Annotated in this window: 60 protein-coding genes (2 of these 60 cut by a window edge); 46 read left to right on the top strand and 14 right to left on the bottom strand. The window is 37.5% G+C overall.

Annotation, left to right across the window (positions count from 1 at the left end; translation table 11 throughout):
- From ymzB to betB, 3 genes are all read right to left on the bottom strand, one after another.
- Position 1: a 1-nt sliver of a protein YmzB gene (gene ymzB / locus MF646_RS09025; RefSeq protein WP_250096160.1), read on the bottom strand. 356 nt of this gene lie to the left of the window's left edge; a 1-nt sliver of its 357-nt coding sequence is all that appears in the window; the start codon is cut by the window's left edge — 1 of its three bases falls inside, at position 1; the stop codon falls past the left edge of the window.
- 171 nt (positions 2–172) lie between these two features.
- A complete protein-coding gene (locus MF646_RS09020) occupies positions 173–1,381 on the bottom strand; it encodes an iron-containing alcohol dehydrogenase (RefSeq protein ID WP_250096159.1) in 1,209 nt (402 codons plus the stop codon).
- A 434-nt stretch (positions 1,382–1,815) separates the two neighbouring features.
- Positions 1,816–3,273, bottom strand: a complete 1,458-nt coding sequence (betB, locus tag MF646_RS09015) for a betaine-aldehyde dehydrogenase (RefSeq protein ID WP_250096186.1) — start codon at positions 3,271–3,273, stop codon at positions 1,816–1,818.
- 286 nt (positions 3,274–3,559) lie between these two features.
- Between betB and cudC the strand changes: the two genes are divergently transcribed.
- Together cudC and MF646_RS09005 are read left to right on the top strand one after the other, a co-directional pair.
- Positions 3,560–4,117, top strand: coding sequence for a choline uptake/conversion transcriptional regulator CudC (gene cudC / locus MF646_RS09010; protein ID WP_250096158.1), 558 nt, complete (start codon positions 3,560–3,562; stop codon positions 4,115–4,117).
- A 329-nt stretch (positions 4,118–4,446) separates the two neighbouring features.
- Complete coding sequence (locus tag MF646_RS09005; RefSeq protein ID WP_250096157.1) at positions 4,447–4,947, top strand: hypothetical protein; 501 nt, start codon at positions 4,447–4,449, stop codon at positions 4,945–4,947.
- Positions 4,948–5,174: 227 nt separating this feature from the next.
- Here MF646_RS09005 and MF646_RS09000 read toward each other — a convergent pair whose 3' ends face one another.
- On the bottom strand, positions 5,175–6,113 hold the full coding sequence (locus MF646_RS09000) for a Na/Pi symporter (RefSeq protein WP_250096156.1): 939 nt from the start codon (positions 6,111–6,113) through the stop codon (positions 5,175–5,177).
- A 227-nt stretch (positions 6,114–6,340) separates the two neighbouring features.
- Between MF646_RS09000 and MF646_RS08995 the strand changes: the two genes are divergently transcribed.
- The 29 genes from MF646_RS08995 (at position 6,341) to MF646_RS08855 (ending at position 33,370) form a co-directional block, all read left to right on the top strand.
- Complete coding sequence (locus tag MF646_RS08995; RefSeq protein WP_250096155.1) at positions 6,341–7,516, top strand: thiolase family protein; 1,176 nt, start codon at positions 6,341–6,343, stop codon at positions 7,514–7,516.
- A 112-nt stretch (positions 7,517–7,628) separates the two neighbouring features.
- Entirely contained in the window at positions 7,629–8,192 is a 564-nt protein-coding gene (locus MF646_RS08990) for a TetR/AcrR family transcriptional regulator (RefSeq protein ID WP_250096154.1), read from the top strand.
- Between the two features lie 121 nt (positions 8,193–8,313).
- Entirely contained in the window at positions 8,314–8,487 is a 174-nt protein-coding gene (gene rpsU, locus MF646_RS08985) for a 30S ribosomal protein S21 (RefSeq protein WP_003323311.1), read from the top strand.
- A gap of 22 nt (positions 8,488–8,509) precedes the next feature.
- The gene (locus MF646_RS08980; protein ID WP_250096153.1) at positions 8,510–8,953 is read left to right on the top strand and encodes a GatB/YqeY domain-containing protein; all 444 of its coding nucleotides are present in this window, start codon (positions 8,510–8,512) and stop codon (positions 8,951–8,953) included.
- Between the two features lie 190 nt (positions 8,954–9,143).
- Positions 9,144–10,502, top strand: coding sequence for an NfeD family protein (locus tag MF646_RS08975; protein ID WP_250096152.1), 1,359 nt, complete (start codon positions 9,144–9,146; stop codon positions 10,500–10,502).
- 4 nt (positions 10,503–10,506) lie between these two features.
- Entirely contained in the window at positions 10,507–11,508 is a 1,002-nt protein-coding gene (gene floA / locus MF646_RS08970) for a flotillin-like protein FloA (protein ID WP_250096151.1), read from the top strand.
- Between the two features lie 39 nt (positions 11,509–11,547).
- Positions 11,548–12,078 (top strand): hypothetical protein, encoded by a 531-nt coding sequence (locus MF646_RS08965; RefSeq protein WP_250096150.1) that lies wholly within the window; start codon positions 11,548–11,550, stop codon positions 12,076–12,078.
- 99 nt (positions 12,079–12,177) lie between these two features.
- Positions 12,178–12,468 (top strand): sporulation protein YqfC, encoded by a 291-nt coding sequence (yqfC, locus tag MF646_RS08960; RefSeq protein ID WP_250096149.1) that lies wholly within the window; start codon positions 12,178–12,180, stop codon positions 12,466–12,468.
- A 44-nt stretch (positions 12,469–12,512) separates the two neighbouring features.
- Complete coding sequence (yqfD, locus tag MF646_RS08955; protein WP_250096148.1) at positions 12,513–13,712, top strand: sporulation protein YqfD; 1,200 nt, start codon at positions 12,513–12,515, stop codon at positions 13,710–13,712.
- A 5-nt stretch (positions 13,713–13,717) separates the two neighbouring features.
- The gene (locus tag MF646_RS08950) at positions 13,718–14,704 is read left to right on the top strand and encodes a PhoH family protein (RefSeq protein WP_250096147.1); all 987 of its coding nucleotides are present in this window, start codon (positions 13,718–13,720) and stop codon (positions 14,702–14,704) included.
- Positions 14,705–14,821: 117 nt separating this feature from the next.
- Positions 14,822–16,996, top strand: coding sequence for an HD family phosphohydrolase (locus tag MF646_RS08945; protein ID WP_250096146.1), 2,175 nt, complete (start codon positions 14,822–14,824; stop codon positions 16,994–16,996).
- Positions 16,993–17,466 carry an rRNA maturation RNase YbeY gene (gene ybeY, locus MF646_RS08940; RefSeq protein ID WP_250096145.1) on the top strand — a complete coding sequence of 158 codons (474 nt, stop codon included), beginning with the start codon at positions 16,993–16,995 and terminating at the stop codon, positions 17,464–17,466. Before MF646_RS08945 ends, ybeY begins: the two co-directional genes overlap by 4 nt.
- Positions 17,450–17,836: a diacylglycerol kinase family protein gene (locus tag MF646_RS08935; RefSeq protein ID WP_250096144.1), complete on the top strand. Its 387-nt coding sequence runs from the start codon at positions 17,450–17,452 to the stop codon at positions 17,834–17,836. The genes ybeY and MF646_RS08935 overlap by 17 nt, the downstream gene beginning before the upstream one ends.
- 27 nt (positions 17,837–17,863) lie before the next feature.
- Positions 17,864–18,607 carry a DUF502 domain-containing protein gene (locus MF646_RS08930; RefSeq protein ID WP_250096143.1) on the top strand — a complete coding sequence of 248 codons (744 nt, stop codon included), beginning with the start codon at positions 17,864–17,866 and terminating at the stop codon, positions 18,605–18,607.
- A complete protein-coding gene (locus tag MF646_RS08925) occupies positions 18,600–18,998 on the top strand; it encodes a cytidine deaminase (RefSeq protein ID WP_250096142.1) in 399 nt (132 codons plus the stop codon). The genes MF646_RS08930 and MF646_RS08925 overlap by 8 nt, the downstream gene beginning before the upstream one ends.
- Positions 18,991–19,902, top strand: a complete 912-nt coding sequence (gene era / locus MF646_RS08920; RefSeq protein WP_250096141.1) for a GTPase Era — start codon at positions 18,991–18,993, stop codon at positions 19,900–19,902. The genes MF646_RS08925 and era overlap by 8 nt, the downstream gene beginning before the upstream one ends.
- Before the next feature lie 719 nt (positions 19,903–20,621).
- Positions 20,622–20,768, top strand: a complete 147-nt coding sequence (locus MF646_RS08915) for a YqzL family protein (RefSeq protein ID WP_250096140.1) — start codon at positions 20,622–20,624, stop codon at positions 20,766–20,768.
- Between the two features lie 39 nt (positions 20,769–20,807).
- Positions 20,808–21,557, top strand: a complete 750-nt coding sequence (gene recO / locus MF646_RS08910; protein ID WP_250096139.1) for a DNA repair protein RecO — start codon at positions 20,808–20,810, stop codon at positions 21,555–21,557.
- Positions 21,558–21,867: 310 nt separating this feature from the next.
- Complete coding sequence (gene glyQ, locus MF646_RS08905) at positions 21,868–22,758, top strand: glycine--tRNA ligase subunit alpha (protein ID WP_250096138.1); 891 nt, start codon at positions 21,868–21,870, stop codon at positions 22,756–22,758.
- The gene (gene glyS, locus MF646_RS08900; protein WP_250096137.1) at positions 22,751–24,832 is read left to right on the top strand and encodes a glycine--tRNA ligase subunit beta; all 2,082 of its coding nucleotides are present in this window, start codon (positions 22,751–22,753) and stop codon (positions 24,830–24,832) included. Before glyQ ends, glyS begins: the two co-directional genes overlap by 8 nt.
- Positions 24,833–24,960: 128 nt before the next feature.
- The gene (gene ccpN / locus MF646_RS08895) at positions 24,961–25,596 is read left to right on the top strand and encodes a transcriptional regulator CcpN (protein ID WP_250096185.1); all 636 of its coding nucleotides are present in this window, start codon (positions 24,961–24,963) and stop codon (positions 25,594–25,596) included.
- 19 nt (positions 25,597–25,615) lie between these two features.
- Positions 25,616–26,431 (top strand): pyruvate, water dikinase regulatory protein, encoded by an 816-nt coding sequence (locus MF646_RS08890; RefSeq protein WP_250096136.1) that lies wholly within the window; start codon positions 25,616–25,618, stop codon positions 26,429–26,431.
- Positions 26,432–26,706: 275 nt separating this feature from the next.
- Positions 26,707–27,186 carry a YaiI/YqxD family protein gene (locus MF646_RS08885; RefSeq protein WP_250096135.1) on the top strand — a complete coding sequence of 160 codons (480 nt, stop codon included), beginning with the start codon at positions 26,707–26,709 and terminating at the stop codon, positions 27,184–27,186.
- Between the two features lie 50 nt (positions 27,187–27,236).
- Positions 27,237–29,030, top strand: coding sequence for a DNA primase (gene dnaG, locus MF646_RS08880; RefSeq protein WP_250096134.1), 1,794 nt, complete (start codon positions 27,237–27,239; stop codon positions 29,028–29,030).
- Between the two features lie 50 nt (positions 29,031–29,080).
- Positions 29,081–30,202: an RNA polymerase sigma factor RpoD gene (gene rpoD, locus MF646_RS08875; protein ID WP_250096133.1), complete on the top strand. Its 1,122-nt coding sequence runs from the start codon at positions 29,081–29,083 to the stop codon at positions 30,200–30,202.
- Positions 30,203–30,370: 168 nt separating this feature from the next.
- Positions 30,371–30,901, top strand: a complete 531-nt coding sequence (locus MF646_RS08870; RefSeq protein WP_250096132.1) for a hypothetical protein — start codon at positions 30,371–30,373, stop codon at positions 30,899–30,901.
- 144 nt (positions 30,902–31,045) lie between these two features.
- On the top strand, positions 31,046–31,423 hold the full coding sequence (locus MF646_RS08865) for a c-type cytochrome (RefSeq protein WP_250096131.1): 378 nt from the start codon (positions 31,046–31,048) through the stop codon (positions 31,421–31,423).
- 118 nt (positions 31,424–31,541) lie between these two features.
- On the top strand, positions 31,542–32,252 hold the full coding sequence (locus MF646_RS08860; RefSeq protein ID WP_250096130.1) for a tRNA (adenine(22)-N(1))-methyltransferase: 711 nt from the start codon (positions 31,542–31,544) through the stop codon (positions 32,250–32,252).
- Entirely contained in the window at positions 32,249–33,370 is a 1,122-nt protein-coding gene (locus MF646_RS08855; RefSeq protein ID WP_250096129.1) for a Nif3-like dinuclear metal center hexameric protein, read from the top strand. The genes MF646_RS08860 and MF646_RS08855 overlap by 4 nt, the downstream gene beginning before the upstream one ends.
- An 85-nt stretch (positions 33,371–33,455) precedes the next feature.
- On the opposite strand, the gene MF646_RS08850 is transcribed toward MF646_RS08855, so the two are convergent.
- The 3 genes from MF646_RS08850 to vrrA form a co-directional block, all read right to left on the bottom strand.
- Positions 33,456–34,400: a 4-hydroxy-3-methylbut-2-enyl diphosphate reductase gene (locus MF646_RS08850; protein ID WP_250096128.1), complete on the bottom strand. Its 945-nt coding sequence runs from the start codon at positions 34,398–34,400 to the stop codon at positions 33,456–33,458.
- A gap of 178 nt (positions 34,401–34,578) precedes the next feature.
- Entirely contained in the window at positions 34,579–35,073 is a 495-nt protein-coding gene (locus MF646_RS08845) for a CarD family transcriptional regulator (protein WP_250096127.1), read from the bottom strand.
- Positions 35,074–35,208: 135 nt separating this feature from the next.
- Complete coding sequence (gene vrrA, locus MF646_RS08840; protein WP_250096126.1) at positions 35,209–35,820, bottom strand: VrrA/YqfQ family protein; 612 nt, start codon at positions 35,818–35,820, stop codon at positions 35,209–35,211.
- Positions 35,821–36,068: 248 nt separating this feature from the next.
- Here vrrA and MF646_RS08835 point away from each other — a divergent pair, with 248 nt between their 5' ends.
- Together MF646_RS08835 and MF646_RS08830 are read left to right on the top strand one after the other, a co-directional pair.
- Positions 36,069–37,415, top strand: coding sequence for a DEAD/DEAH box helicase (locus tag MF646_RS08835; RefSeq protein ID WP_250096125.1), 1,347 nt, complete (start codon positions 36,069–36,071; stop codon positions 37,413–37,415).
- Between the two features lie 19 nt (positions 37,416–37,434).
- On the top strand, positions 37,435–38,328 hold the full coding sequence (locus tag MF646_RS08830) for a deoxyribonuclease IV (RefSeq protein WP_250096124.1): 894 nt from the start codon (positions 37,435–37,437) through the stop codon (positions 38,326–38,328).
- Between the two features lie 151 nt (positions 38,329–38,479).
- On the opposite strand, the gene MF646_RS08825 is transcribed toward MF646_RS08830, so the two are convergent.
- Positions 38,480–38,743 carry a DUF2624 domain-containing protein gene (locus tag MF646_RS08825; protein ID WP_250096123.1) on the bottom strand — a complete coding sequence of 88 codons (264 nt, stop codon included), beginning with the start codon at positions 38,741–38,743 and terminating at the stop codon, positions 38,480–38,482.
- 178 nt (positions 38,744–38,921) lie between these two features.
- On the opposite strand from MF646_RS08825, the gene MF646_RS08820 reads away from it, so the two are divergent.
- The 3 genes from MF646_RS08820 to MF646_RS08810 all read left to right on the top strand — a co-directional run bounded on the left by MF646_RS08820 (position 38,922) and on the right by MF646_RS08810 (position 42,033).
- Positions 38,922–40,049 carry a two-component system sensor histidine kinase NtrB gene (locus MF646_RS08820; protein WP_250096122.1) on the top strand — a complete coding sequence of 376 codons (1,128 nt, stop codon included), beginning with the start codon at positions 38,922–38,924 and terminating at the stop codon, positions 40,047–40,049.
- A 365-nt stretch (positions 40,050–40,414) separates the two neighbouring features.
- The gene (locus tag MF646_RS08815) at positions 40,415–41,167 is read left to right on the top strand and encodes a metal ABC transporter ATP-binding protein (RefSeq protein WP_250096121.1); all 753 of its coding nucleotides are present in this window, start codon (positions 40,415–40,417) and stop codon (positions 41,165–41,167) included.
- Positions 41,167–42,033 (top strand): metal ABC transporter permease, encoded by an 867-nt coding sequence (locus MF646_RS08810; RefSeq protein ID WP_250096120.1) that lies wholly within the window; start codon positions 41,167–41,169, stop codon positions 42,031–42,033. Before MF646_RS08815 ends, MF646_RS08810 begins: the two co-directional genes overlap by 1 nt.
- Positions 42,034–42,247: 214 nt before the next feature.
- Here the strand turns inward: MF646_RS08810 and MF646_RS08805 are convergent, their stop codons facing one another.
- Positions 42,248–44,368, bottom strand: a complete 2,121-nt coding sequence (locus MF646_RS08805) for an RNA degradosome polyphosphate kinase (RefSeq protein ID WP_250096119.1) — start codon at positions 44,366–44,368, stop codon at positions 42,248–42,250.
- 61 nt (positions 44,369–44,429) lie between these two features.
- Complete coding sequence (gene ppx, locus MF646_RS08800; protein ID WP_250096118.1) at positions 44,430–45,989, bottom strand: exopolyphosphatase; 1,560 nt, start codon at positions 45,987–45,989, stop codon at positions 44,430–44,432.
- Positions 45,990–46,139: 150 nt separating this feature from the next.
- Here ppx and MF646_RS08795 point away from each other — a divergent pair, with 150 nt between their 5' ends.
- The 5 genes from MF646_RS08795 (at position 46,140) to MF646_RS08775 (ending at position 49,447) form a co-directional block, all read left to right on the top strand.
- Positions 46,140–46,910 carry a metal ABC transporter ATP-binding protein gene (locus tag MF646_RS08795; RefSeq protein WP_250096117.1) on the top strand — a complete coding sequence of 257 codons (771 nt, stop codon included), beginning with the start codon at positions 46,140–46,142 and terminating at the stop codon, positions 46,908–46,910.
- A gap of 3 nt (positions 46,911–46,913) precedes the next feature.
- Positions 46,914–47,777 carry a metal ABC transporter permease gene (locus MF646_RS08790; RefSeq protein ID WP_250096116.1) on the top strand — a complete coding sequence of 288 codons (864 nt, stop codon included), beginning with the start codon at positions 46,914–46,916 and terminating at the stop codon, positions 47,775–47,777.
- 27 nt (positions 47,778–47,804) lie between these two features.
- Positions 47,805–48,632, top strand: a complete 828-nt coding sequence (locus MF646_RS08785) for a metal ABC transporter permease (protein ID WP_250096115.1) — start codon at positions 47,805–47,807, stop codon at positions 48,630–48,632.
- A gap of 18 nt (positions 48,633–48,650) precedes the next feature.
- Positions 48,651–49,064, top strand: a complete 414-nt coding sequence (locus MF646_RS08780; RefSeq protein ID WP_250096114.1) for a Fur family transcriptional regulator — start codon at positions 48,651–48,653, stop codon at positions 49,062–49,064.
- 164 nt (positions 49,065–49,228) lie between these two features.
- A complete protein-coding gene (locus MF646_RS08775) occupies positions 49,229–49,447 on the top strand; it encodes a DUF1540 domain-containing protein (RefSeq protein ID WP_250096113.1) in 219 nt (72 codons plus the stop codon).
- Between the two features lie 31 nt (positions 49,448–49,478).
- On the opposite strand, the gene MF646_RS08770 is transcribed toward MF646_RS08775, so the two are convergent.
- A complete protein-coding gene (locus tag MF646_RS08770; protein ID WP_250096112.1) occupies positions 49,479–50,054 on the bottom strand; it encodes a hypothetical protein in 576 nt (191 codons plus the stop codon).
- A 161-nt stretch (positions 50,055–50,215) separates the two neighbouring features.
- On the opposite strand from MF646_RS08770, the gene MF646_RS08765 reads away from it, so the two are divergent.
- The gene (locus MF646_RS08765; protein WP_250096111.1) at positions 50,216–50,677 is read left to right on the top strand and encodes a DUF4190 domain-containing protein; all 462 of its coding nucleotides are present in this window, start codon (positions 50,216–50,218) and stop codon (positions 50,675–50,677) included.
- A gap of 57 nt (positions 50,678–50,734) precedes the next feature.
- Here MF646_RS08765 and ispG read toward each other — a convergent pair whose 3' ends face one another.
- Complete coding sequence (ispG, locus tag MF646_RS08760) at positions 50,735–51,829, bottom strand: flavodoxin-dependent (E)-4-hydroxy-3-methylbut-2-enyl-diphosphate synthase (RefSeq protein ID WP_250096184.1); 1,095 nt, start codon at positions 51,827–51,829, stop codon at positions 50,735–50,737.
- Between the two features lie 152 nt (positions 51,830–51,981).
- A complete protein-coding gene (locus MF646_RS08755) occupies positions 51,982–52,332 on the bottom strand; it encodes a hypothetical protein (protein WP_250096110.1) in 351 nt (116 codons plus the stop codon).
- A 116-nt stretch (positions 52,333–52,448) separates the two neighbouring features.
- Here MF646_RS08755 and MF646_RS08750 point away from each other — a divergent pair, with 116 nt between their 5' ends.
- The 3 genes from MF646_RS08750 to MF646_RS08740 all read left to right on the top strand — a co-directional run bounded on the left by MF646_RS08750 (position 52,449) and on the right by MF646_RS08740 (position 55,435).
- Entirely contained in the window at positions 52,449–53,684 is a 1,236-nt protein-coding gene (locus MF646_RS08750) for an MFS transporter (protein WP_250096109.1), read from the top strand.
- 130 nt (positions 53,685–53,814) lie between these two features.
- The gene (locus MF646_RS08745; RefSeq protein ID WP_250096108.1) at positions 53,815–54,690 is read left to right on the top strand and encodes a DUF1002 domain-containing protein; all 876 of its coding nucleotides are present in this window, start codon (positions 53,815–53,817) and stop codon (positions 54,688–54,690) included.
- Between the two features lie 94 nt (positions 54,691–54,784).
- Positions 54,785–55,435: an NfeD family protein gene (locus MF646_RS08740; RefSeq protein WP_250096107.1), complete on the top strand. Its 651-nt coding sequence runs from the start codon at positions 54,785–54,787 to the stop codon at positions 55,433–55,435.
- A 106-nt stretch (positions 55,436–55,541) separates the two neighbouring features.
- Here MF646_RS08740 and MF646_RS08735 read toward each other — a convergent pair whose 3' ends face one another.
- Entirely contained in the window at positions 55,542–56,321 is a 780-nt protein-coding gene (locus MF646_RS08735; RefSeq protein WP_250096106.1) for a DUF1189 domain-containing protein, read from the bottom strand.
- A gap of 234 nt (positions 56,322–56,555) precedes the next feature.
- On the opposite strand from MF646_RS08735, the gene MF646_RS08730 reads away from it, so the two are divergent.
- Positions 56,556–57,671, top strand: the 5' portion of a protein-coding gene (locus MF646_RS08730) for a Na/Pi cotransporter family protein (RefSeq protein ID WP_250096105.1). It continues 510 nt past the right edge of the window; 1,116 of the gene's 1,626 nt are visible here — the first part of the coding sequence; it begins with the start codon at positions 56,556–56,558; its stop codon lies off the right edge, out of view.

The following is a 57,671-nucleotide window of genomic DNA, read 5'->3' as shown; positions in this document are numbered from 1 at the left end:
TAATCAACCTCCTTGGTGTGTATTCGTACTTTTCCCTTGTTATAAATTCTTCATTCTTTTTATAGTGATGAAAACCATATAAATTTTCATGCAGATAAGAAGCCACTTAGCATTCGGCTAAGTGGCTTCTCTTGTTTAACGGGGGAGTTGATAATAATTTGTTTGTATAAGATTAAAGGGTTTTAGGAACTTTGTTAAAGCAACGGTTGTAGATCCAAATGTAATCTTTCTCGCTAAGGTCACGAGGGTTACCAAATGTTTGTGGATCATTCATGGCTTCTTTAGCGAGATGTTCAGTCATATCAGGAGAAACACCTTGCTCTTTGAGCGTTGGGATATCTAAATCTTCAACTAGTTCATACACCCAGTTTACACCTGCTTTTGCAGCTTCTTCTGTTGACATGTTGTGTGTGTTAATACCTACAGCTTTCGCAACACGTGCAAAACGCTCAGGTGCACCTTTCCAGTTGTACTCCATTACTGGTCCCATCATCGCAGCTACTGCTTGACCGTGTGCAATGGGGATGATTCCACCAAGCGTTTGACTCATTGCATGAGCGGCACCAGCTGATTCACTTCCATAAGAAAGTCCAGCTAGCATAGCAGCTTGAGCCATTCCGTAACGCGCTTCTAAATCTGTGCCATCAGCATACGCACGTCGGATGTATTTAGCAACGTATTCCATAGCAAGTAATGCTACTGCATCTGTTACAGGTTGTGCAAATTTCATTGTGTAACACTCAATTGCATGTGCTAGAGCATCTACACCAGTCATAGCTGTTACATGTGGAGGCATAGAAACATGTAGTTCAGGATCTAAAATTGTTAGATGAGCAGCAATTAAAGGTCCACCTGTATTAAACTTAAATTCACGCTCTTCATCTGTAATTACAGCCCACTGAGTAACTTCTGAACCAGTTCCTGCGGTTGTAGGAATTGTAGTTAATGGAGGAATTCTATTTTCAAGCGGCTTTTTCCCTTCAGCTGCTTCATAATCAAGAACAGATCCTTCATGTGTAGCTTCAACACCAATGGCCTTTGCAGTATCCATAGAGCTTCCTCCACCTACAGCTACAAGTCCGTCGCAACCCTCTGCTTTATAGACTGCTGAACCTTCATTTACTAAACGTACTGGTGGATTTGGAACGACTTTATCGAACAATACAACTTCAATGCCAGCCGCTTGAAGGCTTTCGACAACTGGATTTGCAACTCCTGCATTGTAAATTCCAGGGTCAGTTACAAGCAAGGCTTTTGATACACCAAGATTCTTTACTTCATCACCAACATGTTTAATCGAACCGATTCCGTGTTTGATTGCAGTTGGAACCTCAAAAGTGTGGAATTTCATCATGTGTTCTACTTTCATGTTTAAGCTCATTATATATTCCTCCTAGAATTAATAGATTGTTTAAGTGTAAACCAAAAAGGTCAAAAACCGACTTTGGAAAGTGGGGGTGGCTCCGCACGCTGCACGTCATTAGGAGAAGAGCACTCCTAATGACTCAAAACAAAGCAGCGGCTCCGCGCACCCCTGTGTAAACATAAAAGGTCAAAAACCGACTTTGGAAAGTGGGGGTGGCTCGGCACGCTGCACGTCATTAGGAGAAGAGCACTCCTAATGACTCAAAAGAAAGCAGCGGCTCCGCGCACCCCTGTGTAAACATAAAAGGTCAAAAACCGACTTTGGAAAGTGGGGGTGGCTCGGCATGCTGCACGTCATTAGGAGAAGAGCACTCTTAATGACTCAAAAGAAAGCAGCGGCTCCGCGCACCCCTGTGTAAACATAAAAGGTCAAAAACCGACCTTTTATGTTTACACAAACCATCCGGTTGGTTGTGGTTTTTTGTTGCGGAAGATGTGTTTTACTTCTGTATATTCCTCTAGTCCCATGTGGCCTAATTCACGGCCAAAGCCTGATTGCTTGAATCCACCCCAAGGAGCTTGTGCAAAGTATGGGTGGAAATCGTTAATCCAAACTGTCCCCATACGTAATTTTGATGCTACTGTTTCTGCTTTTTCAATGTCAGTTGACCATACAGCACCTGCTAAGCCGTAAATTGTGTCATTCGCTTTTTCAATGACTTCTTCAGTAGTCGAGAATTTCTCAATTGTCAAGACCGGTCCGAATACCTCTTCTTGTACAATTCTCATGTCAGACGTACAGTTTACAAAAATAGTAGGTTCATAGAAAAAGCCGTCTTGTAACTCAGGATCATCCGGACGTTTTCCGCCAAGAACAAGTTCTGCTCCTTCTTGTTTACCAATTTCTACATAACTTTCTACTTTATCGCGGTGTTGGGCTGAAATGAGTGGTCCACTTTGAGTACCTTCTACAAACCCATTTCCTAATTTAATCCTACCCGCTTGTTCGATGACCGCTTCTACAAAACGATCGTGAATACTATCTTCTACTAATAAGCGAGACCCAGCAGAACATACTTGACCTGCATGGAAAAAGACAGCATTTAATGCTTGGTCAACAGCTGTATCAAAATCAGCATCAGCAAAGACGATATTTGGATTCTTTCCACCTAATTCAAGGGCGATCTTCTTTACATTCCCACTAGCAGCCTGCATAATTTTTTTTCCTGTTTCAATTCCGCCTGTGAAAGAAATTAAATCTACATCCAGACTAGTAGATAACTCAGCACCTACAGTGTTGCCTGGTCCGAGTACAAGGTTTGCAACACCTTTTGGAACACCAGCTTCCTCCATTAATTCGAACACTTTAATTGTAGTAAGTGGTGTAATTTCACTTGGTTTTGCAATTAGTGTGTTTCCAGTTGCTAGTGCAGGAGCTAATTTCCATGACGCTTGTAGTAGTGGGTAGTTCCATGGACTAATTTGGCCACAAACACCAATTGGCTCACGTACTACACGGCTTTCGGAATCAGGAATTGGCGCTTGAATGACTTCTCCACCATTTTTATCAGCAAGTCCAGCAAAATATTGGAATACATTTGCAATGTCATCCATATCTGCATGGCTTTCGATGATTGTTTTCCCTGTATCTAATGATTCTAGCCTAGCTAATTCTTCTTTATCTCGGCGAATGAGCTCAGCAATTTTTTGAACAATCTCCCCTCGCTCGTTAGCAGGTGTTGTTGACCATTCTCCTTTATCAAAAGCTGTTCGGGCAGCTTGGATAGCTAATTGTGAATCTTTTTTATCACCTTCTGTCACAGTTGCAATAACTTCCTGATTAAATGGATTAATAATGTCTCGAGTATTGCCAGTATGAGATTCAATCCATTGGCCATCAATATACATACGTTTGATTGTCACGTATATCGCCTCCAATTCATTAAATTTGTTAAATTAGTTAAGAAAAAATTTAACGTTTTGAATAATTTTAATTTAACATCGTCATGAAAAGCTGTCAAAAGGAAATTTTTTTAAATAAAAATCAATTGTAAGGGAATCCTTGGTGTAATCATTGATTTGCTTACTCCCAAGAAATTATTCTAGGATTTCTTTTTGACATATTTTAATATTTAAGTAACATTAAATTAATAAGAAATAAAATTAATATACTTAATTTGGAGGAGGTGGGAATGTGAGTAAAAAGGATGAAGAAGCTATTGCTACTATAAATAAAGCAAAGGATTTAGTGATTGATTCTCTAGCTGAAACAATGGATTTATATGGAGTAACTAGAAGTGTAGGAATTCTTTACGGAACAATGTACTTTGAGGATAACATGACACTTGATGCTATGCGTGAGGAACTAGGTATGAGTAAACCGAGTATGAGTACGGGAGTAAAGAAGTTACAAGAGTATGATATCGTAAAAAAAACGTTTCAACGTGGAAATCGAAAGCATACTTATGTAGCAGAAAAGGATTTCTTCCAATTTTTTAATAAATTTTTCACGAAAAAATGGGAAAGAGAAGTAAACTTAAACTTAGTAGCTATTGATCAGTCACAAAAAGTTCTTTCAAAAATCCTCAATTCTACCGATGTTTCAGATTCATGTAAACAAGAAGCAGAAGATATTTATCACCTTTTAGAGAAATCTAAACCTTATTACAATTGGTTATTATCCCTTGTTGAGGGGATAAGAAATGGGGAAATATTCAAGACTTTTCCTGTACCTAATGAAAAAAAAGAATAGTTTTGTTTAGAATTTCTTTAATGGATCTGATCGTCACACGTCTTTATGTTAACTCCTAATTTTGGAATGCCCCTTTCTAAATATTCAAAAGGGATCTAGATCATAATAACTTTTGTCCTGAACAAAAGGTTTGGGGCACCGGGCAAGAAAAGCGGAGGTGCATTACCATCGATGGAATGTTATTCTTCATTGTTTTTGTGCTTGTTGCCATAGTAGGTGCACTTGCATATTTTTTTAGAGCAAAACCTGAACCAGCGCCAGCACCTGTCTATGTTGGTCGAACAGATGCGACAAATTATGATTATGAATCATTTAAGGAGGAGTTTGCAATGGAAAAAGACGCAAAAGATATCATTGAGCATGTAACGGAGGAAGCTGAGGAGGAAATTGGAGTAGAGTTAGATCCACTTAAAGGACAGTTAGAAACGATGCAGTCTACACTTAGCCAGCTTCAATCAACGCAGCAGCAAGCTAACTCAATGATGACTTCAGGACAAGACCAACAACAAACAAATCAATTATTACAACAATTACAACAAATTAGCAATCAAGCTCAACAACAACAACAGAAAACATTTCAAGACCTTCAGCAATCTATCCAACAAGCAACACAAATGTTAGGGAATGTAAGTCAATCTATTCAATCCATTAATGTATTGAATCAAATGGCTCAGCAAATCAATCAATCCCAACAACAACTCCAACAGCAAACTCAAAGTCAACAGCAACAGCAACAAGAGCTGCAAAAGTTACAACAAATGCAAAACCAACAAGGTCAAGGACAATCTAGCCAAGATATGTCTTACAGTTCACAATCTTATCAAAACTAAATGACAAAAAGGTCCTGATAATAGTGAAGCCATTAATAAAGGATAAATAACAACCTAAGTTCCTAGTAGCGACGGTTCAGCACGTTGCGCGCCTTCTATGAGAAATCAACTCATAGAAGGCTTTTATAGGTGTGAGAGCACTTCTAACACCAAGGCAACGGCTACACATTGCACTTGACCGACTTTTTTTCCCTCAATACTGTTAGCGGATACCTTTCTCTTCCTCTTCAAGCATTTACCTTATCTGCGTGTAACCACTCTACAAACTTTGAAAAATACGTTACAAAAGGTAACAAAATGATTGAGCAAATCACATTAAAGATAAGGCTAGCATGGGCAAGCTGCATCATTGGTATCGGAGTAAGGCTGCTTGCTAATGTACTTAACCATCCTATAAGGGGAAAGAAAAAAAGAACACCAAACACATTTAGCCAAATATTTGCGTAAGCAACAAGCTTTGCACTGCGCCCTGAACCAATGCTAGCTAAGTATGCTGTAACACACGTACCGATATTGGCCCCTAACATAATAGCGATACCAGCTGGAAGGTTTAATACATTGTCTGTCATAAATCCCATTGCAATAGCTGTGGTCGCTGTACTTGACTGAATGATAGCGGTCAGAACCGTCCCGATTCCAATGCCAACTAGTTGATGTTCATTTGTTAAATCAAAAAATGAATGAATGGAGGGGATCGATGATAGCGGATAAGCTAATGTCTCTAATCCGTCCATGGCAATAAAAATGCATGCAAGTCCAAAGGATAAACATCCTAAGGAGTATGTTTTTTGGTTAGGAATAACTAAAGTGACTAGTCCGATTACCAAGAGAGGTACGATTAACATGGACAAATCAAGAGCAAGTAATTCTGTTGTCATAGTCGTCCCGATATTCGCTCCTAAAATGATACCGATTGAGTGACGGAAGGCAAGAAGTCCTGTAGCCACAAGGCCAACAGTCATGATGATGATGGCTGAACTACTTTGAAGGATTGCTGTGGCAATCGCACCAACGACTAACCCTTTCCATGCTGAATCCGTTAATCGGTGTAATACTTTTTTAAATTTCGCTTGTCCGATTTGAAATAGTCCTGCTCTCATTACAACCATCCCAAATAAGAATAAAGCAATAAATACAGCCAACAACGAAAATAATTCTTTAATCACTCCGATCACCTCTCTATCCAATCTATGGACAAAAGTGAACAAGCATGACAGAAATTATTAAAAAGAGAGTGTTTGATGGAAAAGTTTAATTTATATAGAAAAAATAGAGGTACTTTTTTATCAGTATGTATAGTAAAAAAGACAATCATATAACAAGGGATTTCAAGATACATTTACATATGAACATTTATTGCAACTGTATAGGACGATTATAGGGAGGGAAATAAATGGGCAAACGTGATGCTGTGATTGTCAGTGCTGTTCGTTCGGCTATTGCTAGACAAGGAGGAGCATTAGCACCATTACAAGCACATGAATTCGGGGCAATTGTTTTACAAGAGGTATTAAAAAGAGCGAACATTGATCCGATAGAGGTCGATGATATTATACTTGGAAATGTCTCAAGTGGTGGAGGCAACATCGCTAGACTAACATCTTTGCAAGCAGGCTTCCCTTTTTCTACAACGGGAATAACTATAGATCGACAATGTGGATCAAGCATTAATGCGGTTATTCTTGCTGCACAAGCCATCCAAGCAGGAGTTGGCGATATTTTTATTGCGGGAGGTACAGAGAGTTTAAGTCGAGCTCCTTACTTAATGGATCGTCCTACAAAGGGCTACGATCATGCCCTTCCCAAATTTAGACCACAACAACTGTCACCAAAGGACATAGGTGACCCTCCTATGGGAATAACGGCTGAAACTCTAGCAGAAAAATATTCAATTACACGCGAAGAACAGGATGAATTCGCTTATAATAGCCAACAAAAAATGGCTAATGCGATGAGGTCAGGTTACTTTGATGAACAAATTGTCCCAATCACTATACCTATTCGAAAAGGGGCACCATTCGTATTTACTGAAGATGAGCATCCGCGTCCAAAAACGACAAAAGAAGGTTTATCTAAGTTGCCTCCAGCATTCTTACACGGTGGCACAGTTAGTGCGGGCAATAGCTCAGGCATTAATGATGGGGCTTGTGCACTTGTTGTTATGTCACGAGAAGTGGCAGAAAAACGTGGTCTGTCTATTTTAGCAGTTATTCGTGGGTCCTCTATCAGTGGTGTAGACCCGAAAGTTATGGGGATTGGTCCTGTATCAGCTGTGAAGTCTTTACTAGCAAGAATTCGTATGACATTAAATCAAATAGATTTAATTGAATGTAATGAAGCTTTTGCTGCGCAAACATTAGCGGTTGATCGTGAACTGCAATTTGATGTTAATAAATTAAATGTAAATGGAGGGGCAATTGCTCATGGCCATCCGCTTGGAGCCACAGGGGCTGTTTTAATGACAAAAGCAATCTATGAACTTGCTAGAAGAAAGCAGCAATTTGGGCTTATTACTGCATGTATTGGCGGTGGCCAAGGGATTGCAATCTTAGTAGAACGTGAATCATAAGTCCATGGATATTTTTAACAAAGTTTTCTCAAACGCCAAATAATGCTCTAATCCATTTATGATATACTATTTCCAATGATTTTTTTTTAGAAGATTGCGAGGCGTTAACAACATGAAAGAGAAAATAATCGAAAAGAGCGTTGACTTGTTTGGACAAAACGGTTTTACTGAAACGTCTATCCAAGATATTGTAGAAGCACTAGGAGTAACGAAAGGAACGTTTTATTATTATTTTAAAAGTAAAGAAGAGCTTTTAATGGAAATACACCTTCGTTATATAGACGATTTGTTAACAAGCCAAGAGGAAATAGTAAATAAAGTTACCTCTCAAGAGCAAAAGCTTTTTGAAATGGTCTATATGCTTATGAAACATATTGAAGGGCATGGACAAAGTGCAAGAGTGTTCTTTCGTGAGATGCAGCATCTCAATGAAGTCCATTTAGAAGATATATTCAAGAAAAGTGATGAGTTTAAAGAAAATATAAAACGTGTTATTGACAAGGGAATTGAAACTGGTGAATTCCGTAAAGATTTGCATAGCAATATTATCACTTTAGCCATCCTTGGAGCAGTGAATTGGAGTTATCACTGGTTTAATCCAAAAGGAGAGCTAAACGAGAAAGCTGTATCTAAAATTTATATCGATTTAATGTTAAATGGGTTAAAAGCAAAATGATAGAGTGGAACTTGTTGATTTTCGGTTGACCTATTACTATGATTGTATTATAATGCTAAGAGACGTGCACTCAAATAGAATGTACGTCCTGAGTTGGTTGTTTCGGAGGGAGGGAAATAAAATGGCAGAAACTCGTGTTCGCAAAAACGAATCGATTGATGCTGCACTTCGTCGCTTCAAGAGATCACTCTCTAAAGAAGGAACGTTGGCTGAGGTTAAAAAGCGTAAGCACTATGAAAAGCCTAGTGTTAAGCGTAAGAAGAAATCTGAAGCAGCAAGAAAACGTAAGTTCTAATTGAAGTGAGAGGGTGCTTTCATTGAATCTTCTTGAACGGTTAAATCAAGACATGAAGAATGCGATGAAGAACAAGGAAAAGGATAGACTCTCTGTCATCCGTATGGTAAAGTCATCGTTGCAAAACGAGAAGTATAAGCTCGGACGTGAGTTGACGGACGATGATAGCCTTACGGTGCTTAATCGCGAACTGAAACAACGCAAGGATTCCCTCCATGAGTTTGAAAAAGCTAACCGTGAAGATTTAGCTTCCAAGCTACGTGATGAAATCACTGTACTTGAAGACTATATGCCAGAACAGCTTTCTGAAGAAGAGGTCTCTCAAATTGTTCAAGAAACAATAACACAAGTAGGGGCGTCAACCAAAGGAGACATGGGTAAGGTCATGGGAGCAATCATGCCTAAGGTTAAAGGAAAAGCTGATGGTGGTCTTGTGAATCGTCTTGTGCAACAACATTTATCATAATGACACAAACGTCTCATCTCTGGTTAGAGGTGAGACGTTTTTTGCTTTTACTAGAGCTGGAATTTAATTTCATGATAGAATGATAAGTGAATTGAAAGCGAATATTATATAAAAATGGTTGAAAAAGTTGAAACCATTTTTAGGTTATATTCGTAGAAGGATTAGAGCGACGATAGAAGGGAGGGTACATATGGAAAGAAGGCGTTTACGTCTAATTTGTTCAATCACATTTCTTCTTTTAGCTTGTTTGCTCATGCCAATTCAATCGCTAGTTTATAGTGATCAAGACTCTGATTATGAATCTTTAGTTTATTATATTCCAGTTGAGCAAACAGTTGAACGTGGTCTAGAAGCTTTTATGTCAAGGTCTATTGCTACGGCAAAAGAAGATGGTGCTACTCATATTATATTAGAGATGGATACACCGGGTGGAGCCGTTGATGCTGCTGGAAACATTGCGCTTTTAATTCAAGAAAGTGATATCCCTATTATCACGTTTGTTAAAAACAAGGCGATTTCAGCAGGGGCATATATCGCACTCAATACTGACCAAATTATTATGGCACCAGGGGCAACTATGGGTTCAGCAGCTGTAATTGATGGTGCTGGAAATGCGGCTGATGATAAGACACAATCTTATTGGTTATCTGAGATGCGTAGTGCTGCTGAGTTGAATGATCGAGATCCGCAGTATGCTCTTGCAATGGCTGATCAGCGTATTGATCTGCCTGAATTAGGCGCGCCTGAAGGGGAGCTTTTAACCCTTACAGCTCAACAAGCATTGCAAGTAGGGTATGCTGAAGCAATTGCGTCTAATCGAGCGGAGCTTCTTGACTATTTGGAATTAGGAAATGTAGAAGAACGAGATATGGAAGTGAGCTTTTCTGAGCAGATTGCTCGCTTTGTTACTCATCCGGTTGTCATCCCCATATTATTATCAATTGGTAGCTTAGGGTTAGTTCTTGAACTATATTCTCCTGGCTTTGGAGTTCCTGGGATAATGGGCATCTCCGCTTTACTGCTCTTTTTCTTTGGGCATATGTTCGCGGGATTTGCTGGTTGGGAATCGATGATTTTATTTGTGATTGGTTTCTTACTTATTATGGTTGAGATTTTTATACCTGGTTTTGGGATCTTTGGATTGCTAGGGATTGCCTCTGTTATAGGGGGAATGCTACTTGCGTCATTCTCAACGGCTTCAATGCTTATTTATATTGCAATAGCCCTTGTGATTACAGCTGTCGCTACGGTTTTTATCTTTAAATATTTTGGCAATCGAGGTCCGATGAAAAAAATCATTCATACGGATTCAACTAGTACTGAAAAAGGGTATATCACGAATAAAACAAGAGAAGAATTGATTGGTCAAACTGGTACAACTTTGACCCCGCTTCGACCTTCAGGTTCAGCCGTTTTTGATAAAGAGCGTCTTGACGTTGTATCTGAGGGAGGATATATTGGACAGGGTAGTAAAATTGAAGTTGTGTATACAGCTGGTTCACGAATTGTCGTTCGTGAAGTGAGAGAAAACAAATTTAGGGAGGAATAAGAAAATGGCATTAGATCCTGGTAGTATTACATTGTTAATTGGTTTAGCGATATTGCTTATTTTGCTTGCGGTATTATTTACTTTTGTACCAGTTATGCTGTGGATTTCAGCCTTAGCGGCAGGAGTTCGAATTGGTATTTTTGAATTGGTTGGAATGAGGTTACGTCGAGTTATTCCTGCTCGTGTTGTAAACCCATTAATTAAAGCCGTAAAAGCAGGGCTTGATTTAAGTACTTCAAAATTAGAGGGACATTATCTTGCTGGAGGTAATGTTGACCGAGTTGTTAACGCACTAATCGCAGCACAAAGAGCGAATATTGAATTAAGTTTTGAACGTGCAGCAGCAATTGATCTAGCTGGGCGTGATGTACTTGAAGCTGTACAAATGAGTGTTAACCCTAAAGTAATTGAAACACCATTTATTGCAGGTGTGGCAATGGATGGAATTGAAGTAAAAGCTAAGGCTCGTATTACGGTACGTGCGAACATCGACCGTCTAGTTGGGGGTGCTGGTGAAGATACGGTTATTGCCCGTGTTGGTGAAGGGATTGTATCAACAATCGGTTCGGCTGAAAATCATAAAAAAGTATTAGAAAATCCAGATATGATTTCACAAACGGTTCTTTCAAAAGGATTAGATGCCGGGACAGCTTTTGAAATTCTGTCTATTGATATTGCGGATATTGATATTGGCAAAAATATCGGTGCTGAATTACAGACTGACCAAGCTGAGGCAGATAAGAAGATTGCTCAAGCGAAAGCGGAAGAACGTCGTGCAATGGCAGTAGCGAAAGAACAAGAGATGAAAGCGAAAGTTGAAGAAATGCGTGCGAAGGTTGTTGAAGCTGAAGCTGAAGTACCGATGGCACTTTCTGAGGCGTTGCGTCAAGGAAACATGGGTGTTATGGATTATATGAACTATCAGAATGTGATGGCAGATACAGATATGCGTGATTCGATCAGCAAAGCTACTGATGGTGATTCAACTAATTCAAAGGGTGAATAATCATGAATCCTCCCCTAAAAATGAAAGGAGGAGATGAATGTGCCTTTAGAAAGTTTACTTGAGTTTATTGCTCAGAATTTTATTTTTGTAGCTGTTATTGTCGGTGGTCTCATTAGTATGCTAGGTCGAATGACTGGGGCTGGACAACAGCAACAAGATAATCGTGGAACGGGGCAAAGACAGAAACCTCCGCAACAACCAACAGAAGAGAAAGTTGATTGGCGTGAGATATTCAAGCAAGAAGACATGGATCCTGAGCGAGGCCGAAATCGCCAAGAACCTAAAGTGGAACAAGGCCAAGTGACTGTCCCTTCTGAAAGAGAGCAATTACAGCAAGAGATTCAAAATCGGTACGATGAATTACGTCAAAAAAGAGAAAAAGCATCTCAAAGAGACCGTGAAGTAAGAAGTGAAACAGAAGTAACTCATCATAGTGATGGTTTGGATCTTGGGTTAAATCGTCTATCGAATAAAGAAGCTATGAAAGCAGTTGTGTGGTCGGAAGTGCTTGGTCGTCCGAGAGCACGTCAGCCTCATAATACATTTTCTGGAAGACGCTATATGAAGTAGTGCCAAATAGGCACTGCTTCTTTTTTTTGTTTTGGCATCGATTCATTGTGATATCAACTGATTATTGATCATAAAGATTAGAGGAGAGGGGGTTCACTTATGAAAAAAATGAGACAGCAAATGAAGAACTGGATGACTAAACAACTGCAATTACCTGCAGATGTCATGATGGACCTGCCGCGAATCACAATGATCGGCCAATTGCATATATACATTGAAAATCATCGCGGTGTATTAAGATTCTCCAATCAAGAGCTCCGGCTGTTACTAAAGCAGGGGCAATTACTCATAAAGGGTGACAACTTTGTCATTAAAACGATATTGCCAGAAGAGTTGCTACTTGAAGGGCGCATTGATCAAGTTCTATATATAGATGATTCACGTACATAGCAAGTAGCTACGTATACGTATGTTTTAAAGGGGGAAAAACAACAATGAAGAATAATTGGACTAACCATTTACATGGCTATGTGCGGGTAAGGATAGATGGTGATTATCCAGAAAGGTTTCTTAACCGTTGTATTGAGGAAGACATCTCGATATGGCAAATCAAAAAAATTGGCGACAATCGAATTGTTTGCTATATGGATGTAGAGGATGCAAAGAGGATTCGTCCTCTCTTGCGAATGACCAATTGTAAAGTGTCATTTATTCAACGGAGTGGATTTCCTTTTTTAATAAGGCGAATTATGGCGCGCTCAGGGTTTGTTGCTGGTCTTGTAGGGTTCTTGGCTATTATGTTCGTACTTTCAAATATGGTTTGGGGAGTTGAAATTAAGGGAGCTTCACCGCAAGTAGAGCATGAATTAAGACAAGTAGTAACTGAAATGGGGATAAAACGTGGAGCATTTCAGTTTTCTCTTCCAAGTGTTGAACTTATTCAAAGAGATGTCACTGAGTTAGTTCAAGGGGCCACCTGGGTTGGTGTTAGACAAAAAGGGACGACCTTTGAGTTTGAAGTAGTTGAACAACAACTTCCTGAAGAAGCGGACCGCTACAGTCCTAGACATTTAGTGGCAACGAAGAAAGCAATCATACGTAAAATCTTTGTTGAACATGGTCAGGCTATGGTCAAGCCTAATGATTTCGTTAGAGAAGGAGATCTCCTTGTTTCTGGGTATATAGGAAAAAAAGATGCTGAAGATGAAGAAAAAGAGTTGGTTCCAGCTCAGGCTGTTGTATTTGGTGAAATTTGGTACAAGTCCGACGTAACTATCCCGTTAGATACCTTATTTACAACGTTAACAGGGGAGAAAAAATCAAAACATTACCTCTCAATTTATGGGCTTGATATCCCAATATGGGGCTATGGTAAAGTTGAATTTGAAGAATTTACAGAGTCCATTCACGAAAGACCTTTTAGATTTATTAATTGGTCACTGCCATTAACTTATAAACGTTCTGATTTTCTGGAAACCGATCAATTTGAACGTACGTATACAAAGGAAGAGGCGGTTCGCGCAGCAAGGGAACGTGCCCGTGTTGATTTATCGAAGGATTTACCAAAGGATGCGGAAATAATTGGAGAAAAAGTTTTGCACGAAACTGTTGAGAATGGTAAAGTAAACTTACGGATACATTACCAAGTAATAGAAGATATTACATCGGAGCAACCGATTATTCAAGGAGATTGAGTCTATTGTCAGAAACGAAAACAATACAGTTAGAAGTCAAGAATGCCAATGAGACACAGGCACTTATTGGCCCTCATGACAGACATCTGAAGCGAATAGAAGAACATCTTGATGTGACGCTCGTTACTCGTGGTGAGGCAGTGCTTGTTACTGGAGATGCTGAGAAGATTGAAATTGTTCGCAAAATCATTGCTACTTTAATACAATTAATCCGAAAAGGGATATCTATTTCTGAGAGAGATGTCGTATATGCTGCTCAATTAGCTGAAAATAATCGTCTAGATGAGCTTCTTGAGCTTTATGATGAAAAAGTTGCAACGAATGTTAAAGGAAAACCAATTATTGCGAAGACTCTTGGTCAACGCCATTACGTTTCTGCCTTAAAGAAAAAGGACATGGTTTTTGGAATTGGTCCTGCTGGTACGGGCAAAACGTATCTAGCTGTTGTCATGGCAGTTACGGCTTTAAAAGAAGGTCATGTAAAACGAATTGTTTTAACGCGACCAGCTGTAGAAGCGGGAGAAAGTTTGGGCTTTTTGCCTGGAGATCTTAAGGAGAAAGTAGATCCATACTTACGTCCTCTTTATGATGCTCTTCATGATGTTTTAGGCATGGAACAAACGGCAAGGTTGATGGAAAGAGGTACGATTGAAGTAGCGCCTTTAGCTTATATGCGTGGGCGTACACTTGATGACGCTTTTGTCATTTTAGATGAAGCCCAAAATACAACTCGAGAACAAATGAAAATGTTTATAACCAGATTAGGATTTGGATCAAAAATGGTGATCAATGGAGATCTAACGCAGATTGATTTGCCGCGCGGCAAAAAATCTGGTTTGAAAGTTGCTATTGAAATTTTGGACAAAGTAAAAGACATAGCATTTATTTATTTGCAACAGTCTGATGTTGTTCGTCACACATTAGTACAGCAAATTTTACAGGCCTATGAAAAACAAGATGCTGATGAAAGAGAATTCATCGAAAGAACATAGGAATGGATTATGTAAAAGCCTTGCCTTAGGAGGCGTTAATAGGAAGACCCTCTTAATGAAAGAGGGTCTTCCCTTTTGAGAAGAAAAGGTATAAAAGGAAGAAATGAGGTGATTTGCTTGAAGAGAAGGTCAACCATTGATCAACAAAAGTGGTGGAAAAGACTTCGAGAACATCAATACATACGCGCAATCCTTTTTTGTTCGATTGGATTTATTCTTTATATATTACTGTTAGGAAATGTTATTCCGGAAACATTAGATATTCGTCTTTCTCAAATAGCAGACAAAGATATCCGTTCACCTATAACAATCGAGCATAGAACAGCTACAGAGGAACGGCGGAGTGCGGCTGTTGATGAGATTGGACCTGTTTATGATTTGAAACGAGAGTATGCTCAACATCAAGTGAAGAAAGTAGATGATATCTTTGATGTTGTTAATAAAGCAAAAAATATGGAAGAAGAACTTGTTCCCAACCGTGATTTAGAAGAAGAGCCTTTAGGTGAAGAAGAGCTTATTGAGTTGCAAATTGAATATATGAAAGAAGTTCTTTCGTTAAGGAGGAGCAATGGAATTACGGATCAAACTCTCATCGCACTTTTAGATGCAGGAGAATCACAGTTGCAAATTGCAAAAGAGACGACAACAAATGCTGTGCATGAAGTAATGAGTGAGAGAATATCGATCCGAGAATTGGCTGATGCAAAACAGGAAGTGAGCAACCAAATAGCAGTTTCAACTGTAAGTAACAGGCTTCTAGATGCAATGATTGAAGTAGCCCAATTTGCTATCATTCCGAATTACATATATGATGCTTCTGCAACTGAACAAATAAGACAAGAGGCAGCTGAGAGTGTTGAGCCCGTTCTAATTAGGGAAGGACAACTTCTTGTAAAAGAAGGGGAAATGATTGATCACGATATTTATGAACAACTTCGTATTGTGGGGCTATTAGATGGGTCTTTCAACGTTTTTCCATATATTGGCTTAGCTTTACTCGTTTTGCTTATTACGGGTATGTTAGCGTATTATGTAAATGAAGCGCAAACGTCAGTACAGAAAAATAACAGCCATCTATTAATGTACACGTTAATATTTATTGTAACCGTATCTTTAATGAAAATAACTAGCCTGTTAGAAGGATTAGAAATTCAAGGTATTGGATTTGTTGTACCTGTGACGCTTGGAGCAATGCTTATTACGTTGCTCATTCATACTCGCCTTGCGATATATTCAGGTATAATGTTTGCCGTTATTGGAAGTATTATGTTTAATAATGAAACTGTAGGAACGTTCAACTTTACTTATGGTTTTTATATGTTATTTAGTTCATTTGCAGGTGCTTATTTTTTAGATAAGTCTAATCGGATTTCTAGAATTTTGAGAGCGGGATTATTTGTTTCAGCTATTAATATCGTTGCTGTTATTGCTCTATTATTTATGAAAACTGTCCAAAGTGGTTGGTTTGAAATTGGAATGCATGTTGGGTTTGCTTTTTTATCTGGTTTTGTAGCTGCGGTTTTAACAATCGGCTTATTGCCATTTTTTGAGGCTGGTTTTGGAATATTATCGACATCTAGATTAATCGAACTTTCAAGCCCTAACCATCCTTTATTGCGCAAAATATTAGTTGAAGCACCGGGAACTTACCATCATAGTGTAGTTGTCGGGAACTTAGCTGAAGCAGCCTGTGAATCAATTGGTGAAAATGGGTTACTCGCTCGAGTTGGTTCTTACTATCACGACTTAGGAAAAACAAAGCGACCACACTTTTTCATTGAAAATCAAATGAGAATGGAAAATCCGCATGATAAGATTTCTCCGCAATTAAGTAGAACTATTATTATCGCACATCCTTATGATGGAGCAGATCTGTTGCGTGAGTATAAGATGCCTAAAGAGATCATTGATATTGCCGAGCAACATCATGGTACGACTCTGCTAAAGTATTTTTATCATAAAGCAAACAAGGATGCTGACCAACCGATTCCAGAGTCGCAATTTCGCTATCCTGGTCCAAAGGCACAAACAAAAGTCTCAGCTATTGTTGGAATTGCAGATAGCGTAGAAGCTGCGGTGCGAACGATACAAAAGCCAACACCAGATAAAATTGAAGCGCTCGTTCGAAAAATAATTCAAGATAAATTAGAAGATGGTCAATTTGATGAATCTGATTTAACGTTAAAAGAACTTGATCAAATAGCTGTTTCGATCCTTGAAACATTAAAAGGAACGTTTCATCAACGCATCGAATACCCGGAAGATGTAAAAGGAAAGGGAGAAAAAGGATGAACATAACTGTTGATTTTAATGACGAGACGAACAGTATTACAAAAGATCAGCATGAACTGATTGAGTCTGTAATTTTGAAAACGGCAGAAGTAGAAGGATTAAAAGGTGAAATTGAAGTCTCGGTGACAATAGTAGATGAAAAACGTATTCAAGAAATTAATAGAGAATATCGAGATAAAGACCAACCAACAGATGTTATTTCTTTTGCATTAAATGAACAAGATGAAGATGAACCTGAGGTTGTTTATGCAGAAGATATGCCTAATATCCTTGGCGATATTATTATTTCCTTTGTTCACATTCAAAGGCAAGCAGAGGAATACGGCCACTCGTTTGAGCGGGAACTAGGCTTCTTAACTGTTCATGGTATGCTCCACTTACTTGGCTATGACCATATGACAGATGCCGATGAGAAGGAAATGTTCTCAAGGCAAGAGGACATTTTAACTGCTTATGGGCTTACACGATAGAAACAAAAGAGGATTCAGAAGATTACTCAGGTCATTTTTTTATGCTTCGCAGGGGTTTAAATATGTTCTGAAACATGAACAAAACATGCAGATTCACTTGTTAGTAGCAGTTGTAACTATATTTGCTGCATTTTTATTGCGATTTCCATTAGGGCATTGGGTAGTATTGCTGTTAGTAATAGCTAGTATGTTTGCTCTAGAAATAATGAATACAGCCATCGAACGTACAGTTGATCTTGTAACGGAAGAATATCATCCATTAGCAAAACGGGCAAAGGATATAGCGGCCGCTGCTGTCTTCATCTATTGTTTATTTGCAGTAGCAATTGGGTGTATTCTTTTTATCCCGGCTATACTTAAATTGTTCTAGAACTGGTTGAGAGGAGTACCCTCTACTATGTGGAAGAGATTTCAAAAAAATATAATTGCAGGCATTATCTTTTTATTGCCTGCAATTGCAACAATTTACGTAATTCAATTACTGTTTGGATTGGTAGATGCATTTCTCGGGTCTTTTATTACTGATGTGTTAAAAGCATTGAATATTATTACAACAGAAGATGGTCGTATCTATTTTCTTGGGGTATACACTCCTTTCTCAGAACGATTGCTCGGTATTGGTTTTGTATTAACCATCCTCCTTATAACATGGGTTGGAGCCATGCGTATTCAAGGGAAAGGATTGAGAATATTTGGTACTATCGATCGTTCCTTTCGTAAAATTCCGATAGCAAACTCCATATATACTTCGGTAGAACAAGTCATTCATGCGTTTGCGCAAGAACGTTCTTCTTTTAAAAATGTTGTTCTTGTTGAGTATCCAAGAAAAGGCCTTTATACGGTCGGATTTCAAACAGGAGAATCGAGAGGAGAAGTACAGCGGGTCACATCAAAGGATTGTATCAATGTTTTCCTGCCTACGACACCAAATCCCACTTCGGGTTGGCTTGTGCTCGTTCCAAGGGATGAGGTAATTGTATTAAATATGACAGTAGAACAAGGATTAAAGTTCATTATTTCTGGTGGAGTTGTTGTCCCGCCTGACCCAGAAGCCATAGTAAATGATATGGAAACGGAGTACAATGAACGGGATATGGTCGTTCATGTACGCTCGAGAAGAAAGGATGAAGATAATGAATAAAGAGCAATTAATCGTTGAAGCTAAGCGAGCAAGGGAACAAGCATATGTACCTTATTCCAACTTCCCTGTTGGAGCAGCTCTATTAATGGAAGATGGTGCAGTTTATAAAGGTGCCAATATTGAAAATGCCTCATATGGACTTACGAATTGTGCTGAGCGTACGGCTTTATTTAAGGCGTATTCGGAAGGGAATAAGAAAGTAAAGATGGTAGCTGTCGTGGCAGGAACGGACAGGCCTGTCTCTCCATGCGGAGCTTGTCGTCAAGTGATGGTTGAATTGTGTTCGCGTGACACGCTTGTTGTCTTGACGAATTTAAAAGGTGATATTACAGAAATGACGGTAGAAGAGTTACTACCTGGAGCATTTACAGCGGAGGATATGGATGAATAACGAAAAAGGTTTTAAATCAGGATTTGTTTCAATTATTGGTCGACCGAATGTGGGTAAATCAACATTATTAAATCATGTAATTGGACAAAAGATCGCAATCATGTCAGATAAACCACAAACGACACGAAATAAAATACAAGGTGTTTATACGAGCAATCAGTCTCAAATTGTTTTTATCGATACACCTGGTATACATAAGCCTAAACATAAGCTCGGCGATTTTATGATGAAAGTTGCGCAAAACACGTTAAGGGAAGTAGATTTGGTTTTATATGTAGTTGATGCTTCAGAAGCATTTGGCTCAGGTGAGGAGTTTATTATTGAGCGTTTAAAGGATACGTCAACTCCTGTCTTTCTTGTTATAAATAAAATTGACAAGATTGCACCAGATGATTTGCTTGGGGTCATTGATACGTATCGAACAAAATATGATTTTAAAGAAGTCATTCCTATTTCTGCATTGCAAGGAAATAATGTGCCTACATTAATGGAACAAATTACAGAATATCTAGATGAAGGTCCACAATATTATCCGAGTGATCAAGTAACAGACCATCCAGAGCGTTTTGTTGTAGGAGAATTGATTCGTGAGAAAGTTCTTCATTTGACTAGAGAAGAAATCCCTCATTCCATTGCAGTAAATATTGAACAAATGAAAAAACGTGAAAACAGTGATACTGTTTATATTGGAGCAACGATTATTGTTGAACGCTCTTCTCAAAAAGGAATCATCATCGGAAAACAAGGGTCAATGCTTAAAGAAGTAGGAAAACGAGCAAGAGGTGATATTGAATCATTACTCGGCTCAAAAGTCTTTCTCGAAATTTGGGTGAAAGTCCAAAAAGACTGGCGCAACAAACCCGCCCATTTAAGAGACTTTGGCTTTAGAGAAGATGAGTACTAAAGAGTTTATTAAAAAAGGGCGCTTTTCCCTTTTTTAATAAACTCGAAGCGATGAGCGGAGCCGCCGTAATGTTTTAAGCCTGTTAGGAGTGGGTTTCTCCTAACAGGCGCACGGCGAGTGAAGCCATCGCAACCATGTTAAAAGGGGAGTTCAAATTCACTTATGAATTGAGCTCTTTTTTATGTTTGCTTCGATGTTTAATACACGAGAAGTACCTAATTTAATCTAGAAAGGTACTTCATCGAAGTATGAAGGACTTAATGAGACGGATTAGATCAAGAAAGTTCGTTCATCGAAGTGATGAAGGACTTAATGAGACCGAATAGATTAAGAAAGTTCTTCATCGCCAGGATGAATGACTTACAGTAAACCATTCTATTTGTTTTGGTGCTTCACCATCCAAAGAATGGTAGTGCCCTTTTATAATTAAAGTGTGCTTGAATTCATTCATTGGAGATAGCTGTGATGCTAAGAAATTCGCTAATTGTATTACTCATTGCTATGATAATAATTGCTCCAAAACGGAATCCGTTAGGCGTATATCCATTGTCTTTTGGTTAGTAATTCATTATCATAATAGTAGACGAACAAAAAATGGAAGCAACAAATGTCAAGCAGATTTAATTAACAATATTTCCTTATCATGATTCTAGGAAAGTAGGTCATCATACAAGTATAGAGCGTAAGTCTAAGTCTTTTATAGGAAGGTGGATTCTGAAATGCTCGATTTTTCATGGAAAGTCTTTTCAATGACAGGTAATGTGGACACGTATTTATTGTTGAAAGAATTAGAGCGGGATTCAGACGATCAATTCAGAAAAGAAGACATGGAGGATATCGAAACATCGGACGCTCCAACACATTAATGTATGTTGACACCTCACAAAGGACGTGTGGTGACAAGTATGATTCACAAAGTTGAAGGTATTGTGATTCGGACAATAGATTATGGCGAATCAAATAAAATTTTAACAATTTTTTCTAGAGAATTAGGAAAAATTGGTGTTATGTCTCGTGGGGCAAAAAAGCCTAAAAATCGATTATCGGCTGCTTCACAATTGTTTATTTATGGCACATTTGTTTATCAGCAAAGTCAAGGTCTTGGTACACTCAACCAAGCAGATATAGTAGATTCTTTTAGAGAGGTTCGAAGTGATTTATTTCGGGCCTCTTACGCCACTTACATAGTTGAACTGACAGATAAACTGACAGAGGAGAGAAGTAGAAATCCTTATCTCTTTGAATTGTTATATCAAACGCTCTATTATTTAAATGAAGGTATTGACTCTGATGTGTTGCTTAGAATTTACGAGGTGAAAATGCTTGCTGTTGCAGGGATAAAACCAGAGCTAGACCAATGTGTAAGCTGTTCCTCTACAGAGTTACCAGTTGCATTTTCCATTCGACATGCTGGTTTTTTGTGTCATAGATGTTTGCATCGAGATGAAAAAGCGTTTAAATTATCTGCTCATTCAGCAAGATTACTAAGATTATTTTTTTATATCGATTTGCATCGTCTTGGACAAATATCGTTAAAGAAAGAAACAAAGCAAGAATTAAAAGAAGTGTTAGCTGCTTATTATGATGAGTACTCGGGATTAAGGTTAAAATCCAAGCGTTTTCTTGAGCAAATGGAACGGATGGGTGATTTATAGCTCGAATGTTGACACTTTAGCTGAAGTTTTATATGATGCTAGTAATAACATATGGTGCATTGATGGAAAGTAGTACTTATCCTCTCTTGAGAAAGCGAACCTAGGACGGTGTGAGCTAGGGATCTAGACGATAAGGAAGGCATTTCGGAGCACATTCGATGAAAGTGATTAAAGTCTGCTTTGACTTTAATAATTAGGGTGGAACCGCGGGAATAGCTCTCGTCCCTATGTCATTACGACATAGGGATGGGAGCTTTTTCTTATGCCTAATACTCGAATGTCACCATGAAAATATAAGGAGGAAATTATAGTGAATGTACAAAATATGATTTTGACGCTACAAGAATATTGGTCAAAGCAAAATTGTATGATCATGCAAGCGTATGATACAGAGAAAGGGGCAGGAACAATGAGTCCCTTTACACTTCTTAGAACAATTGGTCCTGAGCCTTGGAATGTAGCATACGTTGAGCCATCTCGCCGGCCTGCAGATGGAAGATATGGGGAGAATCCAAACCGACTTTATCAACATCATCAATTTCAAGTTATTATGAAGCCGTCTCCTATTAATATTCAAGAACTTTATTTAAAAAGTTTAGAGGCACTTGGTATCAACCCTTTAGAACATGATATACGTTTTGTTGAAGATAACTGGGAAAACCCGACCCTGGGCTGTGCAGGATTAGGATGGGAAGTATGGCTTGATGGAATGGAAATTACACAATTTACATATTTTCAACAAGTTGGAGGACTTGAGGCAAGTCCTGTTTCAGCAGAAATAACGTATGGCCTTGAGAGGCTAGCATCCTATATCCAAGATAAGGAAAATGTATTCGACCTTGAATGGGTGGAAGGGTTTACGTATGGAGATATTTTCAAACAACCAGAATATGAGCATTCAAAGTACACATTTGAAATTTCAGATACTCAAATGCTTTTCTCCCTTTTTGGAACATATGAGCAGGAAGCTAAAAGAGCATTAGATGAATCACTTGTCTTCCCAGCATATGATTACATTTTAAAATGCTCACATACGTTTAACTTGCTCGATGCAAGAGGGGCCATTTCTGTTACGGAGCGAACAGGATACATTGGGCGCGTAAGAAACTTAGCGCGTGCAGCAGCAAAATTATACTATGACGAACGTGAGCGCTTAGGATTCCCAATGTTAAAAAAAGAGGAGGGAAAAGATAATGAGTAAACGAGACTTCTTACTAGAAATTGGTTTAGAAGAATTACCTGCAAGATTTGTCACGAGTTCAATTGAACAGTTAAAAGAAAAAGTTGAATCATGGCTAAAAGAAGAACGGTTAGTGTTTGATTCCATCCGGACGTTTGCTACGCCTAGGCGCCTTGCGATCTTCCTTGAGGGGCTTGGTGAGAGTCAGCCTGATATTAGCGAGGAAGCAAAAGGACCAGCTAAGAAAATAGCGTATGATGATGAAGGTAACTGGTCTAAGGCAGCCCAAGGGTTTGCTCGTGGTCAAGGTGTAACGACTGACGACCTTTTTTTTAAAGAGGTAAAAGGTGTAGAGTATATATTCGCTAACAAATACATTGCTGGGAAAAAAACAGTGGAACTTCTTCCTGCTTTGAGAGAACTCATTGTTTCTTTACATTTTCCGAAAAATATGCGCTGGGGAAGCAATGACCTTCGCTTTGCTCGTCCGATTAGGTGGCTTGTTGCCATGTATGGTAAAGAGGTTATTCCATTTTCTATCACAGGCATTGAGACAGGTGCTACAACATATGGACACAGGTTCCTTGGTAAACCAATTAAATTAATTGATCCAAGTGATTATGGGGTAGCGTTACTTGGTGAATATGTAATTGCTGATCAGTTAGAACGAAAAAGAGCGGTACGAAATCAAATTGAATCTATGACAGAAGGGAACGGTTGGATTATACCTATCGATGAAGATCTGTTAGAGGAAGTGACACATCTAGTTGAATATCCAACTGCACTTTCTGGAGGTTTTGATGAAGACTTTCTTAAATTGCCAAAAGAAGTGTTAATTACGTCAATGAAAGAACATCAACGTTACTTCCCTGTTGAAAATGAGAATGGCGACTTATTGCCTTATTTTATTACAGTTAGGAATGGGGATCATCAACATCTTGAGAACGTAGCAAAAGGAAACGAAAAAGTCCTTCGTGCAAGGCTTTCTGATGCGGCGTTTTTCTATAATGAAGATCAAAAATTAAATATAGATGATGCTTTGCAACGTCTGGAGCAAATTGTTTATCATGAGGAACTAGGTTCAGTTGGGGATAAGGTTCGACGTGTTAAAAAACTAGTAACGGACTTAAATGCATTACTAAATGTTGATTCAGCAAAAGCGCAAACTGCGAATCGAATTGCAGAGATTAGTAAGTTTGACCTTGTAACGCAAATGGTAAACGAATTCCCTGAACTACAAGGTAGAATGGGTGAAGTTTATGCTGAATTAGCTGGGGAATCGAAAGAGGTAGCTAAAGGTATTAATGAGCATTACAAGCCGAGGTCTGCTGGAGATTCAAGCCCCTCTTCACTTGAAGCGACGGTCGTCAGCATAGCAGAAAAGTTAGATACGATTGTAACTTGTTTTGCCATTGGACTTATCCCAACAGGTTCACAAGATCCGTATGCGCTTAGACGTCAAGCGGCGGGGATTGTTCAAATGCTTCATGATCATAATTTAGAAGTGACTCTTGAACAATTGATAAAAGTAAGTTTAGATGTTGCGGAAGGCAGAAAACTGCTTAAGCGTGACTATGAAGAGATTCAAACGGAGCTTGTTGAATTCTTTAAATTAAGGGTTAGGGCACTTCTTCAAGAAAATGAAATACAATATGATATTATTGATGCTGTATTAAATGATGAAATAGGTCATATTCCGACTGTAATGAAAAAAGCAAAGGTTATTACTGAAAAGCGTCAGGATTTGGCGTTTAAAAAGGTCGTGGAGGCGCTGAGTCGAGTAACAAATATCGCGAAGAAGGCTGAGGCTTCTATCGAAATTGATCCAACATTGTTTGAAAAAGAAGAAGAAAAAAGGTTATTCAGACATTATCAAGAGTTGAAAGTAAATGTGGAAAAGGCGTTGGAAAAAGGAGATGCCAAGCTTGCTTATGATGAGCTTGCAAGCTCTGAGCCAGTAATTAATCAATATTTTGATCACATCATGGTTATGGCAGAGGATCAAAATATTCGACAAAATCGACTGCAGCAAATGAATGAATTGTCTAAAGTTATTCGTTCATATGCCCATTTCCAGTCAATCGTATTCGCCTAAAATATAGTGACTTCCTATTTTGATAAATAGGAGGTCATATAAGCTGGCTCTTTCCATATTGGCTATCACTCGTATATAATAATTATATATTAGTATGGCACTTTTAGTGCTAAGGACGGTGAAAACCAATCGAACTAACAAGTAGGCAAGAAATAATTGTTGAGATTGTTAAGGAAAGTGGCCCAATTACCGGGGAACAAATTGCAGAACGTCTCTCTCTAACAAGAGCTACGCTTCGTCCCGATTTGGCTATTTTAACAATGGCAGGCTATTTAGACGCTAGACCACGTGTTGGGTATTTCTACACAGGGAAATCTGGAAACCAAATGTTAGCAGAGAAAGTCAAGAATATTACGGTAAATGAATACCAGTCTAGGCCCGTTGTGGTCCAAGAGTCAGCATCGGTGTATGATGCGATATGCACGATGTTTTTAGAGGATGTTGGAACATTATTTGTCGTGGATAAGCATATAACCTTAGTAGGTGTTCTCTCAAGGAAAGACTTACTTCGGGCAAGTCTTGGAAAGCAAGCGCTAGAGTCTATTCCTGTAAGTATTATTATGACGAGAATGCCTAATATTACAGTATGCAAACAAGATGATTTAATTATTGAAGTGGCTAATAAGTTAATTGAAAAGCAAATTGATGGACTTCCTATTGTTGTGGAGGTAGAGTATGGCTCCCGCTTTGAAGTAGTAGGTCGAATTACGAAAACGAATATAACAGCATTACTAGTTGATTTAGCTAATGATGAGGTAATATAAGCGGTAAGGAGGGGCATTCATGGAAGAAATTAGACAGCGACCGGTTGTCTATGTCGTTTCAGATTCAGTAGGGGAAACGGCAGAATTGGTTGTAAAGGCTGCTGCTAGTCAATTTAGCAGTGCTGGACTTGAAGTGAGACGAATCCCATATGTTGAAGATAAAGAAACAATTGAAGAAGTAATTATCTTAGCTCGTAAATCTAATGCACTAATTGCGTTTACACTTGTTGTTCCAGAAATAAAAGAACACCTATTGACACTTGCACAGGAAACGGGTGTCGATACGGTAGATATTATTGGCCCAATGTTAGAGAAAATAGGAACATTGACGAAGAAGGCTCCGCGTTATGAACCAGGTTTAATTTATCGGTTAGACGAGGATTACTTTCGTAAAGTCGAAGCAATCGAATTTGCTGTTAAATACGATGATGGTCGTGACCCAAGGGGGATCATTCGTGCTGATATCGTGTTAATTGGAGTTTCGCGTACATCAAAGACACCACTTTCTCAATATTTAGCACATAAACGATTGAAGGTAGCGAACGTGCCTCTTGTTCCTGAAGTAGAACCACCTAAAGAGTTATTTCATATTACACCGAAAAAATGTGTTGGGTTAAAAATTAGTCCAGAAAAATTAAATGATATTAGGGCGGAACGATTAAAAGCACTTGGGTTAAAAGCCCAAGCTAACTACGCCAACCTTGATCGAATAAAAGAAGAATTGGCGTATTCAGAAAAAATTATGCAACGGATTGGATGTCCTGTTATTGATGTTTCAAATAAAGCAGTTGAAGAAACAGCCAATTTAATCTCGAGTATGTTTTTAAAAAAATAATAATAGGAAGTATCTTGCGTATAGAAGCAAGATGCTTTTTATTTTTGGGCTAGTCAAAGGAGTTAAAGTTGCGTATAATAAAGAATTGTGATTCTAATAGTGAAGAAAATTTTGGTTATATTTTAAAAAAGAACAAATAAATTTTAAAAGTCAAGACTTTTTCTTTGTTTTTTGGTAATGATAGTAAGGATAAAAAAAACGAAACACGATACAGATGTTTCATTCGACAATTATCTACGAAATTCTTTAAAAAGATAGCAGGATTTTTGAAGGGAATGTTGAATTCAACTACTATGAATCCTTCATTACAAACCATTTATGTCGACGCTGACGCTTGTCCAGTAAAAGCAGAAATAGTAGAAATTTGTGAGTTCGTTAACATGCCAATGGTGTTTGTGTCATCTTATGCACATACATTAACTCTACCGTCTACAGTTAAAGTGGTGACAGTAGATAATGATAAAGAGGCGGCGGATTTGTTTTTAATGAACAAAGCTAAAAAAGGTGATATATGTGTAACACAAGACCATGCTCTTGCCTCGATCATGTTAGCTAAAGGGGTAATAACACTATCTCCCCGTGGTTTTGTTTATCAAGAAGATACCATTTTGCAAATGTTGGATGCACGTTATATTTCGCAAAAACAAAGGAGAATGGGTGGGAAAACAAAAGGCCCAAAACCCTTTCGACAAGAAGATCGTCAAATGTTTATTGAACAACTCACAAAAATTGTTACAGAAAAAGAAGGAACATAGCAAAAAAACTCGAATTGTAAGAGAAATTGGTATGATTAATGGTGATAACAATGAGCAACAGGATACCGGATGAAAAGGTTGAGCAGGTTAGGCGCTCATCAGATATTGTCGAAGTAATTAGTGATTATGTGCAACTAAAAAAACAAGGTCGGCAGTATATTGGATTATGTCCCTTTCACGGTGAAAAGTCCCCTTCTTTTTCTGTATCACCGGATAAACAACTTTACCATTGTTTTGGCTGCGGTGCTGGTGGGAATGTTTTTTCGTTTTTGATGGAACTAGAAGGACTTACCTTTATTGAATCTGTCAGAAAACTTGGAGAGCGTGCAAACATTGATTTGCCTGATGCGACCGTTCAGTCCCCCGTAGCGGGACCACAAGTATTAATGCGCTCAGCTCATGAGTTAGCCGCTAAACTCTATTACCACGTCCTTACGTTAACCGAACAAGGATCTGAAGGTCGATCTTATGTGAAAAAACGTGGTTTTACAAAAGAACAAATTGAGCATTTCCAAATTGGATTTGCTCCAGATCGCTGGGATGCGCTTGTTACAATCTTAACGAAACGCAATTTTTCGCTAGAAACGATGGTTCAAGCAAGTTTATTGGGTGAAAGGGAGTCAAAAGACGGTTATTATGACCGTTTCAGAAACAGACTTATGTTTCCGATTTGGGATGGGCAAGGCCATGTTATCGCTTTTGGTGGTAGATCTATCTCAGATGAAAAGCCAAAGTATTTGAATAGTTCTGATTCACCAATCTTTCATAAAGGAAAAACACTTTATGGTCTTCATCTTGCAAGACCTTCAATTAGGAAGCTTGGTTCAGTTGTCTTATTTGAAGGATATGTGGACGTGATTGCAGCTTGGGGGGCAGGACTTTCTAATACAATAGCTACACTCGGTACTGCTTTAACAGAAGAGCAAGCTAAAGTGATTAGGCGAAATGCTGAGAATGTTACCATCTGTTATGACTCAGATAAAGCAGGAACGAGCGCAGCCTTCAGGTCGGCAGGGATATTAGAACAAGTTGGTTGTACTGTGAAAGTTGCTCAAATGCCAGAAGGGCTGGACCCCGATGACTATATTCGTACATACGGTGCTGAAAGCTTTAAATCGAATGTAATAGGGGAAAGTTTGACTTTAATGTCATTTAAAATGCGGTATTTGCGTAAAGGTAAGAATATGCAAAATGAAGCTGAAAGAATGAGCTATATTGAGGATGTTTTAACTGAAATTAGTACTTTGCCGCGAGCGGTTGAGCGAGATCACTATCTCAGACAGATCGCTGAAGAATTTTCGCTTTCTTTAGAAGCATTAAAGCACGAGCAGTTTCAAATTTATCGGGAAAAACGGAAGCAAGATAAAAGTGAATATCAATCAAAGGGTCGACCTATACAATCTAGGAAATCCTTAGAAGCAAAAAAATTATTACCAGCCCATCAAAATGCTGAGAGATTTTTACTTGCTCATATGATGAGAGATGTTGAAGTGACAGAACTTGTTCAAGAACGCATCGGTGGGAGTTTTAATATTGATGAACATCAAGCAATAGCGGCTCATCTATTTGCATACTTTGGTGAAGGACATGAGGCTAATCCAAGTCAATTTATTCAAGGGTTGCAAGATGAAAAGTTAATTAGGATTGCAACAGAGCTTGCAATGATGTCGTTAAATGATGACTTTCAAGAGCAAGAACTGCTCGATTATATGAAATTGATTGAAACTTATCCAAAACGGATACAAATACAACAAAAAGAATTAGAAATGAAACGAGAGAAAGACCCATTAGAAGCAGCAAAACTTCTTATGGAGATTAATCGTATGAAACAGGAGCTTCACTAGCATGAATTGGCAAGAAGCTTTGGTTGTGAACAATGGAAGGAGGGGATCGAATGGCAGATAAACCACTACGCCCACTAGCGGAAGGTGAATTGTCTATCGATCAAGTGAAAGAACAATTAGTGGAGATAGGTAAAAAGCGCGGAGTACTTACTTATGCTGAGATTACAGAGAAATTAGCAGCTTTTGATCAAGATTCCGACCAAATGGATGAATTTTTTGAATATCTTGGTGAACAAGGAGTCGAAATCTTAAATGAGACGGACGATGTTGTTCCAAATCTCCAGCAAGCTGTAAAAGATGAAGAAGAGTTTGACCTTAATGATTTAAGTGTACCACCTGGTATTAAAATAAATGATCCTGTAAGAATGTATTTAAAGGAAATTGGTCGTGTTCCCCTTCTTTCGGCTGAAGAAGAAATTGAGCTTGCCAAACGAATTGAACAAGGTGATGAAGAAGCAAAAAGGAGATTAGCGGAAGCGAACTTACGTCTAGTTGTCTCTATTGCCAAACGTTATGTTGGTCGTGGTATGCTGTTTCTTGATTTAATCCAAGAAGGTAATATGGGGTTAATTAAAGCTGTTGAAAAGTTTGATTATGAAAAGGGATATAAATTTAGTACGTATGCGACATGGTGGATTAGGCAAGCTATTACTCGTGCGATAGCGGACCAAGCACGAACGATCCGTATTCCTGTTCATATGGTAGAAACAATTAACAAACTAATCCGAGTGCAGCGCCAACTCCTTCAAGATTTTGGGCGTGAGCCAACACCGGAAGAAGTTGCGCAAGAGATGGAGTTAACTCCGGATAAAGTTCGTGAAATCTTAAAAATTGCTCAAGAGCCTGTGTCTTTGGAAACACCAATTGGGGAAGAAGATGACTCACATCTTGGTGATTTTATCGAAGACCAAGAAGCATTGGCTCCATCTGATGCGGCTGCATATGAACTACTAAAAGAGCAGCTAGAAGACGTACTAGACACGTTAACCGATCGAGAAGAAAATGTTCTTCGTTTACGTTTTGGATTAGATGATGGTCGTACTCGTACTTTAGAAGAAGTGGGTAAAGTATTTGGTGTAACTCGCGAACGTATTCGTCAAATTGAAGCGAAGGCATTAAGAAAGCTTCGCCACCCTAGTCGTAGTAAACGACTAAAGGATTTTCTAGAGTAAGGTTAAGAAATCGTACGACATAGGAAATAAGAGTTTTCATAATGGGTCTGATTCTGTCTTTAAGAACATATAGTCGATTGCTCGTGGCTATATTGATAATTGAATCAGGCCTTTTGGCTTGCCTCTGGTTCGATCATTGCATTGGCTAGCAGGGGGATAAGAATAAAGATGGACGAGAATAGAAAAAGAATCATAATTAACGAAATTCAGCATTGGAAATCAACAAAGTTACTTCCTGAGCAGTATTGCGATTTCTTGCTTACTCTCTATACAGAAGGTGATCATGAGTTAAAAGAAAATATTAAGAAGCAATCTATGTTTTTTAAAAGATATATACTATTAACTCTCTTAATGGTACATCTTCTGTTTTTATTAACAATTCTTGTCATTTATTTTACCGATTTTTCAATAGCAATGCAAATAGCAATTGTTGTTCCATTTACAGCTGCCATCCTATTGGTTGCTAGTAAATCAACCAATTCAATCGTTTCTTCTTATTACTACATGATTACAGCGATTATTTTTTATTTGTTAACTGTAGAAATAGTAATGGGTACTGTTGGAAATACAACTATTATACATCTTTCAATTTTTCATTGTCTTGTTTGGCTTTTAGTAGGGTGGCGTTATTCGTTACGAATCTTTACAATAGCGGGAGTTGCAGGCTTTTTGTTATCGTTCTTTTTCTTGTTTAGATAAAAGAGTGACAAAAAAAGCAAAACTGAAAAGATCCCTTTTCTTTATGGACAATATCAAGTAGAATGAGAAGGGAATCTTTAAAAGCGTCTACATAGTTGTTTGACGATATGTGTGATCCGATACTATTTAAAGGAGGATATGATAATGAAAGGAAGACCACTATTACCATTTGCGATCACTGCTATTGTTGGTATTTTGCTTATGGTAGCACTTTCATTTGTTGGACTTGATCAGCGCGCACAAATGAACGCTGATGATACAGAAGAGGCTGAAGAAGTAACAGAATTTGAAGATCCTGTTACAGCTGGTCAAGAACTTGCTCAACAATCATGTATTGGCTGTCATGGTGGAGACCTGGGTGGAGCATCAGGTCCAGCAATTAATGCGCTTGACGGAAAATATTCAGTGGAAGAAATTGCTGATATCATTACAGCTGGTTATGGCAGCATGCCGGCTATCACAAACTTAAATGATGTGGAAGCTGATGCAATTGCTCAATATTTATTAGCAGAATCCGAATAATATGAAGACGAGAGTACTCTTGTAACTCTCGTCTTTTCTCTATATATTAGAAATGGATTAAATTGGGTAAAGTACATAGATAAAGTAAAATTAAAATGATGCATAATAGGTGATATAAATGAATGAAAAGCAATTGTCCGAAAGGCTAGTGCGAGTGGCAAAGTATGTACCAAAGGGAGCAAAGGTAGCAGATATTGGCTCAGATCATGCTTACTTGCCATGTTATTTATGTATTAAGGATATAGAACTTACAGCTATTGCTGGGGAAGTAAATGAAGGGCCATACCAATCAGCTAGAAAGCAAGTGGAAAGATCAGGTTTAACCGAAAGAATAGATGTGAGAAAAGGGAATGGTCTTGAGGTTATTCATTGTGGCGAAGTTAATACGATTACGATAGCTGGAATGGGTGGAGGACTTATTACTACCATTCTAAATGAGGGAAAGGATAAACTAGAAGGAGTAGAAACTTTGATTTTGCAGCCTAATGTATCAGCTGATATTATCAGAAAATGGCTTTTGCATAATGAATGGGTGCTAGTTTCAGAAGAAATTCTTGAAGAAGACGAAAAGATCTATGAAGTTCTAGTTGCGAAGCGAGGAAATGATGAATCATTATATGAAGATCAAAAAGAACAGAAACTTTTGCTTGGTCCATTTTTAATGCAAGAAGTAAATCATGCCTTCAAGAAAAAGTGGCAGTATGAAGTTGATAATTGGAAGAGAATATTAGCTCAGTTTGAAAAAGCCAATGCAAATGAGCAAGTTGAGGAAAAAAGAAAGAATTTACTTAATCAAATTAACATGGTTGAGGAGGTTTTACGTAAATGACAAAATATATTAATGGTCAAGCTCTCATTCAGCACTTTGAATCATGGTCTCCTAAGTCGTTAGCTGTTGAAGGTGATAAAAATGGGTTAATGGTCGGTACTTTAAACAAAGAGATAAAAAAAGTGATGATTGCTTTAGATGTTTTAGAGGATATTATAGATGAAGCAATTGACAAAGAGGTCGATCTCATTATTGCTCATCATCCTTTGTTATTTAGACCATTAAAAAAAGTAGACTTAGATACCCCGCACGGAAGAATTGTAGCAAAAGCTATTAAACATGACATAGCTATTTATGCAGCGCATACAAATTTAGATGTTGCTAAGGGCGGAGTAAATGATATGATGGCTGAAGCGATTGGTTTGACAAATACAGAAGTGCTTTCTCCTACCATTACTACAGCATTAAAAAAAGTTGTTGTATTTGTCCCTGAGACTCATGCTTTGCAAGTACGAGAAGCTATAGGGAACGCTGGTGCTGGGCATATAGGAAACTATAGTCACTGCACATTTAACAGCAAAGGACAAGGAATGTTTCAACCCGAAGAAGGAACCAATCCTTTTATAGGTGAAAAGGGAAGGGTTGAAGTTGTTGATGAGGTAAAAGTGGAATCTATTATACCTGCACATCTTCAATCTAAAGTTGTTAAAGCATTAATAAGAGCCCATCCATATGAAGAACCAGCTTATGACATTTATCCGTTAGAAAATAAAGGAGAGGTACTAGGCCTCGGACGAATAGGCTTACTTGAGTCAAACATGACATTAGCCGAATTTGCTGAACATGTGAAAAAAGCTTTTGGTGTGAAAGGTGTCAGAGTAGTCGGTGATTTAACAGCAAGTATTCAAAAAGTTGCTGTTCTTGGTGGTGATGGAAACAAATATATGAAAGAAGCTATTTTTAAAGGTGCTGACGTATTTGTAACTGGTGATGTATATTATCATGTTGCCCATGACGCGATGATGGATGGCTTACATATTGTAGATCCGGGACATAATGTTGAAAAGATCATGAAAAGCGGTGTGAAGAATTATTTTGATGATTTCCTTGAAAAATCAAAGTATGACACTAAAGTGATTATCTCTGAACCAAATACGGATCCATTTCAATTTCTGTAAAATTCTCCTTAAAAGAAAGATGAATTAAAAGAGGGGGTGTCTCAAAAGGTCAAAAACACCTTTGAGACATCCCCTTTTCGTCTGTTTAGCTTTTTGCCTTGACTTTCGGTAATATTTTTTGTAGAGACACCTTCCGTTCAGGGTTCCAACTAGCACCTTCTTTTGGATCATATTGCTCTAAAAAGGCAATTACTTCTTTTGTTATTGGTGTTGGTGTCGAAGCACCTGAGGTAACACCAACGGTTTGAACCCCTTGAAACCATTCTTGTTGAAGCTCAGTTATATCGCCAATACGATAAGCCTTTGTTCCAGCAATTTGTTCTGACACTTGTGCTAGACGATTTGAATTATTGCTTTTAGGATCTCCAACAACAATCACAAGATCACATTCTTTTGCTTGTTCTGCAACAGCTTCTTGTCGTACTTGTGTAGCTAAACAAATTTCATTATGAACTTCAGCGCTTGGATAAGCTTCCATTGCTTTTTTCATAATGTCACTAACATCCCACTGACTCATCGTCGTTTGATTCGTGATAATAATCTTATCCGTTGCAATCTCTAAATTCTGCACGTCTTGGATAGATTCTACAAGGTGTACTGAATCAGGTGCGACACCAATCGCACCTTCAGGTTCAGGGTGTCCTTTTTTACCAACATAAATGATTTCATAACCTTGTGCTACTTGTTCTCGTATTAAATCGTGAGTACGAGTTACATCAGGACATGTCGCGTCAACAACTGTTAGTCCTTTTTGTTTTGCAAGTTTACGAACTTCCGGCGATACACCATGAGCGGTAAAGATGACTGTACCATATTCTACCTGCTTTAATATTTCGACACGGTTTGGTCCGTCTAATGAAATAATCCCATCTTCTTCAAATGCATCTGTAACATGTTTGTTATGAACGATCATGCCCAAAATATAAATAGGTCTAGGCAAGTCCAAGTTCGCTGCTGCTTGTCTTGCAAGCACCATCGCATCAACTACACCATAACAATATCCTCTTGGAGAAATTTTCTTTACATTCATGAAAGGCCTCCTATAATAAGACTCATCTATGATGAGTAGTAGCTAATTAAAAATGAATGAAAACAAGATCAGGCTGTCTCAGAGTTATTTTGCCTCACAAGAAGTGAGACAAAACATAGGAGACAGCCTTAGTTTTCCTGCTATATAGTATAATGTAGTTTCCCTCAAGTGACAATGCTTACGCTTCTTTTAACTCAATAAGTGCATCGTCAATGAATTCATAAGCTTGCTCTTCAGTCATATCATTGACTAGTACAAGTTCACTAGCAATCATTTGCCGAGCTTTTTGTAAATGATTACGGTCTTGAATGTGGAGGCCGTTTGCCCTTTCTGTTTGCTTTCTTGAAAGAGATGAAATAAGATGAGCAGCGTCAATAATACTTCCGCTCTTTAAGAGATTTTCGGTTTCACGAGAAAAATGACTTGTAGAAGGCGGGATCTCAGGTCCGTTCTGCAGGGCATCTACAAGTGAATCTAACTCTGATTGGTCTATCACTTTTCGCAAACCAGAATCGTTTATCTTGCTTTCTGGAAGCATAAGCTTCACATCGACGAGCGGAAAGTTAAGAATAAAATAAGAGTGAGTTTCTCCTAATACATCCTTTTCTTCAATATCTTGAATTGTTCCTGCTCCGTGATAAGGATAGACAACGTGGTCACCAACTTTAAACATGGGCATTCCTCCAATCGAGTAGTAACCTTAGTGTAACACAAAAAAATATAAAAGTAAATTTTACTATCATTGTGCGATTCTTGTCAATAAAAAAATGACATAAATATTTATATCTTTAGTCTTTCACTACTTTGGTTAAATATACAATTTTGGACCAGGAATTCCCTTAATATTTTCTGGTTTATAAGCAGTAGATCTAGTAGGGTGTAATGATGAGCCGGTTTCGTTTGTTTGAGAGTGGTCAAAAGAGGTACTAGACAAAGCAGATGAATCATCCGGCTCTTCAATGTTAATCTTCGTACTCTCTTCATCTACTGATGCATTTACGGAACTGTCATCAATAGGGCTTTCTTCTTCTGAATTATTGCTCATCATAATTTTCCAGATAGTTGGTGCGTTTCGAATAAGTGGACCGTACTGTTGAATCATCGGAAAAACCTGATGAGTTAATCCTAAAACTTTCTGAGCATTAGTTAGCAATGTAGAGAAATTCATTCCCCCTCCACCAGCTGTTGAAAATCCACCCATCATAGGATTTCCAGCTACTCCTTGTGCTCCACCTAATCCTCCGAATATTCTAGAAAGTAACCCCCCTCCTCCTCTAAATATGTGACTGCCTGCTCCGCCAAATGCATTTGCAGCATGAGAAGGGACGCCATGAGAGAACATATTAGCTGTATGTGACATTCCTTGCATTGGGGCTTGCATAGGCATTGATCCAAACGGGGGACCGAAAAATGGTTGCATGGTTAAGTCTCCTTTCCTAGTATCAACAGATTTTATAAGTGTACCGTCTTCTAATTTTGGGGAAAGTAGAAATAAGGATACATAAACTCTTATAACAACTATATGCAAGTGTTTGTTGTGCGGTGAGAATGATGCGCGTATTAACAAGTGAAAGAACGAGCTTAAAGATTAACTAAATAGTAAGTTCTAACAATGTATGATAAAATGAAGTATTGCACAAATGGCATCGGAAGGAAGTTGAAATGTAAATGAAATCAGAAAATTTTAAGCGATTTGAACTTAAGCCCTTTTTAATTGAGGCGTTAAGTGACCAAGGATTCACATTGCCGACAGAAATTCAAGAACGTTTAATACCAGCAATCAAAAACGGGAGAGATGTTATTGGGCAATCTCAAACTGGAACAGGGAAAACTCTTTCATTTTTGTTACCAATTCTAGATAAGATTAATCCTGCGATTAATGAAGTACAAGCTGTTATTACGGCACCAACTCGAGAACTTGCAGGTCAGTTATTTGATGAATTGAAGAAACTTCTTGATTTTTGTCCAGAAGATGAGCAAATTCAGGCAAAGTTATTAGTTGGAGGAACCGATCGTTCACGCGCAATAGAGAGTTTGAAAGTACAACCGCATGTTGTTGTAGGAACGGCTGGACGGATAGGAGATTTAATCGATGATCAGGCTCTTCAAGTATATACAGCAGCCATGCTTGTAGTAGATGAAGCGGATCAAATGCTTGACATGGGTTTTATTGCAGATGTAGATAAAGTTGCTTCAAGAATGGCAGAAAAGTTGCAAATGATGGTATTTTCCGCAACAATTCCAGAAAAACTCCAACCATTCTTAAAAAAATATATGACAGAACCACGTCATGTTCAAGTGGAGCCTAAGCATGTAACTGCGTCGAAAATCGAACACCGAATTATCCCGCTTAGACATCGTGAGAAGATTACATTTGTTGTAGATATTGCCAAAGCCATTAACCCATATTTAGCAATTGTATTTACAAATACAAAGGAGCAAGCTGATGAAGTTGCTGATGCAATGTTAGCAGCCGGTTTAAATGTTGAACGTCTTCATGGCGGTTTGCAACCTAGACAACGTAAGCAAGTAATGAAACAAGTTAAAGATGTAAAAGTACAGTATCTTGTAGCTACCGATTTGGCTGCACGTGGAATTGATGTGAAAGGTGTTACTCATATTATTAATTATAATATCCCGAAGGATCTAGATTTTTATGTTCATCGTGTCGGACGGACAGCTAGAGCTGGATTAGATGGAATTGCATTCACGATTTATGAGGATCATGATCAGCAGGCAATTGAGAAGCTTTTAAAGCGTGGCATTACATTTACGTATTATGATTTTAAACAAGGAAATTGGACACAACTTGACCGCCCGCCACTCGGCGTACCTGGAAAGAAAAAGACAGCTCGTTCAACTGAAACAACTGTAATAAAACCGAAAGAGCAAAAACGTACAGGCGGGAAAGCAGTAGCAAAACCTAAAAGCGTAAAGCCTGGTTATAAGAAAAAAGCTCGCTTTAAGCAAGCAAAAGAAGAACAGAGACAAAGAAGAATTAAAAAGAAAAAGTAAGTGTAGGAGAGAGGAAATTATGACGGTTAAACTCGGTTCTCATGTTTCAATGAGTGGAAAAAAGATGTTACTTGGGGCAAGTGAAGAAGCAGCCTCTTACGGATCAAACACATTTATGATTTATACAGGGGCACCACAAAATACAAGGCGCAAAGCTATTGAAGAATTAAATATTGAGGCAGGATTATTTCATATGAAAGAAAATGGGATGACAGATATTGTTGTTCATGCCCCATATATTATTAATATTGCTAACACTACCAAGCCCGAAACATTTGAACTAGGAGTACGCTTTTTGCGTTCTGAAATTGAACGCACAGAAGCTCTTGGTTCGAAGCAAATCGTTTTGCATCCTGGGGCGCATGTTGGGGCTGGAACTGAAGCTGGCATTCAAAAGATCATTGAAGGGCTAAACGAAGTGTTTGAAGAAAAGCGTGATGTACAAATTGCACTAGAGACAATGGCTGGAAAAGGATCGGAATGCGGTCGAACGTTTGAAGAGCTTGCATCTATCATTGATGGTGTTACACATAATGAACGTTTGTCTGTTTGTTTTGATACATGCCATACTCATGATGCAGGCTATGACATTGTGTCTGATTTTGATGGAGTACTTGATTCTTTCGATCGTATTATAGGACTTGCCCGTTTAAAAGTTCTTCATATTAATGATAGTAAAAATGAGCGAGGTGCAGCAAAAGACCGCCACGAAAATATAGGGTTTGGTCATATTGGTTTTAAAGCATTACATTACATTGTCCATCATCCTCAATTAAGTGAAGTACCAAAAATTCTTGAAACGCCATTCGTAGGCGAAGATAAAAAGAACAAAAAAGCACCTTATAAACACGAGATTGAAATGATCCGTTCAGGAGAATTTGATGAGGACGTAAGATCAAAGATCGTACTGTAATAACAAAAAAAGCAGAAGGGATTTCAGAGGGCACGTAAAAAGGGAAAAACGTCTTTTTTTAGTACCCCTCAGTATAACCTCTGCTTTTTTTGTTTTGTAGTTTATGTGTAAACAGGAAAAGGTAAAATAATGACTATTTTTCATGTTTGAATTAAAGGTATTGACTAAATTGCTGAAGCAATTGTTGCACAACTGAAGAGACATAAGGGTCTACTTCTGTTTGTAGACGATGAATTATTCTTTGGACTTGAGCTTGATTGGCAACATCAATATGCTCTGATCTTAAAATGGAAATGACTTTTTCTGCTTGCTGTCTAGTAAGGGTAATGTTGTACTGACTAGCTAAGCTTAATAATTCATTAACTGTTAATGAATTAACCCTATTGTTAACAATTTGTTGCATGATTCCATTCATAAAAGCACCCCTTTGATCAAGTAACATAATGACAGTGTATGAGTTACTTGAAGAAAATGTGCAGAAAAAAAGGAAATTTTGGCAGACTTATCGAATAAAGGATTGATAGGAACCAATAAATTTCTAGCAAATGTATAATTATGTCAATAATTGCTACAAGAAGAGGGGGTGGGGCCTTATGGAAAATAAGCACCTAGACGAACAAATAGCCCCAAATAGGAATAACTCAATGTCAATGAATTCTTCGGTAACAAGTCAACTCTCATCAGCTCATTCATCGACATTTACGGAGGAAAAAATGATCGAACAACATTTTCTCATTGAAGAATTAGGTATTCCTTACTTAAAAGTAGATCAAAATTTACATATATTAAAGTGGAATCAAGCTTTTTTAGAAGTGACAAACATTAGTGAAGCACAATTACGTGTTTGTACTTTGGAGCATCTAAGTATAGATAATTCTTTTATTTTATTCAGCTTAGAACTTGTTCAAAAAGCATTGATAACTAAGAGTAAACAAGTAGATGATTTTGAAGAAGATGAAATGTTATACCGTCTTAGAGTAATCCCATTTGAGGAAGATGGAATGGTCTATCTTGTTTATGAAGATCGTTCTCTTCAAAGGCAGTTTGAAAATTTACTTACTTTTCACCACCAGATGGAAGCAGTCTCGCATATTGCTGCAGGAGTCGCGCATGAATTACGTAATCCTTTATCAGTTATTAAAGGTTTTTTGCAATTGGCTCAATTAACCAATGATCATCAAAAGTACTATGATACGATTATGTCAGAGATGAACCGAATGAATGGAATTCTTGAAGATTTTCTTTCAGTCTCGCGAAAAAAGATGGAGCGTAGGTGGCAATCGCCTGTTCAGATCATGAATTCCTTGATCGAGATTATGAAAGCGGAATGTCTTCTCCATGATGTAGAATTTAACCTTGACCTAGCAGAAACTCAAAAGCAAATATATGTGAATGAATCAATGGTGAAACAAGTTATGCTTAATCTATTGCGAAACTCAGTAGAAGCTTTTGGGGAGTCAAATTCAAATCGAGTCCTCACTATTAAAACGAGTGTACAAGAGGAAAATTATATTATTCAAGTGAAGGACAATGGCAAAGGGATGCCTGAATCTGTTTTAAATCAATTAGGGAAGCCCTTCTTTACAACAAAAGAAAGAGGAACAGGGATAGGAATCCCGTTATGCAAGAAGATCATTGAAGATCATGGTGGTAATTTTAAAGTAGATAGTACGTATAGTATTGGTACAAATGTAATTGTTTCCTTGCCATTAGGTAACTGAGAAAAAGCCTGACACCTATATTAATAGGTCAGGTTTTTTTTGATATAAATGAATACATTTGATGACCTTTATAGGCGCATGAAGTGTTTTTAGAGAAAGAAATAAGGTTACAACATTTACAACTTTGTAAATAACGATTATACTTATTACAAGTAAAAGTTTACTTAGGGAAACTTTTCTGCCCTGTCCTAATTTTGCACCTTTTTATAAATTACCCATAAGATGTTGTGATAATAATTATAAATGGGCTTAAGGGACTTCTTCGTTGTATAAGTTCAATTGTCCATAAACGAACAAGGGAGTTTTTTCTCGAAAAAGTTGCGTTATGGCAACAATGAAAACCATCTTGATTGGAGGAAAAGCTGGTGAAAAAAGTTATAGAAGTTGAATCATTGTCTGTTTTTTATGAAAATAATCAAGCAGTTAAAGATATTAGCTTTCAAGCAGAAAAAGGAAGACTAATTGGGATTGTCGGTCCCAATGGTGCAGGTAAATCGACGTTAATAAAAGCTATTTTAGGTTTAGAAAAAGCACAAGGGAAAGTAACGGTCTTAGGAGAGAAAGTAAATGATGTTAGAAAGCAAATATCTTATGTTCCTCAGCGCAATCAAATTGATTGGGATTTCCCTGTTTTAGTGGAAGATGTAGTCATGATGGGACGGTTTACGCATATTCCGTGGTATAAAAAAGCAGGAAAAAAAGATCTAGAAATTGTGATTGAGTCACTTGAAAAAGTGGGAATGCTAGAATACCGAAAGCGTCAAATTGGCGAACTTTCTGGAGGACAGCAACAGAGAGTTTTCATTGCGCGTGCACTTGCTCAACATGCTGATTTATTCTTTTTAGATGAACCTTTCGTTGGAATTGATGTAACTTCGGAAGAAATTATTATTAATCTACTTAGAGAAATTAGAAATGAAGGGAAAACGGTTTTTGTTGTACATCATGATTTAAGTAAAGTTGAACAATACTTTGATGAATTATTGTTAATTAATAAAGAGCTGGTTGAATATGGGGAAGTGAAAAACGTCTATAAACCAGATATTTTATCCAAAACCTATAAGGGGAGCATTACTTTGTTTGGAAACGATGAAAATATAATGGTGGTGAGTGAGTAATGAGTAACATTACAATGTTCATTGACCAAGTTATGCGGTATTCTTACTTGCAACAGGCTTTAATTGCTGCAATTTTAGTTGGTATCATTTGTGGTGTGATCGGGTGTTTTATTATTTTACGTGGGATGGCTCTTATGGGGGATGCCATATCGCATGCTGTTTTACCTGGAGTTGTCATTGCCTATATGATTGGAGCTAGCTTCTTTATTGGAGCTACGATTACTGGTGTACTTACTGCTCTTGCAATTGGATATGTATCTCAAAATAGTCGAATAAAAGATGATTCTGCTATTGGGATTATGTTTACCGCCGCTTTTGCACTAGGAATTGTGTTAATTACTGGGCTGCGTGGAACAGGTGTTGACTTATGGCATATACTCTTTGGGAATGTACTTGCGGTTTCTAGATCAGATCTTATGGTCACTGTAGGGATTGGCGCTTTTGTGTTATTAATGATTATTATTTTTTATCGACCACTGTTGTTAAGTACATTTGATCCCGTAATGGCTAAAGCAACGGGAGTACCTGTTCAACTCGTTCATTACTTGTTGATGCTCCTATTATCACTTGTAACAGTAGCGTCACTCAAGACGGTTGGAATAGTTTTAGTTGTTGCTATGCTTATCACACCAGGAGCTACAGCCTATTTATTAACTGACCGCTTGCCGGTTATGCTTGGTTTATCGGCTTTGTTTGGTGTGATAGCTGCAATAGGAGGGATGTATTATTCAGTAATTTATGATGTAGCATCTGGTGCCTCTATAGTTTTAGTTGCTTCCGTATTATTTGGTTTAGCTTTTTTCTTCTCGCCAAAACAAGGAGTTATTACAAGAAAATGGCGTGCTAAAAAAGTGCAGAGAGCATAAAAGGGGATGCCCAAAAGCAGTCCTTTTGGGGCATCCCCGAAGCAATGAGCGGAGTCGCTACATCTTTAAAAAGCCATGAGAGGAGTGGTTTACACACTCACGGCGCATAGCGAACGGAGCCATTGCCACCTCTATTCCGGACTTTGAGACAGCACCATAATAAATAGACAAAAGAATCGGCATATTGTGCCGGTTCTTTTGTTTTTATCTAATCTTACTCATCGATAGCTGTAAAGCGTGAAGCTAGTTCGTGGAATGTAAGCTGACTTTGGATTGGTTGTTCATCTGTTGTGCGGTGAATATATTTGTAGCTCCCGTCTGCGTTTTGTTGACGTGCTTTTGTATTATCTTGAAGTGTGATGGTTAATATCTCTTTCACACGTTCTTTATTACTCGGACTAACAATTGGAAATAAGATTTCTATTCTTTTTTCCATATTTCTAGTCATCCAATCGGCGGAAGATAAAAATATTTTCTCAAATCCATTACTATTAAAATAAAAAATCCGACTATGCTCTAAAAAACGGTCAACAATACTGAATACTCGTATGTTCTCACTAACGTCTTTAATTCCTGGTCGTAAACAACATATACCTCTAACAATTAAGTCAATTTGAACTCCTGCTTGAGAGGCTTCATACAGCTTTAAAATAATTGGTTTATCTGACAAAGAGTTCATTTTTGCAATAATCTTACCGTTTCCATATTTTCTATGATTTTTCATTTCTTCATCTATCAAATGAAGAAATTTTTCTCTAATTTCAAACGGGGCCGTTGACAGATAGTTCCATTTGGGTTTTTCGCTATAACCACTTAAATAATTAAAGAAATTCGTTGCATCCTCTCCGTATTTTTCACGTGAAGTAAAAAAACCAAGATCCGTATATAGCATAGCTGTAGAATCATTATAATTACCTGTACCTAAATGAACAAAACGTTGGATGTAATCGTCTTGGTGTCGAACAACCAAAGTAATCTTACTATGAGTCTTTAAAGAAGTTATCCCGTAAATGACATGAACACCTGACTTCTCCAACTTTTTAGCCCATTGAATATTGTTCTCTTCATCAAAACGAGCTTTTAATTCGACAAGTACGGTGACCTGTTTCCCATTCTCTGCCGCAAGCGCTAATGCGTGAATGATCGGTGAATCACCGCTTACACGGTATAATGTTTGCTTAATTGCAAGTACTGAAGGGTCCTTAGCTGCACGTGTAACAAAGTCTATCACAGGCTGGAAGGATTCGTATGGGTGATGTAAGATGATGTCACGTTTTAAAATCGCTTGAAAAATATCATTTTCCCCAATTAAATCTTCTGGTGGCTGAGGGATTAAAGTTTCATTGGCTAAATGTTCGTTTTCTTTTGCAAGCTGTCCGTACAGTTTAAATAAAAAGCTTAAATCTAGAGGTCCTTTATATGAATAGACATCATCTTGATGTAGTTCAAGGACATCTAACAATAAGTTGAGAACGTTCTGATTCATTTGCCCTTCTTGCATTTCTAATCGAACAGCAGCCCCCCATTTACGCTTTTTTAGTTCCTTCTCAATTTCACTTAACAGGTCGCGAGATGCTTCTTCATGAATCGTCATATCAGCATTCCTTGTAATGCGAAAAGGAGAGACAGACTTAACGGCAAACCCATTAAATAACGCACTAATAAAGTGACTGATAACTTCTTCAAGTAAAATAAATTGATCTTTTTGTTCTTTCGACTTAGGTAATTTAATAAATCTTGTTAATACGGAAGGAACTTGGACGATGGCTAACTGATCTTTTTCATTCTCGTCGCTTCCCAGTCGCCGTAAAATAACAGCTAAATTTAAGCTTTTATTTAATAGCATAGGGAATGGTCGGTAGGCGTCTATCGCCATCGGAGTTAAAACAGGAAAAATATAATTTTGAAAACGTTCTTCTAAATAAGTGAGTTGTTCCTCATCGCAATCTTGAATCGAAACAAACTGAAACCCTCCATGAAAGAGCAAAGGAATGATTGTTTCTGTATATACCGTATCTTGTAATTGAACAAGTAAATGATTTTTGTCAGAAATATGCTTTAATTGTTGTTTTGGAGTTAGTCCAGCTTTGTTCTCAGGACGGTTAAAACCAGCCTTTACTTGGTCTTTTAATCCAGCAACACGAACCATAAAAAATTCATCTAAATTGGAACTGAAAATCGCTAAGAATTTCAGCCTTTCAAGAAGAGGATTACGTTCATCAATGGCCTCTTCTAAAACTCGCTCATTAAAAGCAAGCCAGCTTAACTCACGGTTGTTGTAAAAGGTTGGGTTATTAAGGTCAATGTGTTTTTGAATTAACTTATCCTTTTGCATGGGACTCAACCTCTCTGTTAAATTCTACATTTCATTTTAACAGCTGATTGTAAATTCTATGTTAAGATTCTAATTTCAGAACTTCTGCAGGCATGTATCTAAATTCAATTGTGTATTTAATAACACGTTCTAAATGTTTTTTATGTTTCGTTGCTTGTGCGTCTTCAAAAAAGGCATCAGCTTGGTGGTAAAGAATAATGGAAAGCTCGTCTTCATTTTGGTTTACTTGTCCAATAGATGTAATCACTTTTCTTCGTGTTCGATCTAATGAGTAAGCTAATTTTAAAATAGAACCTAAAAATTCATAGTATTTAAGTTCTTGTTTATTAGTAAGTTTGTTAAAGCTCTTTGCGTATTGTTGCATTTGTGATTTTGATTTGTAAGAAGAGATCAATGCAATGGCCAAACGATCTCTATGCGACAATCCTTCAATGGTCATATTTGTTAAAAGGTAAAAGGTATTTTGACTGCTAGCTTCATTATTTATATATTCTCCAATATAAAGTAACCTGGCACTATGGTTCAATAAAGTGACCGCATTACTTGGGTTGTGTTCCACAGGGCAATATTCACGAATCTTTGAGTATAACTGGTTAGCAAGCAGTGATATATGATTTACATGTTCAACGTTCAATTCATAATTATTTGTAAGTTGATATAAACTTTCTTCAACTACATTTGGAAATCGGGTTGTGTCCATTGATTTTAACAGTTCCTCATAAAACACACCGTCACGAAGGCCCTTTCGACTCATAACGAATGTATTCGCGTTCACATATTTTACAATCTGAGTAATTACCGTAGAAGCTGGAACGATAATATCAACTCGATCTTTCGATAAACCTTCTAAATCAAGACGTTCTTCAACAGTTGAATGCTGCAACGTTGTATTAATATCAAGTAACTCCTGCTTTGGAATTTCATATTGATGAAGACCTGCTAATGGATAACTCTCTTTACGTTGGTGAATGAGAGCAAGATTTCTAGCACTACCTCCAATACCGATAACAGGGTAATCTTTCTTTTCCTTAAACCAAGGAAGAGTATGTAACTGCTTTTTAATATACTCAGTAAGTAGAGCGATTGTTTCAGGTTCATCTTGGTCATCATTAAAAAATTGTTGGTATAACGTGATTGCTCCAAAAGGAAAGCTATGATAATGCTTTAATTCACGATTTTCAAATAAAGTTATTTCCGTACTACCGCCACCGATATCCACAGTAAAGCCATTTTCTATATTTGTTGAATTAACAACTGCTAAATAGCCGTAAAACGCTTCTTCATATTCCGAGAGTATGCGAATTTCAAATCCAATCGTTTCTTTCACTAGCTTTACAATTTTGTCGCGATTTTTCGCTTTTCGCATAGCTGCGGTTGCGATAACTGTGATTTGACGAACTTGATGAAAAAGAATGACATCTTTAAACCGTTTTAGTGTGTCTAAAACAGTGTTTATACCGACTTCAGATAAATTTCCATCATCTTTAATATGAGCACTTAGTCTAGCAACTGTTTTAAAGTTATGCAATTCATTATAGTATCCATTGCTGTCAATTTTATTAATCACTAAGCGAATCGAGTTAGACCCCATGTCGATAATCGCTACTTGTTTTTCAATCATGCATTTCCACCTCTTTGTCGTTGGTAAGTATGTTGATTATAACAAAATTTGTTACTAGCGCCTAAAGGTAGACAGATTGAAAATAACCTTTATAATAGGTAAGGACAGATAACAAATCGTAATTGTTCTTATAAAAAGGGGAGAGTACTGGTGAATATACCTGAAACAAATGATGCTATACAGATAAAGAATATCTCCTTTCAGTATGGTAATCAAAATGTATTGGAAAATGTATCTCTACAAATAAAAAAAGGTTCATTTCTGGGCTTAGTTGGACCAAATGGCTCAGGGAAATCAACGTTAATTAAATTGATTTTAGGGCTAATCCCCCTTCAATCTGGAGAAATTAAATTGTTTGGAGAACGTGTTTCGAAATTTAAAAAGTGGGAACGAATTGGATTTGTTTCGCAAAAAGCAAATAGTTTTAATTCAGGCTTTCCTGCTACAGTGTTTGAAGTTGTTTCTATGGGATTATACGGAAAAGTTGGCTTATTGCGCTTTTTAAACCGTAAACATAAGCAGCTCGTTCGCGATGTAATTGAACAAGTTGGAATGACAAAATATATGCATAAGAATATTGGCGAGTTATCTGGTGGACAGCAACAACGAGTTTTTATCGCTCGTGCACTTGTAAGTGAGCCAGAATTACTCATCCTTGATGAACCAACAGTTGGAGTGGATTCAGCTAGCGTTAGACAGTTCTACGATATGCTTGATCAACTGAATAAGGAAAAAAAGATTACCCTTATCCTTGTGACTCACGATATAGGTGTAATGACAGATCATGTTACTGATGTAGCTTGTCTAAATAAGACACTTCATTTCCACGGAAATACAGCAGATTTCGAGGGAAACCAAGATTTATCGTCATTTTATGGTCATGATGTTCATTTAGTTACCCATAATCATGGGGGGCATTAAAAGATGTTAGAAGCCTTTTTTCGTTATGAGTTTTTGCAAAATGCTTTTTACTCTGGATTGCTTATTGGACTGCTTGCGCCATTATTAGGTGTTTTTTTAGTTGTACGCCGACTTGCTTTAATTGCAGATGCTTTGTCTCATATTACATTATCAGGAATTGCGGCTAGCTTACTTCTTGCTAAACATGTAGTGTTCTTTCAAGGACTCAATCCTTTATATTTGGGATTGGTTTTTTCTGTTGGTGGTTCGATACTAATTGAACAACTTCGAAGTGCTTATAAATTTTACAAAGAGATTGCTATTCCTATTATTTTATCTGGTGGAATTGGGCTTGGGGTTGTATTCATTTCAATGGCTGATGGATTTAATAATGATTTATTTAATTATTTATTTGGTAGTGTCATAGCCGTTAGTCGCTCTGATTTGTGGACTATTTGTATTATTACGGTTGTTGTATTAGTTGTTTTAATTCTTTTTTATAAGGAGCTATTTTTCTTGTCGTTTGATGAAGAGCAAGCGAAAGTCTCAGGGATTAATCGTAAATTGGTTAATTTTATATTCATCGTCATGGTTGCACTTGTCATTGCAGCTTCTATGAGAATAGTTGGTATTCTGCTTGTTTCTGCACTAATGACTTTACCTGTAGCAGCAGCTATGAGGTTGGCGAAAGGGTTTAAGCAGATGTTTTTATATTCAATTTTCTTTGGGGAAATAGCGGTAGTGACAGGTTTAATATCTTCTTTTTATTTAGATTTGGCACCTGGTGGAATGATTGTTATGATTTCAGTTTTAATATTACTTATTGTCATTGCGGTAGAATATGGTCTAAGTATAGTTCGAGGAATTGCCGCGAAAAAAACGAGCTAAAAAAATAAGAATAGGGGCTCTAAATCGATGGAATTCTTATCAAATCTTACGTTTATTGAAAGAGGAGTTGTGGCTGGGGTAGTTATTGGTATTATTGCTCCAATTGTCGGGGCTTTTTTACTTGTACGCAGAATATCAGTCGTAACGGAGTCGATTTCTCATATTACTCTAACGGGTATTTCTGCAGGGGTTTTTCTAGGTACAATCGGGCCTCTCTTTCAAAACATTAATCCAATGTATATGGGAGTTGTCTTTGCACTTATTGGTGCATTAATTACTGAACGATTAAGAGATATGTATCGTCATTTTCAAGAATTGGCTGTCCCGATTATTTTGTCGACAGGTATTGGGATGAGTGCGATTTTTATAAGTCTTGCTCGGACAGGATATAATGAGTGGTATACTTATTTATTTGGAAGTATTGTAAGTGTAACGGTTAGTGATGTACAATTTATTATATTTACTGCTATTTTTGTTTTATTCATCATTTTCTTATTTTATAAGGAATTTATATTGAGCTCATTTGATCAAGAGTATGCGCAGGTTTCAGGTATTTCAATGAAATTCATCAATTTTGTTTTTGCGCTATTAATTGCTTTGGTTATTTCAATGTCAATGAAAGTGGTAGGAATTTTACTCGTCGGAGCTCTTGTTGTTATTCCTGTTGCGGCAAGTGTTCAAATTTCCAAAAGTTTCAAGCAACTAATTTTATTTAGTATTATTTTTGCACAAGTTTCAATTATATTAGGATTATATTTTTCTTACCAATTTAATATTGCAACAGGTGGAATGATTGTCTTAACTAGCATAATGGTATTACTTGTTGTTTTATTACTAAAAAGCATTAAACGATAAATGAATGGAGGGCTTATCTTGAACGTAGAAGAGGCGATGGCGCTCTTAAAAGATAAAGGATACAAACATACTGGGAAAAGAGAAGAAATGTTACATTTTTTTGCAGATCAAAAAAGGTATTTATCTGCCAAGGATGTACTAGAACGTCTACAAAGTAATTATCCTGGGATGAGCTTTGATACGATTTACCGAAATTTATCATTATTTGCAGAACTTAATATATTAGAAGAGACGGAACTTGAAGGGGAGAAGCGTTTCCGCTTTAGTTGTTCAATTTCAAATCATCATCATCATTTAATCTGTTTAGAATGTGGAAAAACAAAACATATTGAGAGTTGTCCTATGGATACAATTAATCAACAATTTCCAGATTTTCAAGTTACGGGACATAAGTTCGAAATTTATGGTAAATGTGAAAATTGTATACAGTAACTAATGGTGCAAAAGTAGTCCTATTCAAGCAAAGTGTTGTTTGTTTAGGGGGATTTTGCACTTTTTCTTTTAGGGGAACATTATTAAAATAATTAAGTGCCATTTTTTGAAATACATGAATTATAGGTCTTGTTCAATCCTAGATGGTAGGAGGGGATGATACTATGGCAAAGCCAATTGTGAAATGTAATGTAGCAAACTGTTCTTTTTGGGGAGAAGGCAATAAATGCCAAGCTGAATCGATTCTTGTTGAAATAGACTCACATGCAAATCGTGACTATACGATGGAGGCAGGAGAAGAGCCTTATGAGAAAGCTGAACACGAGGATGCTGCTCATACCATAAAAGAAACATGTTGTCATACCTTCCGTCCAAAAGAGTAACGAGTAGGACTGGCTGTTTTGCCAGTCCTTTTTACGTTGTTTCCTTTAACCAATTGTCGACCCAATCTTTTGCTTCTACCCAGTTATTTGCTCTAATAACATTTTTAGGAGAAGGTAGTCGGTTATAAGGTGTGTCCATTAAAATAACAGGTATTTTGAATTCCTCCGCAATTGCGACCGCATTATCGTGTTTGTCTTCAAAAAAGATATCTAACTGATGTTCTCGAACAGCATCAAGCTTATCATGTTTTCCAACTAGTTCAATGTGATCAAAAGGAACAGATTTTGTCAGAAACCAATGTTGTGTGATTTCAGCTAAGTGAGATCTTCTTGCTGTTATATAAATAAGATCATGATGTTTTGTCCATTCATGTAGTGTTAATTCTGCATGTGCAGCTAATTCTGCCTCTTTATATATGAGAGCTTCATGTTTACCCATCCAATCCCAAAATTGTTTCTCTGATATATCAAGAACGGATGTTAAGTCATATTCGGTTAAATCATCTAACGTTAACGATTTCTTGAAATGTTTGTTTAAATACGGGATAAATGTATTTGGATCAGTGACCGTACCGTCTATATCCAATCCCATTCTTTTCTTTATCATTTTTCGTCACCTCATCAAAAATCCTTGTATTCTTTACCTTACACGAAACTTAGCGGTTGGTCTAGTGAGTTTCCTCTGCATGAAAAGATTTACACCGATAATTCTTTTTGTCTGCGTCATACTATGACTGTTCCCCGAAAAAAAGAAAGTGAGGGATTCGTATGGCAGACCGAGAAAATCCGAATGATGAACCAATAAGGTTAGTTGATGAAGACGATCGTTCTTTAACATTGGTTAATAATCATGTTGAAGGAGGACGTTATGAAAACGGGAGAGAGGATTCCCGTGACCTTTCATTAAGTGAAGAAGAAAAGGATGAACCTTTCGTTACAAATTTCCAAGAGGAAACGGCTGCAGAATATGCAACTGTGAATGGTATGGCAGAAAGGGATGAAACAGCTGATGCAAACGTAGATGACGCTACTGCAGGTCGTGGTGTCGGAACCTTTGCGATTGTACTTTCCATTTTGTCATTATTTTTCTTGCCAGTATTGCTTGGGGCAGCTGGTATTGTAATAGGTTTTGTTTCGCGTCGTTATGGCTCCACAACGCTTGGTAACTGGGCGATTGGTATTGGTGCCGTTTCGATTCTCATGACAGTCTTTTTCTCCCCATTTTTCTAACATAGTTAGATAATGGGAGAACGGGGAACAAATAGAGAAAAAGCATAAGCTTATTGCTTATGCTTTTTCTAATTCACGCTGCTTTTTAAAATGTTCTTCGGCAATTTTATCAATTTCAATTTTTAACTCTTCAACCATTGTTTCTTCAGGGACTTTTCTAACGATTTCACCTTTCATGAAAAGCAGCCCTTCGCCACGCGCACCAGCTATACCGATATCAGCTTCACGTGCTTCACCTGGACCATTAACAGCACAGCCAAGAACGGCAACTTTTATTGGTGCTTTAATGCTTGCAATATACTCTTCAACCTCGTTAGCAATGCTTATTAAATCAATTTCAATTCGACCGCAAGTTGGACATGAAATAAGTGTTGCTGCATTAGCTGCAAGGCCAAAAGATTTTAACAGTTCACGAGCTACTTTTACTTCTTCAACAGGATCTGCACTTAATGAAATACGTACAGTATTGCCAATTCCCATATTCAGTATAGCCCCTAAACCAGCTGCACTTTTAATTGTCCCAGCAAATAACGTACCAGACTCTGTAATACCCAAATGAAGCGGATAATCAAAAGCTTTCGCGGCCTTTTCATATGCTTCAATCGCTAAGTTAACATCCGATGCTTTCATGGACACAATAATGTCATGAAAATCAAGTTCCTCAAGGATTTGAATGTGGTGAAGGGCACTTTCTACCATGCCATCTGCTGTTGGATATCCATATTTATCAAGGATACGCTTTTCAAGGGAACCAGCATTTACTCCAATACGAATAGGAATGCCTTTTTCTTTTGCAGCTTTTACAACGGCTTCCACTTTGTGGCGTTTTCCAATATTACCTGGATTAATTCGAATTTTATCGGCTCCGCCCTCAATTGCTTTTAGGGCAAGTTTATAATCGAAGTGAATATCAACAACAAGAGGTATGTTAATTTGTGCCTTTATATCCGCAATAGCTTCTGCTGCTCGCATATCAGGACAAGCTACACGAACAATTTGACATCCTGCTTCTTCAAGTCGCTTGATTTCAGCAACTGTTGCTTCTACGTCATGTGTTTTTGTCGTTGTCATACTTTGGACGATAACTTCATTATTGCCTCCGATAGTCAAATTGCCTACCTTCACGGGGCGTGTTTTTGTACGATGTATTATTTCGGTCATTGACCAATCGCTCCTTTATTTCGAAGAGTTACTCTTCACCTAGTCTCATATAAGACAATCGCCTTCATTTTATCAATGACCGTAATTGTTTGGCAAGGATAAAGTGAAGACGATCTTATCTGAATTATTATATTGTTGTTCATTTAGTAATAAATAGGGAACAAGTATTTTTTTCCTATTTGAATTTCCTCTGGTTTTAAACCTCCATTTAACGTCTCAAAATCATGAACAATTTCTTGGATGGTGGCTGAAAGAGGACCTTCATGAAGGTGCTCTACAATTGATAAGACAGTATGACCAGGTTCAACGATCATTTCTTTAAATGGTTCCAACTCTTCTGCCATAGTTTCTTGAATTTCTGTTTCATCAAATTCTTCTATTTGCGAAGGAGTAGCAGTATGTGAAAGTCCATTGGGTAAAGTTCCAATAGTTAGATCATAATAAGTGCTGTATAAAATAACGAGGATGATGAAAAAAGTTCCAATGCGTTTCATTGAGCTTGTCCTCCTTTAATTGCCATTTCATATAAAAGTATATGTAGTTTAAGGTTGTTTATGACAATTTGGAGGAAAAATTTTCAAAATGAATATGTTTGAAAGGAGTGAATACAATGGAGGATGCTCGGCCGTCTTATATTCTTTTTTTCATAGGACTTCTCCCTTTTATAATGGCTATTGGTAATTCTATGTTTATTCCTTTACTCCCCGTGATGCAATTAGATATGGGTTTAACGACAGTCGAAGGTGGCTGGCTTTTAACGAGCTTTTCAATTCCAGCGGCCCTTCTTGTTCCACTGGGAGGTATTTTATCTGATCGTTATGGCAGGAAAAGAATTGCTCTTGTTGCCCTCCCGCTCATTATAATTGGTTGTATGATTAGTGCTTTTGCTGGAATAATGGGTAACGCAGCTGGAGCTTTCGAACTCATGATGTTTGGACGAGTTTTGCAAGGGATTGGAGCAGGTAGTTTGACCCCTTTAGCAATGGCATTTATCACAGATCTTTTTGAAGGAGAACAAAGAGTTCGTGCCTTGGGAACCGTTGAAGTATTTAATGGGGCAGGTAAGGTTATTAGTCCGATCGTGGGGGGAGTTATTTTAGCTTTTTCTTGGTACTATAGTTTTGTATTCTATTTAGCAATATCTCTTTTTGCTTTTGTAGGGATTGTTATTTTCATCCGTTTAAAGAAAGCGCCTTTAAAAGCGAAGGAAAAAAACTTCAAAAAATGGCAGAGATTAAAAGCACTGTTTATTAATCATTGGAGATGGCTGACCCCGATTTTCGCATTTGGATTGATTGGGATGTTCCTTTTATTTGGTTATTTATTTTACTTTTCGTATTTACTCGAAATCAGTGCTGATTTTTCATCCTTTTTAAATGGAGTTTTACTTGCTTTTCCACTACTGATGTTAACTATTCTCTCCTACGTAACAGCGCGAATATTAAGAGGGAATGAGAATAATTACAAGCGAGCCTTTATTTACGGAGGATTAACTATGACATTTGGTTCTGTTATGATGATTATACAATCATTAATACATTGGTTTGTTATTTCAATGACTATTTATGCAATTGGGTTCGGTATTGTACTTCCAGCAGCAAATGCCGCTCTGGCCTCCATTGTGTCAGAAAAGGAAAGAGGGACTGTATTTTCTTTTTACTCAATGCTACGTTTTTTAGGAGTTGCTCTTGGGCCGCTCTGCTTTGGTTTTTGGATAAGTAATGTTGAACAAATGATGTTTACGGCATTGTTTTTTGTCACTTTTAATGTTGTTATTTTGTTGTTTAGTTGGAAGTGCTTCCCTGTGGGAAAGGAATGTCTTGTCACGGATTATTCACGTATCTAGAAGAAAAATAGTACTATGGTACCTTTTTATTATAGTGGAAAACGTGTTTCTTATTTAGTAGGGCTCTCGTCAATTCACGAGGCCGACTTAGCGATAAAAATCGTGGTGGTCACAAAAGGAGAAGATGAAAATGAAATTGATTTGGAAAAAATATTTAGCTCTTACGCTAGTTTTTGCACTTATGTTACCAACATTTGTTTTAGCTGATGCTATACCAGGAGATGTAATTATTACTCTTGGTGAGGATTTATCTGAAACACAAAAACAAGCCCTACTGGATGAGATGGGGGCAACACAAGATGATACGATTATTTATGTGACTAATGAGGAAGAACATCAATATTTAGGTAATTACATTAGTGCATCCAGAATTGGAACAAACGCTTTATCCTCTTCAAAAATCACCCTAGGTGAAGAAGGGGCAGGTTTGGCAGTTGAATCGAATAATATTAACTGGGTTTCGGATGAAATGTATGCTAATGCTTTAATTACAGCTGGTGTAGAGGACGCTGATATTTATATTACAGCTCCAATTCCTGTTTCTGGAACAGCAGCTTTAACAGGGTTAATTAAAGCGTATGAAATTGCTACGGAGATTGAAATTCCAGAAGAGCAAAAGCAAATTGCAAATGAAGAATTGATTCGCACTGGTGAATTAAGTGATTCGATCGGAATGGAAGAAGCGACAGAACTGATGAATCGAATAAAAGAAGAAATTGCCAATAATCCTGTTGAAACAGAAGAGGACCTAAGAGAGCTAATCCGTCGCGTTGCTGCTGAACTGGGTATTACGTTAACTGATGAAGAATTGAACGGTTTGGTTTCCCTTTTTATGAGGATGAAAGACCTTAACATTGACTGGAATCAAGTTCAAGATCAAATCTCAAGGGTACGAGATAATTTAGGAGAATTTCTAAATCGCGAAGATACGCAAGGGTTTATTAAAAATTTTCTTGATTTAATTAATCGGCTAATTGATTCCCTTCGTGGTTTATTTAGTTCATAATGAGAGAGAGGGATCCTCTCTCTTTTTTATTTCTAAATTAAGTGAAACGAAAACCATGTCAAAAACGTAAATGACATAGAAAGGAGGAAGGGGAATGGAATGGTTAGATTCACCTAGTATCGGGTTTGTTGTTGTGTTTTTAGGAACTCTATTTTTAATTGGTGAGTTATTAGTTCGAGTTAAAGGGTTATTTGCTATTTTAGGAATTGCAATAATGGCTATGTATTTCTCTTATCACATTACAGGAGATGTAGGCTTATGGGTTGTTATTTTATATATAGTAGGCCTAGCATTAATCGTAATAGATGGAAAAGTGATTACTGATGGAACTGTAGCATTATTAGGGGTTGTATTAATGATTATTGGCTTAGCAGTCCCAGCCCCATCTTTCATATATGGTGTATTAGTTTCAATGGGGTTTATCATTGGAGGATTTAGTTCGGCCTTATTTTTGAAGGTTTTCCCATCACGGAATTTATGGGCAAAAATGACGTTGAAAGATAAACTAACTAATGAGTTAGGCTATAATTCAATTAATGAACAGTACCATCAGCTTGTTGGAAAAAGGGGAAGAACAATCAGTTCATTTCGGCCAACCGGTACAGTCGAGATTGAAGGAGAGCAATATAGTGCAACAAGTGGTGGAAGTTGGATTGAGGCGAATCAAGATATCATTGTCATGTCGGTGGATGGTACAAGAATATTAATTAAACCATTAGAGGGTGAAGAAAAGCAAGGTGAGTGAGGAGTATTAATTAATATTGGAAAAGGTATCTTATAATAAAGAGGATCCCAAAAGGTCAAAAACCTTTTGGGATCCTCTTATTTTAGTAGTTGTAAGGTCTCACCATTTAGCTAGGAGTGCTGTGTTTATGCCTTTTAGGAATAGGGATAGACCTAATCGCTGCAAGAACAATAAGAAATGTTGATAATGCAAACGCAGTAAACGGTATAGGGAAGATAAGAATATCTATCCAATATAGTAAGATTACTGGCAGTGTGAGTGCGTGTGCAGTGATAATCCACATATGGCGATATTCTAACTTTCTTTTTCCCTTAATAAAAAGAGCTAGAAAAGCTAGAATCGTAATACTTAAAAAGCCTAGACCCGCAAGTCCTACAAATAGTAAGCTCGTTATGATCGTCAATAAGATCGGCAGGAAATTTAAAAGTTGACTAATACGATGTGAGAGATCTTCTTTAGAAAGCTCCTGTAAGCCGAGGAGTGAATAGGAGATCGATTGAATTTGCCCATTCGAGATAAAAAGAAATTCCTTTTCTTGTAATGCAATCCCCTCTTCTAGCTCCAACAATTTTCCTTCTGTTAATGAATTAGCAGGATCAATTAGGAAAAAGCCTTCACTCACTTCATCGGTAATGTAGACCTCTTCTTTTTCCATGACTAATGTACCTTCAACCAGATGAAAGTCAGGTAAATCATTTTCTAAAATACGATCAAGCTGTTGTACGCTTGAAACGATCGTAATATTTAAAGAGATAAAATAAGGGATACTCGCAATAAATATAATCATTAAGACAAATCCAATTGTTGTCGTTATTGGTCGAAAGCGAGAATAGGCAATCACTTTTCTATTGTAGAAGCTTTTAAAAAACCATTCCCAGTAACTCATCAGTTCACCTCTTTCATACTCCGTTATTTTAACGAATTGCCGTTGAAAATGCTATCATTGTATTTCAAATATAGAGGGCTTTTTGAAGAAAATCATGAATAGATTGAAATAAAGATGACTTTTAATAATTTATTGTTTACAAACCGTTGATGAATGCTTAATAATAGACAGGGTGTCCATGTTGATGTTTGTCGAAAATTGGATTTGACTTATGAGATGAAGGGATGAGGATTTGTGGATTTACAAACGCTCTTGTTCATGTTTTTTGGTGGACTTGGTATTTTCCTTTTTGGTATTAAATACATGGGGGATGGGTTGCAAAAGGTTGCTGGTGATGGATTGCGAGATGTCCTAGATAAGTTTACGACAAATCCTGTTATGGGGGTTTTTGCAGGGTTATTTGTAACGGTACTTCTTCAAACAAGTACGGGGACAACCGTCTTAACCATCGGTCTTGTTAATGCAGGTTTTATGACTCTAAAGCAGGCGATTGGGGTTATTATGGGAGCCAATATTGGGACTACTGTAACGGCCTTTATAATTGGGATAAAAATATCCGCCTATGCATTACCAATCATTGCAATCGGGGCAGCATTAATTTTCTTTATTAAAGCAAAAAAAGTAAACAATTATGGGCAAGTTGTATTTGGATTTGGAGCTTTATTTTATGGATTAGAATTGATGGGTACAGGGTTAAAGCCGCTACGTGAACTTGAAGCGTTTGCTGAACTTACATTAAGTATGAGTGAAAATCCATTACTGGGTGTGCTAATAGGAACCATTTTTACGGTTGCTGTTCAAAGCTCAAGTGCGTCAATTGGATTGTTGCAGCAATTGTATGAGCAAGGAGCAATGGGCTTAGATGCCGCTTTACCTGTTCTATTTGGTGATAATATTGGAACGACAATAACAGCAATATTAGCAGCAATTGGTGCATCTGTTGCAGCCAAAAGAGCAGCATTGACTCATGTTATATTTAACTTAATTGGAACGATCATAGTATTGATCATTTATCCATTCTTCTTCCAATTTGTCAGTTTTCTTGCAGTTGAATTAGGCCTAAACCGACCAATGACAATTGCTTTTGCACATGGTATTTTTAATGTTTCCAATACAATGATACAACTTCCGTTTGTAGCAATTTTAGCAATTATTGTAACGAAATTAGTACCGGGTGAAGAATATAGTATTGAATATAAGGCAAAACATCTAGATCCTCGTTTTATTGGAAGTTCACCTGCTATTGCACTAGGACAAGCGAAACAGGAAGTGTTACGTATGGCTGAATTCTCAGAAAGAGGACTTTATGAAGTGAGTCAATATCTTGAGAATGGTCAGAAGCGACATGCT

It is taken from the genome of Halalkalibacter alkaliphilus (genome assembly GCF_023555415.1).
In the GTDB taxonomy this organism is placed as follows: Bacteria; Bacillota; Bacilli; order Bacillales; family Bacillaceae_D; genus Halalkalibacter; species Halalkalibacter alkaliphilus.
This window is presented reverse-complemented; position numbering and strand designations above follow the sequence as displayed.

Bases quoted from the DNA above. Each gene is read 5' to 3' on its own strand.
- floA (WP_250096151.1), top strand. From the start codon at position 10,507: ATGGCATTAGATCCTGGTAGTATTACATTGTTAATTGGTTTAGCGATA.
- MF646_RS08935 (WP_250096144.1), top strand. From the start codon at position 17,450: ATGGGCTTACACGATAGAAACAAAAGAGGATTCAGAAGATTACTCAGG.
- MF646_RS08850 (WP_250096128.1), bottom strand. From the start codon at position 34,400: ATGAATGTAAAGAAAATTTCTCCAAGAGGATATTGTTATGGTGTAGTT.
- MF646_RS08825 (WP_250096123.1), bottom strand. From the start codon at position 38,743: ATGAATGGAATCATGCAACAAATTGTTAACAATAGGGTTAATTCATTA.
- MF646_RS08820 (WP_250096122.1), top strand. From the start codon at position 38,922: ATGGAAAATAAGCACCTAGACGAACAAATAGCCCCAAATAGGAATAAC.
- glyS (WP_250096137.1), top strand. From the start codon at position 22,751: ATGAGTAAACGAGACTTCTTACTAGAAATTGGTTTAGAAGAATTACCT.
- MF646_RS08775 (WP_250096113.1), top strand. From the start codon at position 49,229: ATGGCAAAGCCAATTGTGAAATGTAATGTAGCAAACTGTTCTTTTTGG.
- MF646_RS08915 (WP_250096140.1), top strand. From the start codon at position 20,622: ATGCTCGATTTTTCATGGAAAGTCTTTTCAATGACAGGTAATGTGGAC.
- betB (WP_250096186.1), bottom strand. From the start codon at position 3,273: ATGTATATTGATGGCCAATGGATTGAATCTCATACTGGCAATACTCGA.
- MF646_RS08755 (WP_250096110.1), bottom strand. From the start codon at position 52,332: ATGAAACGCATTGGAACTTTTTTCATCATCCTCGTTATTTTATACAGC.
- MF646_RS08740 (WP_250096107.1), top strand. From the start codon at position 54,785: ATGGAATGGTTAGATTCACCTAGTATCGGGTTTGTTGTTGTGTTTTTA.
- MF646_RS08750 (WP_250096109.1), top strand. From the start codon at position 52,449: ATGGAGGATGCTCGGCCGTCTTATATTCTTTTTTTCATAGGACTTCTC.
- ybeY (WP_250096145.1), top strand. From the start codon at position 16,993: ATGAACATAACTGTTGATTTTAATGACGAGACGAACAGTATTACAAAA.
- MF646_RS08770 (WP_250096112.1), bottom strand. From the start codon at position 50,054: ATGATAAAGAAAAGAATGGGATTGGATATAGACGGTACGGTCACTGAT.
- yqfC (WP_250096149.1), top strand. From the start codon at position 12,178: ATGAAAAAAATGAGACAGCAAATGAAGAACTGGATGACTAAACAACTG.
- recO (WP_250096139.1), top strand. From the start codon at position 20,808: ATGATTCACAAAGTTGAAGGTATTGTGATTCGGACAATAGATTATGGC.
- MF646_RS09005 (WP_250096157.1), top strand. From the start codon at position 4,447: ATGGAAAAAGACGCAAAAGATATCATTGAGCATGTAACGGAGGAAGCT.
- MF646_RS08810 (WP_250096120.1), top strand. From the start codon at position 41,167: ATGAGTAACATTACAATGTTCATTGACCAAGTTATGCGGTATTCTTAC.
- MF646_RS08745 (WP_250096108.1), top strand. From the start codon at position 53,815: ATGAAATTGATTTGGAAAAAATATTTAGCTCTTACGCTAGTTTTTGCA.
- MF646_RS08735 (WP_250096106.1), bottom strand. From the start codon at position 56,321: ATGAGTTACTGGGAATGGTTTTTTAAAAGCTTCTACAATAGAAAAGTG.
- yqfD (WP_250096148.1), top strand. From the start codon at position 12,513: ATGAAGAATAATTGGACTAACCATTTACATGGCTATGTGCGGGTAAGG.
- MF646_RS08860 (WP_250096130.1), top strand. From the start codon at position 31,542: ATGAATGAAAAGCAATTGTCCGAAAGGCTAGTGCGAGTGGCAAAGTAT.
- vrrA (WP_250096126.1), bottom strand. From the start codon at position 35,820: ATGCAACCATTTTTCGGTCCCCCGTTTGGATCAATGCCTATGCAAGCC.
- MF646_RS08890 (WP_250096136.1), top strand. From the start codon at position 25,616: ATGGAAGAAATTAGACAGCGACCGGTTGTCTATGTCGTTTCAGATTCA.
- MF646_RS08785 (WP_250096115.1), top strand. From the start codon at position 47,805: ATGGAATTCTTATCAAATCTTACGTTTATTGAAAGAGGAGTTGTGGCT.
- dnaG (WP_250096134.1), top strand. From the start codon at position 27,237: ATGAGCAACAGGATACCGGATGAAAAGGTTGAGCAGGTTAGGCGCTCA.
- MF646_RS08865 (WP_250096131.1), top strand. From the start codon at position 31,046: ATGAAAGGAAGACCACTATTACCATTTGCGATCACTGCTATTGTTGGT.
- MF646_RS08885 (WP_250096135.1), top strand. From the start codon at position 26,707: ATGTTGAATTCAACTACTATGAATCCTTCATTACAAACCATTTATGTC.
- MF646_RS08995 (WP_250096155.1), top strand. From the start codon at position 6,341: ATGGGCAAACGTGATGCTGTGATTGTCAGTGCTGTTCGTTCGGCTATT.
- MF646_RS08930 (WP_250096143.1), top strand. From the start codon at position 17,864: ATGTGGAAGAGATTTCAAAAAAATATAATTGCAGGCATTATCTTTTTA.
- MF646_RS08805 (WP_250096119.1), bottom strand. From the start codon at position 44,368: ATGCAAAAGGATAAGTTAATTCAAAAACACATTGACCTTAATAACCCA.
- rpsU (WP_003323311.1), top strand. From the start codon at position 8,314: ATGGCAGAAACTCGTGTTCGCAAAAACGAATCGATTGATGCTGCACTT.
- MF646_RS08925 (WP_250096142.1), top strand. From the start codon at position 18,600: ATGAATAAAGAGCAATTAATCGTTGAAGCTAAGCGAGCAAGGGAACAA.
- MF646_RS08990 (WP_250096154.1), top strand. From the start codon at position 7,629: ATGAAAGAGAAAATAATCGAAAAGAGCGTTGACTTGTTTGGACAAAAC.
- MF646_RS08765 (WP_250096111.1), top strand. From the start codon at position 50,216: ATGGCAGACCGAGAAAATCCGAATGATGAACCAATAAGGTTAGTTGAT.
- MF646_RS08830 (WP_250096124.1), top strand. From the start codon at position 37,435: ATGACGGTTAAACTCGGTTCTCATGTTTCAATGAGTGGAAAAAAGATG.
- ppx (WP_250096118.1), bottom strand. From the start codon at position 45,989: ATGATTGAAAAACAAGTAGCGATTATCGACATGGGGTCTAACTCGATT.
- rpoD (WP_250096133.1), top strand. From the start codon at position 29,081: ATGGCAGATAAACCACTACGCCCACTAGCGGAAGGTGAATTGTCTATC.
- MF646_RS08855 (WP_250096129.1), top strand. From the start codon at position 32,249: ATGACAAAATATATTAATGGTCAAGCTCTCATTCAGCACTTTGAATCA.
- MF646_RS08975 (WP_250096152.1), top strand. From the start codon at position 9,144: ATGGAAAGAAGGCGTTTACGTCTAATTTGTTCAATCACATTTCTTCTT.
- MF646_RS08790 (WP_250096116.1), top strand. From the start codon at position 46,914: ATGTTAGAAGCCTTTTTTCGTTATGAGTTTTTGCAAAATGCTTTTTAC.
- MF646_RS08870 (WP_250096132.1), top strand. From the start codon at position 30,371: ATGGACGAGAATAGAAAAAGAATCATAATTAACGAAATTCAGCATTGG.
- era (WP_250096141.1), top strand. From the start codon at position 18,991: ATGAATAACGAAAAAGGTTTTAAATCAGGATTTGTTTCAATTATTGGT.
- MF646_RS08835 (WP_250096125.1), top strand. From the start codon at position 36,069: ATGAAATCAGAAAATTTTAAGCGATTTGAACTTAAGCCCTTTTTAATT.
- MF646_RS09020 (WP_250096159.1), bottom strand. From the start codon at position 1,381: ATGAGCTTAAACATGAAAGTAGAACACATGATGAAATTCCACACTTTT.
- MF646_RS08845 (WP_250096127.1), bottom strand. From the start codon at position 35,073: ATGTTTAAAGTTGGTGACCACGTTGTCTATCCTTATCACGGAGCAGGA.